Raw genomic sequence first — 57038 nt, forward strand, 5'->3', positions numbered from 1 at the left:
CCACCGAGCCCGCGGCAGAGGCGAAAGCCGACCCAGAGGCCGACGTGACGGCTGAGGCAGAGGCAGAGGCAGAGCCGACGGCTGAGGTCGAGATCGAGGCAGAGGCGAAGCCCGAGGCCGAGCCGGTCGCGAAGTCGGACGCCGAAGCCGACCAGGAGCCGGTCGCCGAGGCGACGCCCGAGGCCGAGACCGAGCCGACGGCGGAGCCGGTGGCCGAGACCGAGACCGAGCCGACGGCTGAACCGGTGGCAGAAGCCGAACCGGCAGCAGAAGTGACCAAGGAGCCGACCCCGGAACCGACGGCCGAAGCCGAGGTCGAGGCCGAGGTCGAGTCCGAGCCGGTTGCTGAAGTGACCGCCGAGCCGGTCGCCGAGGTTGCGGCCGAACCTGTGCCGGAACCGGTCGCAGAGGCCGAGCCGGTCGCCGAGGCCGAGTCCGAGCCGGACGCGAAGTCGGACACCGAAGCCGACCCGGAGCCGGTCGCCGAGCCGGAGCCGGTCGCCGAGCCGGAGCCGGTCGCCGAGGCGACGCCCGAGGCCGAGACCGAGCCGACGGCGGAGCCGGTGGCCGAGACTGAGGCTGAGGCTGAGCCCACGGCCGAACCGGCGGCGGAAGCCGAACCGGCAGCAGAGGTGACCGAGGAGCCGACCCCGGAGCCGACGGCCGAAGTGGCCGAACCGGCCGCGGCGGCCGAGCCCCAGTCCGACCCCGAGCCGGTGGCCGAAACCGTCGCGGAACCCACCCCCGACACCACCCCCGACACCGCCACCGAAGCCACCCCCGACACCGCTCCCGCGACCGCTCCCGAACCGGTCGCGGCGGCAGCCGGCACCGCCGCCCCGGAACCCGTCGCGGCCGCCGACGGCGAATCCGCCCCGCAGGGGCCACCCGCACCCGACGACGAAACCGTCACGGGTGGTGCGGGTGGGCACACCCCGGCCGACGGCGAAGCCGAGGCCGCGCTCGCCAAGGCCGGCCTCACCGGCACCCACGCCGCCACCTACCTCGTCCTCGACCGCTCCGCGAGCATGCGCCCGTACTACAAGGACGGCTCCGCCGCGGCCCTCGCCGACCAGACCCTCGCCCTCGCCACCCGCCTCACCCCGGCCGGCGAGGCCCCCTCCGTGCACGTCGTCTTCTTCTCCACCGAGGTCGACGGCACCACCGACCTCACCCCCGCCTCCCCCGAGAACGCGATCGACGAGGCGCACGCCGGCCTCGGCCGCATGGGCCGTACCAGCTACCACGCCGCCGTCGAGGCCGTACTCGCGCACTACGACAAGCACCACGACAAGGACGCCGCCCCCGCCCTCGTCGTCTTCCAGACCGACGGCGCCCCGGACGCGAAGACCCCCGCCACCCAGGCCCTCACGGACGCCGCGAAGTCCCACCCCGCCGTCTTCTTCTCCTTCGTCGCGTTCGGCGAGCACGAGAACAAGGCCTTCGACTACCTCCGCAAGCTGAAGACCGACAACGCGGCCTTCTTCCACGCGGGCCCGACCCCCCTGGAGCTCACGGACGCCGAGCTCTACGACGGTCTCCTGATCGACTGGCGCCCGTAACCCCACACCGCACGACACCGCACCACACCGCACCGCCCCATGCCGCCCGCTTCTCACCCAATAAAACGGGAAGCGGGCGGCATACACATGTCGGCTACGATTTCAAGGTTCGCAATAGCAGCAGCAGACCGACCTGGGAGCAGCCCCCGATGGCTCGACACCTCATCACCAGCGCCCTTCCGTACATCAACGGGATCAAGCACCTGGGCAACATGGTGGGGTCCATGCTCCCGGCGGACGTGTACTCCCGGTACCTCCGCCAGCGCGGCCACGACGTCCTCTACATCTGCGCGACGGACGAGCACGGCACCCCCGCCGAGCTCGCGGCGAAGGAGCAGGGCCTCCCGGTCGACGTGTTCTGCGCCCAGGCGCACGACGTCCAGAAGGCGGTCTACGACGGCTTCGCACTCGCGTTCGACTACTTCGGCCGTTCCTCCTCCGCCGAGAACCGCGACATCACCCAGCACTTCGCCCGCCGCCTGAACGAGAACGGCTTCATCGAGGAGCGGGCGATCCGCCAGGTGTACTCCCCGGTCGACGGCCGTTTCCTCCCGGACCGCTACGTCGAGGGCACCTGCCCGCACTGCGGCTACGACAAGGCCCGCGGCGACCAGTGCGAGAACTGCACCCGCGTCCTGGACCCGACCGACCTGATCAACCCGCGGTCGGCGATCTCCGGCTCCACGGACCTGGAGATCCGCGAGACCAAGCACCTCTTCCTCCTCCAGTCCAAGCTCCAGCACGAGGTCGAGGAGTGGGTCTCCCGCCACGAGGACGACTGGCCGCAGCTGGCCTCCTCGATCGCCCGCAAGTGGCTGACCGAGGGTCTGCACGACCGTGCGATCACCCGTGACCTGGACTGGGGCGTGCCCGTCCCGGCCGACACCTGGCCGGAGCTGGCCGCCGAGGGCAAGGTCTTCTACGTCTGGTTCGACGCCCCGATCGAGTACATCGGCGCGACGAAGGAGTGGTCGGACCAGGACCCGGAGAACCGGGACTGGAAGTCCTGGTGGTACGACGTGGACACCACCGTCCGCTACACGGAGTTCATGGCGAAGGACAACGTCCCCTTCCACACGGTGATGTTCCCGGCCACCGAACTCGGCGTCCGCGAACCGTGGAAGAAGGTCGACTACGTCAAGGCCTTCAACTGGCTGACGTACTACGGCGGCAAGTTCTCCACCTCGCAGAAGCGCGGCGTCTTCACCGACCAGGCCCTCGACATCCTGCCCGCCGACTACTGGCGCTACTTCCTCATCGCCAACGCCCCCGAGTCGGACGACTCGTCCTTCACCTGGGAGCACTTCACGGCGACGGTGAACAAGGACCTGGCCGACACCCTCGGCAACTTCGTCAACCGCGTCCTGTCCTTCTCGAAGAAGCGCTTCGGCGAGGAGGTCCCGGCCGGCGGCGAGCCCGGCGAGGCGGAGGCGAGGCTCGGCGAGGAGATCGCCGCGCTCCTCGCCGAGTACGAGTCCCACATGGAGTCCCTCCAGTTCCGCAAGGCCGCCGCGGCCCTGCGCGCCCTGTGGTCGGCCGGCAACTCCTACCTGGAGGAGAAGGCCCCCTGGCTGGAGATCAAGACGGACAAGGACGGCGCCGCTCTCACCCTGCGCACGGCGATGAACCTGATCCACCTCTACGCGGTGGTCTCGGAGCCCTTCATCCCGGCGACGGCGAAGACGATGCGCGAGGCGTTCGCCCTCGCCGACACTGTGTCTGATCAAAAGCGTGCGACCTGGGTCACCGCCGACGAGGCGAAGGCACTGGCCTCCGTCCCGGCCGGCACCCCCTTCACCGTGCCCCCGGTGCTGTTCGCGAAGCTCACGGACGAGGACCTGGAGACGTACAAGGAGCGCTTCGGCGGCACGGACGCCTGACGCCGTCCGACGCCCGACGCCCGACGCCCGACGTCGTACGCCCGCGCGCAGACCCCGGGTGGCCGGGGGGGTGGCCCCCACCCCACCGGGCCTCCGCCGTCCACGCGTGGGGCAGATCTCAGGTAAGAGACCAATCAGTCTCTTACTCCTCCTTCACCCCACGTTTACCTGCGGGATAGTGTGCCGTTCGTGAAACGCATCCTGATCCGCTCCGGAAAGAGCCCCTTCCGTGTCGCCACGCCGGCGGAGTTCATCCACCAGGACCTGATCGGGACCAACACCGGGAACCTGCTCTTCAGCGACTCGGCGCACAAGATGCTGACCACCCCGGACACCGAGGTGACGTCCAACGGCATCCGCACCGACCCCTCGGCCCGCCGCGCCGCGGAGATCAACGAGCAGTACGACGTCTTCGTCGTCCCGCTCGCCAACGCCTTCCGCCCGACCTTCCAGGCGTCCCTGGACCGGCTGACGACGCTCATCGAGCAGCTGACCATCCCGGTGGTGGTGTTCGGCGTGGGCGCCCAGGCCCCCGCGGACTACGACACCACGTGGCTGAACCCGATGGCGGACTCGGTCCGCCGCTTCGCCCGCGCGGTCCTGGACCGCTCCGCCTCCATCGGCGTACGCGGCGAGCTGACCTCGGACTACCTCAGGAGCCTCGGCTTCCACGACGTCGACATCATCGGCTGCCCGTCGATGTTCCTGTACGGCGACACCTTCCCGGAGATCCGGGCCACGGAGCTGGGCGGCGACTCACGCATCGCCCTCAACCTCTCCCCGGACGCGATACCCGTCGGCGACATAGCGGGCATCGCCCGGCACGCCTGGGAGCGCTACCCCCACCTCACCTACTACGCGCAGAACACCGTCGACGCGGAACTGCTGCTGTGGGGCGACACCAGCCCGGAGTCCGGGCACACGGACCCCTTCCCGCTCCAGCTCAGCCACGCCCTGTTCCAGGAGGACAAGGTCCGCATGCCGCTGGACCCGGCCACCTGGATCGACGAACTGCGCGGCTACGACTTCGCGTACGGCACCCGTATCCACGGCAATGTGGCCGCCCTGCTGGCCGGCACCCCGAGCGTCGTCCTCACCCACGACTCGCGCACCCTCGAACTGTGCCGCTACTTCGACATCCCGCACCGCCCGCTCACCGAGCTGGACGCCGCCACCGACCCGCGTGACCTCTACCAGGACGCCGACTTCTCCGCCATGGTCAAGGGACACGGCGAGCGCTTCGAGCGCATGATCGCCTTCCTCGACCGCAACGGCCTCCCGAACACGTACACCCACGGCGACGGGGGTGCCGCCTTCGACGCCCGGCTGGCCGCCCTCGACCTGCCCGCGTCGATGCCGGTCTGGGACGGCGGCGACGACGGCCAGATGCGGTACCGGATCAGCCGGCTCCGCGAGCGGATCACCGCGGCCGACGCCAAGGCCGACCGGCAGGCCCGGGAGAACAGGGAGCTGCGCACCCGGCTGGCCACCGCAGAGAAGCGCGCGACCGAGACGACCCGCGAGCTCGCCGCCCTCCGCAAGGAACTGACCGCCGCCACCAAGCGGCTGTCCGCGGTGGAACGCCAGGTCACCGGCATCGACAAGCGCCTCATGGTCCGGCTGGGCCCGGCCCTGCGCCGCCGCGTCCACCGCGCGAAGCCCAAGTCCCCCCAGAACTGAGCTCCCCCGGCCGCCGTCAGCTCAGCAGGCCCAGCACCAGCGCTCCGGCCACCGGCGCGGCGTAGACCAGCGGGAACGGAATGTGCGAGTACCACTTCGCCCGGGCCACGGTGATCGCGGCCCCGGTGAAGTAGACCAGCAGCCCCAAGGCCGCCAGCACCCCGACCACCGGCACGGCCAGCCCGACCAGCAGGCCGACCGCACCGGCGGCCTTGGCCAGCCCGAGCGGGGTCCACCAGGCCGGCGGCACCCGGTAGTCGGTCAGCGCCTTGACGATCCAGTCGGCCCGCATCAGCAGCACGGTTCCGGAGAACCCGGCCAGCAGGGCGGCGAGAACAGTCACGACGTCGTAAGCGATACGCATGAGAGGCTCCGATCAGGACCGTTGGACTGCCGGACACCTCTCTGACGCATACGCCCCCGACTGTGTGACAGCCGACGCGGAAAACTTCTCAGCTCGCGGTCAGCACACCCGCCCCCGCCGTCTTCGCCAGCTCCGCCGGCAGGTTCTTCGCGCTGCTCTCCAGGCCCGCCGTCAGGGTCGGGGTCCAGTTCACCGTCGTCTTGATCTTCTTGGAGTGCGCTGCGTTGTAGGCGGCGACCAGGTTGGTCGTGGTGCCGTTGACGAGGTTGCCGCTGCCCGCGATCGAGCCGGTGCCGTCGCCACTGAGCAGCTTGGAGACCTTGATGGAGCTCGGCACGGTCCAGTAGTTGTTCTGCGCCACGACCTGGGCCTTGGCGCGCGAGTTGATGCTGTACTGCAGCGCGTAGCCGTTCAGGGTGGTCACGTCGTAGACGTTGTTGTAGAGGTGCACCTGGCCGACGCGGGTGAGCGGGGCGCGCTGGACGATGCCCTTCCAGATGTTGTGGTGGAGCGTGACGCGCAGCTTGCCGCTCGGCTCGCTGTCGCTGCTGCCGATCAGCATCGTCTTGTCGTGGCTGGTGAACTGGTTGTGCTCGACGGTCACCAGGTCCGAGCTCTTGGTGATGTCGAGTTCGCCGTCGTGGACCTGGTACTCACGGCCGTAGTACTTCGGGTTGAGGCTGTCGAAGTGCCCGGCGTCGGTGAACGTGTTGTGGTCGGCCCACACGTGCGTCGCCCCGCGCAGCGTCACCGCGTCGTACTCGGAGTTCCAGTTGCCGTCGTCGCCGTCGGTCGGGTCCCACTGGGGGAAGCAGTCCTCGGTGTCGGAGAACGTCAGGTTGCGGACGATGACGTTGTCGACCTTCTGGATCTGGAGCATGCCGCCGGTGATGCCGGCCTTGGTGCCGGGGACGCCGACGATCGTGGTGTTGGCCGGCACCTTGAAGACGATGTTCGCGGCCTGCTTCTTCTGCGCGGCGGCCCGCGCCGTCTCCTGGGTGCCGGAGGGCAGCTTGGAGCGGCCGTACGTCGACGGGTCGAACGCCTTCAGATAGGCGCTCAGCGAGTACCCCGTGCCGGCCGCGTAGTCCGCGCAGGTCACCTTCTTCCCATTGCCGTCGGTGTTGGCGTCGATGGTGCCCTTGACCTTGATGATGCGCGGGGTGGTGTCGCTCGCCGATCCCAGCGCCTTCACCAGCTGGGCGCGGGTGGCCACGGTGAAGGTGTGCGCGGCGTCGGCCTTCGCACCACCGGTCGTACCGGAACCGGACGACGCCCAGCCGTCCTTGGCGGCGAGCGTCTGGTGGTACAGGTCGACGGCCGACGTGGCGTTCGCGCTCAGCACGAGCGCACCGGCACCGATCCCCGCGGCCACGACAGCGGCGGAGACGACGAGAACACGACGCTTACGGAGGGACCGACGGTGAGAGGAAGAGGCCACGGGGGAGTCCTTTACGTACTTCCGAAGTGCTGGAATCGGCCCGCCGGGGCGGGCTTCACTCCCCTGTGGTCACGGAGATCGAAAAGGTTGCCGTCACCTTCTCGGCCGTGCACGACCGATTCTGTGGCCTCGGTAGTGCACACCTCGTCGCGCTCCCGACTGCCCCCTACGACAGGACGGTCACGGGTCGCATCCACCCAACCCCCTTTGATTCAGGGAGAGGGTGGGTGCGGGTGCGGTGACAAACACCCACGCCGAGCGTGCGCGATCACGCACGTTGACCCCGGCGACGACGTCAGCGGGGCCCGCGAGCCCGCACCGACGACAGTGAAAGTGGTCCCGGCCAGGCCTGTTGGCCCGCTCGGTATGCCCACAGCGCGGACAGCGCTGCGAGGTATTCTTCCGCTGGAGTTCGGCGCGCTTACGGACCTGCCGGCGCCGGTAGCGTCCCAGACGACGCCCCTGGTAGTTGCTGCCGTCCGACGTGGTGGCCAGGTTCACCATGCCGCGGTCCACACCGATCCAGTCGGCCGGCGCGTACGGTTCGGGCTCGGGAATGTCGCAGGTGGCGACCAGGAACCACTTGCCGCGCCGCAGCACCAGGTCGCTCTCGCCCTTGCGGTACTGCACCGGTGTCTTGAGCTGGTTCGGGGAGCAGGCGAACCGGATCCCCTTCAGCCGCCCGTCCACAGTCCAGATCGACACCGTGCGCGCGTCGTACCGCCACGACAGACAGCGGTCGTCGAAGGGTTGCGCCGCTTCCGTTCGAAAGACGACCGGGGAGCCGATGGCTTTGCGGTGGGCACGGAGTTCGGTGTCCCCAGCCTCCCCGCCCGCAAGGCGGCCTCCAGGGCGGCGCAGGCGTCAACAACCTTCTTCACCACCCGGACCGCCGGTTGCGCCGACAGCCCGAAGGTCGCCTTCAGATCCGCGTACACCTCCCTTTGGAGCCCGTTGCGGTCCTTGAGGCCTTTGGCGAAAGCCACCGCTGACGCGTGGACGGCAGCCTGATTACAGGCACGCAGAGTTGCCTCAAGGGCCGACGCCTGCCAGGACGTCGGCAGCAGCTTCACACTGACCACCAGTTTCACAATCTCGGACCGTGGTACGAGGCCCGTACGTACGATCGCAATTCATTCGGAAGTGACCCCAAAGGGCGATGAGTCGAACAACTGGCCGCCAGAAGTAAGATCGGCCACCACTTCCCCATGGCGGACGCCGTGGCATTTTCGACAGAATCAGGTGAACATATCGGCGGGGTCGCACCCACGTTCCCGCATGTCCACAACACCTCCGTATGGTTTCGCCATGGCACCTGAGCTCATCCCGATCGCCTACGAGCCCCACGGCCGTACCGAGGCCATCGGTCACTTCACCGGCGGGCAGTTCCTGGCGTCGGTCACCTACGCGTTCCCCGAGGGGTTCCGGCTCGACGAGGGCTGGGAGGAGCAGAAGCGGCTGTACGCGGTGCTGCATCTCTTCGACGCCGAGGGGCACTACCGCGACTCGGAGATCTGGTGCGCGGGCAGCTGGGCCGAGCAGCAGCTCGATCCGGACGGCGCCGGGTCGGTGCTGGCGCGGGCCCGCGCGCATCTGGCGGGCATGCTGCGCAGCCTGCCGCGGCGGACGTACACGGACATCGCGATACGCCCGTTCCAGCTCACCGTCGACGGTGTGTTCTTCGGGCTGGTCGCGAAGGACGACGAGGACGGCGGGTGGGCCGAGCTCTACCCGGACCACCTGGGCTTCGGTGAGCCCTGGGACGGCCGGTACGACACCTGACAGTCGGGGAATCCAGGGGGGTTACTCATGCACAGATGGGGTGCGGCCGCGTTCGTGGCCGCGTCTTTGGTCGGCGGCGTCCTGCTGCCGGCCGTCCCGGCGGCCGCCGTACACGGCGCCGTGCCCGGCGACTTCAACGGTGACGGCTACCGTGACGCGGTCCTGCCCGCGCCGGGCGCGAACGTGGCCGGCAAGGAGGGCGCGGGCGCGGTCGTCGTGCTGTACGGCTCCGCCTCGGGGCTGTCGACGAGCCGCCGTAGGACCATCACCCAGAACACCGCCGGCGTGCCGGGCGTCAGCGAGGCCGGCGACGCCTTCGGGTCCGCCACCGCCACGGCCGACCTGAACCGGGACGGCTACGCCGACCTGGTGGTCGGAACGCCGTACGAGGACACCTCGAAGGGCACCGACTCCGGTGCGGTGACCGTGCTCTGGGGCAGCAGGAGCGGGCTGACGAGCGGCACGGACCTGCCGTCGCCGTCATCCTCCCCGGAGCACTACGGCAAGGACGTCGCCGCGCTCGGCCTGGGCGCCGGGGCGAAGACGCGGGTGGTGGTCGCCGGAACGGACGCGACCGTGGGCTTCGGCGGACCGTTCACCCGGACGGGCTCGTTCGGATCCGCCGTGTACAACGACGACACGGCGTCCCCCATGTCCGTCGCGCTCGGCGACCTCAACGGCGACGGCGTACCCGACGTGGCCTCGGCCACGGACCGGCTGAGCGGCCTGAGCGGCGGCGAGGTCTACACGAACCCCGCCTACGGCTACGCGCTCAAGGGCAACGGCCTGATCCTGGCCTCCGGCGACATCAACGGCGACGGATACGCCGACCTCGTGGCCGGCGACCCGGACGAGCCGGAGAAGGCGGGCGTGGACGGGGCGCTGGGCGGCCGCGTCCTCGTCTGGTACGGCTCCGCCGCGGGTGTCACGACGACCACGACGCCCGTCCAGATCACGCAGAACACCGCCGGTGTTCCCGGCGCGAGTGAGAAGGGCGACGACTTCGGCGGGTCCCTGGCGGTGGCCGACCTCGACCGGGACGGCCTCGCGGACATCGTGATCGGATCGCCGTTCGAGAGCCTGGCCAAGGGCCGGGCGGGTCAGGTGACCGTGGTCCCCGGCCGCCGCAGCGGCGCCCTCGGCACCGGCTCGTACTCCTTCTCCCAGGACACCGCGGGCGTCCCCGGTGCCTCCGAGACCGACGACTTCTTCGGTACGACGGTCTCGGTCGGGGACATCGACAAGGACGGCAGGCCGGAGCTGTTCGTCGGTGCGGCGGGCGAGAACAACTCCACCGGAGCCGTCTGGGTCTTCCCTGGTGGCTCCGCCCGGCCGACGGCCACGGGCAGCCGCGTCATCACACCGCATGCCGTCGGCCTCACCCAGCAGTGGGGCACCATGCTGGGCGGCGACGGACTGCTCTCGGTGATCTGAACGCACCGGAGGCGCCCGGGACCTCCTTCGTGGATCCCGGGCGCCGGCCTCACGGCTGTCGGCGTCAGCCGTTGTTCGTCTCGTCCGGTTCGACGCCCAGCGTCAGATGGCCGCGGACGCCGCGGGCGATGTGGTGGCGGTCGTACTTGAGGTAGAGCAGGCCGCCCTCGTGCCCGTTGTCCGGGTAGATGGTGTCCTCGTCGAGGGTGGTGCGGGTGGTGGTGTTGCTCGCGTACGGCTCCACCTCGGCCGACAGCAGGACCGACTTCTCGTCGAAGAACAGCTGGCCCGTGTGGCAGGTGTGGCCGCCCTCGTAACCGGCGTCCGTCCACTCGCCGTCCACGTGCACCTTGACGTGGATGTGGACGCACCGGCCCTGGTACCAGCCGGGGAAGACGGTCTTGAAGGTGACGTGGCCGTGCCGGTCCGTGTGCCAGGTGCCGCGCAGGTAGCGGGTGTCGTCGGTCGGCTCCTGGTGGCCGCCGCCACCGCCGGGCGGGGGCCCGGTGGGCGTGCCGGTCGGCGCGTCGGTGGGTGCGCCGGTCGGCGGGGTGCCGCCGCCACCGCCGCCGCTGCCCGACGACTCGTACCCCGAGTAGACGCCCGACGCGTTGCAGTGCCAGATGTCCACGGCCGCGTTCCGGAGCGGCTTGCAGGTCTCCGCGTCGATCACCTTGAGGGTGAGGTGCAGGGGGATGCCCGCCTGGTCCTCGGTGACGTCCTGGCGGAGCTTGTCGGCGTCGATGTAGTAAGGGCCCTCGACCAGTTCGGAGGTGAGCGTGTAGCAGGCGCCCTCCGAGGCCGAGGGCGAGGCCTCGGTTCTGGCGCCGGTCTCCGCGTCGGTGGTGCCGTCGGTCGCCGCGAAGGCGCTGCCGACGCCCACCGCGGTCACGGCCACGCTGCCCGCCGCCAGGACGGTACGGCGGGCCAACTTCCTTCTCTCTTCAGGGGATTGAGCATCTGTGGGGGTGGGGGTGTGGGTGTCTGTCATGGTCAGGGACCGTAGACAAGGCCGGGCCTGTGCGAACATCGGAGCGAGCTGTGAATGCGCGGTACGCAAGCGAAAGGCTCGAAACCGACGCCGGTTTCGAGCCTTTCCTTCAGCTGTGCTGTCAGCTGTGCTGTTTCTGCGTGCCTACTGCACTGCCTACTGCATGCCTTACTTCGGCTGCGGCTTCCGGATGGAGATGTTCAGCTCGCGCAGGCGGGTCTCCTCCAGCTCGGTCGGCGCGCCCATCATCAGGTCCTGGGCGTTGCCGTTGAGCGGGAAGGCGATGGTCTCGCGGATGTTCGGCTCGTCGGCGAGGAGCATCACGATGCGGTCCACGCCCGGAGCGATGCCGCCGTGCGGCGGGGCGCCGAAGCGGAACGCGCGGAGCATGCCGGCGAACTCGCGCTCGACGGTCTCCTCGTCGTAGCCCGCGATGCCGAAGGCCTTGAGCATGATGTCGGGCTCGTGGTTCCGGATGGCACCGGAGGAGAGCTCGACGCCGTTGCAGACGATGTCGTACTGCCAGGCGAGGATGTCCAGCGGGTCCTGGGTCTCCAGGGCCTCCATGCCGCCCTGGGGCATGGAGAACGGGTTGTGCGAGAAGTCGATCTTGCCGGTGTCCTCGTCCTTCTCGAACATCGGGAAGTCGACGATCCAGCAGAACCGGAAGACGTTCTCCTCGAAGTGCCCGGCGCGCTTGGCGGCCTCGACCCGCACCGCGCCCATGATCTTGGAGACCTCGTCGAACTCGCCCGCGCCGAAGAAGACGGCGTGCCCGGCGGCCAGCTGGAGCCGCTTGGTGAGCTCGGCGACGTTCTCCTCGGTGAGGAACTTGGCGATCGGGCCGGAGAGGGAGCCGTCCTCGGCCACGCGGACCCAGGCCAGGCCCTTGGCGCCCTGCGAGACCGCGTAGTCGCCGAGCTGGTCGAAGAACTTGCGGGGCTGCGCGGAGACATCCGGCACCGGCAGCGCGCGCACGTGCTTGCCGGCGAAGGCCTTGAACTCCGAGCCCTCGAAGATGTCGGTGATGTCGACGAGCTCCAGCTGGGCGCGGAGGTCCGGCTTGTCGGAGCCGTACTTCAGCATCGCCTCGCGGAACGGGATCCGCGGGAAGGGGGACGTCACGTGACGGCCGTTGCCGAACTCCTCGAAGAGCTCGGTCATCAGCTGCTCGATCGGGCGGAAGACGTCCTCCTGCTCGACGAAGCTCATCTCGACGTCGAGCTGGTAGAACTCGCCGGGCGAGCGGTCGGCGCGGGCGTCCTCGTCGCGGAAGCAGGGCGCGATCTGGAAGTAGCGGTCGAAGCCGGAGATCATCAGCAGCTGCTTGAACTGCTGCGGGGCCTGCGGCAGCGCGTAGAACTTGCCCGGGTTCAGGCGGGAGGGGACGACGAAGTCACGCGCGCCCTCGGGGGAGGTGGCGGTGAGGATCGGCGTCGCCATCTCGTTGAAGCCGAGGGCGACCATCTTGTGGCGGATGGCCGAGATGACCGCCGTGCGCAGCATGATGTTGCGGTGCATGCGCTCGCGGCGCAGGTCCAGGAAGCGGTACTCCAGGCGCCGCTCCTCGTTGACCCCGTCCTCGGTGTTGATCGTGAACGGCAGCGGGGCGGCCGCGCCGAGCAGCTCGACCTCGCTCACCTCGACCTCGACCTCGCCGGTGGGCAGATCCGCGTTGATGTTCTCGGTTCCACGTGAAACAACGCGGCCGTCGACGCGGACCGTGGACTCCTTGGAGAGCTTGTCCAGGGCCTCGTACGCCGGGGTGCCGGGGCGGGCGACGAGCTGCGTGATGCCGTAGTGGTCGCGCAGATCGATGAAGAGGATGCCGCCCAGGTCGCGCCGATTGTGCAGCCAGCCGCTCAGCCGGACGTCGGTGCCGACGTCAGAGGCGCGGAGCTGGCCGCAGGTGTGGGACCTGTACCGATGCATCGTCGGGTGTTCCTCATCTTCGTGGTCTGCCGAGGTGCTCTCCTCGACCCGGACCGGCACGGGGCCCGGACCCATCAAGGGTACCGGGCACCCAAAGATCGGCTCCCCACCATTAATGCGGCCCTGAAACAGTGGCACTCTCCGATCCCATCTTCTTAAAGTGGGGCAATGCGAACTGGCGAGCCCCTGCCCGCCGTGGAGGACGTCCTCGCCGCCCTCGCGACCGGGCTGTGGCACTGGGACACCGCCACCGGGCTGGTCACCGCGGACGCGGAGGCGGCCCGGCTGATCGGGCTGCCGGCCGAGGCGTCCGTCCTGTCGGAGTCCCTGGTCCGGTCCCGTTTCCATCCCGTGGACTGGAACGAGAACACCAGCATCACCCGGCTGGCCGCGGTCGAGGGCACCCTCGCGGAGGTACGACTGCGGGTCATGGACGAGCGGGGCCGGCTGATCCGTACCGTGCGCAGCCGTTTCCGGCCGGTGTACGACTCCGAGGAGCGCGTGTACCGGGTGACCGGCACCCTCCAGGAGGCCACGGAGCCGACCCCCGGCAGCGCCGTCCAGCATCCGGTCACCGGTGACTGGCGGCGCTCCCGGGAGGCGTTCCTGCTGGACGCGGGCCGGGCGCTGGCCGAGGCACGGTCCACGGAGGAGGTGCTGCGGGTCGCCGCGGGCCTGTCGATGCCGGGGTTCTCGCCGGACGGGCTGGTCGTCTTCGGGATCAAGGGCGACCGGCTGATGATGACCGGCCACCACGGCCAGCAGATCGACGAGGACAGCCCCTTCAGCAGCATGCCGCTGGACACCGACTACCCGGCGGCCGAGGTGGCACGGACCGGCCGGGCCGTCTATCTCTCCTCCGCCGAGCATTACAGGTCCCGGTACCCGGTGACCTGGCCGCTCGCCGAGCGCTTCGGCCGGCAGTCCTGGGCCTTCCTGCCGCTGACGGTGGCCGGACGGACCATGGGCGCCTGGATGGCGGGCTTCACCTACCCGGTGTCGTTCACCCCGGACGAGCGGTCCGTGCTCACCACGGTGGCCCGGATGCTGGCGCAGGCCCTGTCCCGGGCCGGGATCGCCGACTCGGAGCGGGAGCTGACGGACGGCCTCCAGCGCTCCATGCTGCCGACGCTGGGCCCCGACATACCCGGCATGGACACGGCCGCCCGCTACATACCGACCGGCGGCGGGCTCCAGGTGGGCGGCGACTGGTACGACATGATCCCGCTGCCGTCCGGCCGGCACGCCCTGGTCATCGGCGACGTCCAGGGGCATGACGTACGGGCCGCCGGCCTGATGGGCCAGCTGCGGATCGCGCTGCGCGCCTACGCCTCCGAGGGCCACCGTCCGGACGCGGTGCTCTCCCGGGCCTCCCGTTTCCTGCACGGGATCACCTACGACGAGGACGACGCCGACCTGCGCTTCGCGACCTGCCTGTACGTCGAGGCGGATCCGGCGACCGGGGTGCTGGAGATCGCCCGGGCGGGACATCTCGACCCGACGATCCGCATGGCCGACGGCACGGTGCTGCGGCGGCCCACGGCGGGCGGGCTGCCGCTCGGCATCGACCCGGACGCCGACTACCCGACGACGCGGTTCGCCCTCGAACCCGGCGAGACCATGATGATCTGCACCGACGGCCTGATCGAGACCGGCGGCCACGACATCGAGAGCGGCTGGCAGCGGATCCGGGCGATCATGGAGGAGCACGACGACGGCGACCTGGAGAAACTGGCCGACGGCCTGGTCCAGGCCGTGCACGGCCCCTCCTCCCACCACACCACCGGGCCGCTGGCCGACCGTCGCGAGGACGACATAGCGGTGCTGCTGCTGTCCCGGCCGGCCGGCGGCCGCGGCGACGAGCCGCCGGCCGTACGGCCGCGGATCCGCCGCACCCTGCTGTCGGTGGCCCAGGACGAGCCCGAGCGGATCTCCGAGGCCCGCCAGCACCTGCGGGAGCTGCTGCACGACTGGGGCCCGCCCGACCAGGTCGACTCGGCCGTGCTCCTGGTCTCCGAGATGCTCACGAACGTCCTCGTGCACACCGATGCGGACGCGCTGCTGCTCGCCGAGGTCTCCGGCCAGGCCCCCGAGCGCCGCCTGCGGGTCGAGGTCACGGACGCCGGCGACGACCTCCCGCACAAGCGCCGCCCCGGCGAGCTGGCTTCCTCCGGCCGCGGCCTGGTCCTGATCGAGGTCCTGGCGGACGCCTGGGGCGTCGATCCGCGCGGGCAGGGCAAGAGCATCTGGTTCGAGCTGTACGAGAACGACAAGCCCTAGCCGGTGGCGTCGGCCGGTGGCGCCTCGCCGGTGCCGTAGCGGGCGCGCAGCTCGTGTACGACCCCGAAGGCGGCCGCGGTGAGCGGTACGGCCAGCAGCATGCCGAGGATCCCGGCGACGGAGGCGCCGCCGGTGATGGCCAGCATCACCACCGCCGGGTGCATCTGCATGGTCCGGCTCTGGATCATGGGCTGCAGTACGTGCCCCTCCAGCACCTGCACGGCGAGCACGACGCCCAGCGCCCAGAGCGCGATGACGAAGCCGCGGTCGGCGAGGGCGACCAGGACGGCGACGGCACCGGAGATGAAGGCGCCGAGGTAGGGGATGTAGGCGCCGACCAGGACGAGCGCGCCGAGTCCGACGGCCCCGGGTACGCGGAGGACGAGCAGGCCGACGGTGATGCAGACGGCGTCGATGAACGCGATGACGGTGGTGCCGCGCATGAACCCCTCGATGCCCTGGAAGGCACGGCGGGCCATGGCCTCGACCATGTCGGCGCTGGAGCCGGGCGCGATGCCCCGGATGGCGCCGACGACCCGGTCCGAGTCGCGCAGGAAGAAGAAGACGAGCAGCAGCGCGAGGACGGCCATGGCGAGAGCCTCTCCCACCACGCTCACCCCGCTGATGACGTTGGAGGCGGCGGTCCCGCCGAACTTGGCGAGCAGCTCCTTCGCGTTGCCGGCCAGGTCGTCGAGGGAGGTCCCGGCGGCCCCGAAGTGCTGGGCCAGCGACTTCGCCGCGGCCTTCAGCGAGGAGATGATCTCGTCGCCGGTGTCGATGAGGGCGGCGACGACGATGTAGACGGCACCGCCGACGACGGCGACGACGGCGACGCAGGTGAGGCCGGCGGCGAGGGAGCGGTGCACGCCGACCTGGACGAGCCGTCGGTACAGCGGGCCGAGCAGGGCGAGGAGCACCGGGGTCACCGCGGTGCGGAACTCCGAGCAGAGCCGGATGCCGACGTACCCCACTCCGGCGGCCAGCAGCAGCACCGCACACCACGCAGCGAAACGGCGCACGGGCTCGGGCAACAGCTGCACGGGTCCAGCGGACCATGCGAGGCCGACGAACGCCCTGCCGCACACCCCCTCCCGAGTGAACGCCCCCACCACCGCCGTACCAGGAGGCTCCGCCCCCTGGCCCCCCAGAACCTTCGCCCACCCACCACCCGTCTCGGTCGATGAAGAGGCGAGGTCGAAGGGGGGAGGCCTGGCGCGGATGGTTGCGCCAGGCCTCTCCGGTGACTCCGTCGGTTACGCCTGCGGGCCGGATTCCGTCATGCCGTGTACCGCCGGGATCGTGCCCAGGCGGCCCTTCTGGAAGTCCTCGAAGGCCTGCATGAGCTCGTCCTTGGTGTTCATGACGAACGGGCCGTAGTGGGCCATCGGCTCACGGATCGGCTGTCCGCCGAGCAGCACGACCTCCAGGTCCGGCGTGTGCGAGTCCTGCTTCTCGTCCGCGCGGACGGTGAGGGAGGAGCCGCTGCCGAAGACGGCGGTCTGGCCGAGGTGGATCGGGCGGCGCTCGGCGCCCACCGAGCCCTTGCCGGCCAGCACGTAGGCGAGGCCGTTGAAGTCCTCCCGCCAGGGCAGCGTGACCTCGGCGCCCGGAGCGACGGTCGCGTGGATCATCGTGATCGGGGTGTGCGTGATGCCGGGGCCGGCGTGGCCGTCCAGCTCGCCCGCGATGACGCGCAGCAGCGCACCGCCGTCGGGGGTCGTCAGCAGCTGCACCTGGCCACCGCGGATGTCCTGGTACCTCGGCGCCATCATCTTGTCCTTGGCCGGGAGGTTCACCCACAGCTGGAGACCGTGGAAGAGACCGCCGGACATGACGAGGGACTCCGGCGGGGCCTCGATGTGGAGCAGACCGGAGCCGGCCGTCATCCACTGGGTGTCGCCGTTGGTGATGGTGCCACCGCCGCCGTTGCTGTCCTGGTGGTCGAAGACGCCGTCGATGATGTAGGTGACGGTCTCGAAGCCGCGGTGCGGGTGCCAGGGGGTGCCCTTGGGCTCGCCCGGCGCGTACTCCACCTCACCCATCTGGTCCATCATGATGAACGGGTCGAGGTGGCGGTAGTTGATCCCCGCGAACGCCCGGCGCACCGGGAAACCCTCACCCTCGAAACCGCTCGGCGCGGTCGTGACGGCGAGCACGGGACGGGACACGGCGTCGGCCGATGCGGTCACCCGGGGCAGGGTCAGCGGGTTCTCGACGGTCACTGCAGGCATGTTGGCTCCTCCTTGTGCGCCCACTTTAGTTGAGCGTTGAACTTTCTGCCACCCCTAACGGAGAAGGCCCGGAGGACATTCCCTCCGGGCCCGTCATCCCCCGATCGGTGGATCAGCCGTGGATCAGTCGTGGGTCAGTTGCTGAAGTAGAGGTACTTCCACGCGCCGTACGTCGTGGAGTTCACGGTGTCGCCGGACGTGCCGTTGACGTACACCGACCGCACCCGCGCCCGGATCCCGGACTCGCCCGGCGCCCCGAGCTGCACGGCCGACTTGCCGTTCGAGGAGACCGGGAAGTACTCGGAGTCCGTGGAGTACCACGAGCCCTGGTAGTAGACCTGCAGGTCGAAGCGCTGCGCGCGGCCCGGGTAGTAGGTCATCGTGGTGGTGATGACCGGGTCGGTGTTCTTGTGGAACCAGTAGTACGACGTCGAACCGATCTTCGCCGTCTTGTAGTGCTTGGAGACCGCGGTGGAGATCTTGACCCGCGCGTACGCCGTGGCCTTCACGGTCTTCGGCGCGTAGCGGGCGTCGCCGTCGAAGACCGCGGAGACGGCCGTGTCGCGGGTCATGTCCACCCAGGCCGCGATGTTCCCGTGGGAGTCCACCTTGCCGGTCTTGATCAGCTTCTTGCCCTTGTCACCGCCGAAGGGGTCCGCGTAGATCCTGACCGAGCGGTTCTTGTACGTCGTCCCCAGGTGCGCGGTGAACTTGACGTCGGCGCCGTAGTTGTACAGCTTGCCGTTGTTGTTCAGGCTCAGGCTCGTCCCCGCGCGGGAGACCGTGACCTTGTCGGAGGCGGTGGCCGTGGTGTGGTCGGCGTCGCCCGCGAAGGTCACCTTGTAGGTGACCGTGCCGCCGGCCGGCGGGGTGTCGGTGAAGGAGTACGTGCCGTCCGTCTTGACCGTGACGGCGGCGAGCTGCTTGCCGTTCGGGCTCTCCAGGTCGGTACGGGTGACGGCCAGCCGGGTGCCCGCCGCGAACGGCACACTGGCCGTGATCTTTCCGGTCACCGTGAGCTTCTTGGCGCGGGGCGCGGACGCCGGCGCGTTGACGGTGAGGGTCGGGACGCTGTGCGTGGGGTCGGTGAGCACCCTGAGCTGGTAGCCGGCGGACGAGGACACCAGGGCGAAGAGCCGGGAGGAGTCCGGGGCCCAGGCGGCGTCGGCCGTATATCCGGCGTAGGTGCGCACCGGAACGGTCGTGTTCGGCCGGTAGACCGCCAGCTGCTCCTCCCCGAACTGGGCGACCAGGCCGTTCGGGGCGATGTCGGCGCCTCGCCCGGAGGGGTAGGCGCCGGCGGGGCTGAACCTGCCGTCGGCGTAGGAGTGCCGTTCGGTGCCGTCCACCAGGACCTGTGCGGCTCCCGGGACCAGGTCGACGTCGTTGACGTAGTTCAGGGAGTAGCTGCCGTCGTGCCATGCGGTCAGCCGCGGTGCGGCACCGGAGACGTCGAGGACGGCCATCAGGTCCTTGGACGAGTCGTTGAAGTCGGTCGTGGCGACGGCCAGCAGCCCGGGCGCGGACGGGTCGGTGTCGAGATAGGCCGCACCGCCGACCACCTGATGGTCCTGGTCCTGCGGGAAGAGGCCGAGCGTCATCGGATCGGCGCCGGTCGCCGGGTCCACCGCCGGGTCGATCGAGCCCAGGTTCCCCTTCGACTGGTCGTCCTCGTAGGTGAACCAGACCTTCCCGGCGGAGACCGCGACATACAGCGGCCCGATGCCCGTGGCCACCGGGTAGCGGGCCTTGACGTCCAGAGTGGCCGCGTCGAGGGCGACGATCTCGTGGCTGACCCGTGCGGTCGCGTACAGGGTGGCGCCGTCGTCGGACAGCGCCAGGTCGAAGATGCCGTCGATACCGCTCACCGAGTCGACGCGGTTGCCGTTGTAGTCGGCGGCCACGATGGTGTCGTTCGTGTCGTTGCCGACGAACACCCGCCCCAGGGCGGCGTCCACGACGATGCCCGCGGGGGAACCGACGCTGACGGGGACCGCCGACGCCGAACCGGCCGCCGCGACACTCAGCGCGACAGAGCTGAAAAGGACCGCGAGCGCCGTCGCGGCCGAAGTGCTGCGCATACGCACAGTGCTGAAACCCCCCACAGGAATCCCGGTGGCACCGGGAGAACGAGAGCGCCGCGCGACGCCCGTACCCGGCCGTCGGGAGACCGACGGCACACGGGGCGCGGCTGCCCGGGGAAGCCTATGGCATGGCTGTGACAATCGGGGCGGAGTTTTCGACGCGGTGACGGCGGGGGCGGTGACGGCGAGAGAGGCGGCTGCGAGAGCGGCGACTCCGGGAGCGGCGACTCGGGAGCAGCGACTCCGGCGGCGGTGTCTAGCCGTACATCCGTCGCATCGCGAATTCCACCATCTGCTCGACCGCCTTGGCGTCGAACACCATCCGGTGCTCGCCCTCCATGTCCAGGACGAAGCCGTAGCCGGTCGGGAGGAGGTCGATGACCTCCGCGCCGGTGATCACGAAGTACTTGGACTCCTTGCCGGCGTACCGGCGCAGCTCCTTCAGCGAGGTGAACATGGGGATCACCGGCTGCTGGGTGTTGTGCAGGGCCAGGAACCCGGGGTTGTCACCGCGCGGGCAGTACACCTTGGACGTGGCGAAGACCTGCTGGAAGTCCTCGGCGGTCACCTGGCCCGTGGTGAAGGCGCGCACCGCGTCCGCGAGCGAGGGCGGGGACGGCTCGGGGTAGAGCGGCGGCTGCTGGCCGTACCCGCCGAGCCCGCCGGCCATCTGCTGCTGCGACGAGGCGTACTGCTGCTGAGCGGCCCCACCGTCCATGGGCTGGCCGTATCCATACATGCGCGCAAGCCTACCGAGACACGCGGTGTCTGCGGGAAGGTAGACCCTTCTCACACTTCACCCGATGGGGGTTGCGTCTTATTACCGACGGGTAGCATCATCGGAGCTACTCGTTGGTATGTGAAAGCTTGCGCGAGGATTCAGTGCCTCGCCGATCCGGATACGGAGCGTCACCATGGGGCACTACAAGTCCAACCTCCGCGACATCGAATTCAACCTGTTCGAAGTGCTCGGGCGCGACAAGCTGTACGGCACCGGCCCGTTCGCCGAGATGGACACCGACACCGCGAAGAGCGTCCTGGAGGAGCTGACCCGGCTCGCCGAGAACGAGCTGGCGGAGTCCTTCACCGACGCCGACCGCAACCCGCCGGTCTTCGACCCGGAGACCAACACCGCCCCGGTCCCGGCGTCCTTCAAGAAGAGCTACAAGGCCTTCATGGACTCCGAGTACTGGCGCCTGGGCCTGCCCGAGGAGATCGGCGGCACCACCGCCCCGCCGTCGCTTATCTGGTCGTACGCGGAGCTGGTCCTCGGCGCCAACCCGGCCGTGTGGATGTACTCCTCCGGCCCGGCGTTCGCGCGCATCCTCTTCGAGGAGGGCACCGAGGAGCAGAAGAAGTGGGCGCAGCTCGCCGTGGACCGGACCTGGGGTTCGACCATGGTGCTCACCGAGCCCGACGCGGGTTCGGACGTCGGCGCCGGCCGTACCAAGGCGGTCCAGCAGGAGGACGGCTCCTGGCACATCGAGGGCGTGAAGCGCTTCATCACCTCCGGTGAGCACGACATGGAGGAGAACATCCTTCACTACGTGCTGGCGCGCCCGGAAGGTGCCGGTCCCGGCACCAAGGGCCTCTCCCTCTTCCTCGTGCCCAAGTACCTCTTCGACTTCGAGACCGGCGAGCTGGGCGAGCGCAACGGCGTCTACGCGACGAACGTCGAGCACAAGATGGGCCTGAAGGCCTCCAACACCTGCGAGATGACCTTCGGCGACCGCCACCCGGCCAAGGGCTGGCTGATCGGCGACAAGCACGAGGGCATCCGCCAGATGTTCCGGATCATCGAGTTCGCCCGGATGATGGTCGGCACGAAGGCCATCTCGACGCTGTCCACCGGCTACCTGAACGCCCTGGAGTACGCCAAGGAGCGCGTCCAGGGTCCGGACCTGGCGAACTTCCTGGACAAGACCGCGCCCAAGGTCACCATCACCCACCACCCCGACGTCCGCCGCTCGCTGATCACGCAGAAGGCGTACGCCGAGGGCATGCGCGCCCTCGTCCTCTACACCGCCTCGGTCCAGGACGCCATCGCCGTCAAGGAGGCGAACGGCGAGGACCCGAAGGCCGAGCACGCGCTGAACGACCTGCTCCTGCCGATCGTCAAGGGCTACGGCTCCGAGAAGGGCTACGAGCAGCTCGCCCAGTCGCTCCAGACCTTCGGCGGCTCCGGCTTCCTGCAGGAGTACCCGATCGAGCAGTACATCCGCGACGCCAAGATCGACACCCTCTACGAGGGCACCACCGCCATCCAGGGCCAGGACTTCTTCTTCCGGAAGATCGTCCGCAACCAGGGCGCGGCGCTGAACTCCCTCGCCGAGGACATCAAGAAGTTCCTGGCGCTCGGCACCGGCGGCGAGGAGCTGGCGGGCGCCCGCGAGCACCTCGCGAAGGCGGCCGTCGAGCTGGAGGCGATCGTCGGCCTGATGCTGACCGACCTCGCGGCCACCGAGCAGGACGTCAAGAACATCTACAAGGTGGGCCTGAACACCACCCGCCTGCTGCTCGCCTCCGGTGACGTGATCGTCGGCTACCTGCTGCTCAAGGGCGCCGCGATCGCCGCCGAGAAGCTGGAGACGGCGTCCAACAAGGACAAGCCCTTCTACACCGGCAAGATCGCGGCGGCGAAGTTCTTCGCGGCCAACGTGCTGCCGGGCGTCACCCTGGCCCGCAAGGTCGCGGCCGACGTCGACCTCGACCTGATGGAGCTGGACGAGGCGGCGTTCTGACCGACCCGGGTTCCGCCACGGTGGCCCGCTCCCTCTCCGGGGAGCGGGCCACCGTACGTCGTTAAGGTGAAGTACATGAGCGCACCCTCCCGCTTCGATCGCGGCCACACCGACGACCTGATGGCCTTCCTCGCGGCCGGCCCCACGCCCTACCACGCCGTGGCGAACGCCGGCGAGCGGCTGGAGAAGGCCGGTTTCCGGCAGGTCAACGAGACGGACGCCTGGGACGGCACATCAGGCGGCAGGTACGTGCTGCGCGGCGGCGCGATCATCGCCTGGTACGTCCCGGAGGGCGCCGCACCCCACACGCCGTTCCGGATCGTCGGCGCCCACACCGACTCCCCGAACCTGCGGGTGAAGCCGCGCCCGGACACCGGGGGGCACGGCTTCCGCCAGGTCGCCGTGGAGATCTACGGCGGACCGCTCATGAACTCCTGGCTCGACCGGGACCTGGGTCTGGCCGGCCGGCTCAGCCTGCGCGACGGCTCCACCCGCCTCGTCGACGTGAACCGGCCGCTGCTGCGGGTGCCGCAGCTCGCCATCCACCTGGACCGTTCGGTCAGCAGCGAGGGCCTCAAGCTCGACAAGCAGCGCCATCTCCAGCCGATCTGGGGCCTCGGCGACGACGTCCGCGACGGCGACCTGATCGCCTTCCTGGAGCAGGAGTCGGGCCTGCCGGCCGGCTCGGTGACCGGCTGGGACCTGATGACCTACGCCGTGGAACCGCCCGCCTACCTGGGCCGCGACCAGGAGCTGATGGCCGGGCCCCGGATGGACAACCTGCTGTCCGTGCACGCCGGTACCGCGGCCCTGGCGGCCGTGGCGGCGGGCGGGGCGGAGCTGCCGTACATCCCCGTCCTCGCCGCCTTCGACCACGAGGAGACCGGCTCCCAGTCGGACACCGGCGCGGACGGGCCGCTGCTCGGCAGTGTGCTGGAGCGCTCGGTGCTGGCACGCGGCGGGTCGTACGAGGACCGGGCGAGAGCCTTCGCGGGCACCGTCTGTCTCTCCTCCGACATGGGCCACGCCGTCCACCCCAACTACGCCGAGCGCCACGACCCGACGCACCACCCCCGCGCCAACGGCGGCCCGATCCTCAAGGTCAACGTCAACAACCGCTACGCGACGGACGGTTCGGGCCGCGCGGTGTTCGCCGCCGCCTGCGAGAAGGCCGGGGTGCCCTTCCAGACCTTCGTCTCCAACAACTCCATGCCCTGCGGCACCACGATCGGCCCGATCACCGCGGCCCGCCACGGCATCCGGACCGTCGACATCGGCGCGGCCATCCTCTCCATGCACAGCGCCCGCGAACTGTGCGGCGCCGACGACCCGTTCCTGCTGGCGAACGCCCTGGTGGCGTTCCTGGAAGGCTAGTCGGGGGGTGCTCGCACCCGGCGGCGGGTACGGCGCGTAACGGACACAGCCGTACCCACAGGGTCATCACAGGCAACCGTGAGCAATCCGTTACAGCGTTCAACTACCGGAGTTGTACGGATTTCGTGAAGACTGTGGATCACTGAAGGGTCCGGAACATCGAATTCCGGATCCACCACGGTCTTCACGACAGGGGGTACGAGCCGTGCGCCGTCACGCCACGCGCCGTGCCCACGCCGCCCGCGAGGAGCCGGGCGACAGACCCAGACTCGCCGTGCTGATCCCGGCCCACAACGAGCAGGAACGTATCTCCGACGCGATCGACGGACTCTGGGAACAGACCCGGCGCCCCGACCTGATCGTCGTCGTCGCCGACAACTGCACCGACGACACGGCCGCCGTCGCCGCCGCCCACGGTGCCCAGGTCTTCCCCACCCAGGACAACACCCACAAGAAGGCCGGCGCGCTCAACCAGGCCATCGCCTGGGTGCTGCCGCACCTGGACGACCGCGACCTGCTCCTCGTGCAGGACGCCGACACCGTCCTCAACCCCTGGTTCGTCGAGACCGCGCTCGCCACCTTCAACCGCAAGGTCGGCGCGGTCGGCGGAGTCTTCTACGGCGAGGACGGCGGCGGCTTCCTCGGCCTGCTGCAGCGCATGGAGTTCCACCGCTACGCCTGGGAACTGGAGCGCACCGGCGGCCGGGCCCAGGTCCTCACCGGCACCGGCACGATGTTCCGCGCCCGGGTGCTGCGCGAGGTCCGCGCCGCCCGCCGCGCCGGCGAACTCGGCGGCGGCGGCAGCTACTACAGCCTCGCCTCGCTCACCGAGGACGACGAGATGACCAAGGCGGTCAAGACCCTCGGCTACCGGGCCATGTCCCCGGCGGGCTGCGCGGTCACCACCGAGGTCATGCCCACCCTGCCCAAGCTGTGGCACCAGCGGCTGCGGTGGCAGCGCGGCGCGCTGGAGAACCTCCGCGACTACGGCTGGACCAAGGTCACCGCCCGCTACTTCATGCAGCAGTTCCTGATGGGCTTCGGCGCACTCTCGTTCCTGATCTACCTGACCTACATGGCCGCGTACACCTCGCTGTACGGCTGGCCCGGTCTGTCGCCGTTCTGGACGGCGATCGGCCTCATCTTCATCGTCGAGAAGACCGTCTCCGTACGGCGCGCGGGACCGAAGGCCGTCCTGGTCGCCGCCGTGATGATCCCGGAAATGCTCTACGACCTCTTCCAGCACGCCGTCTACTTCACCTCACTGTGGGGGCTGGTGCGCCGCAGCGAGGAGAAGTGGGTGGCGACGTGAGCCGGTGCCCGTTGCCCGGCAACCCCACCGACCCCGCCCCCCACATGGCAACCCTCATAGGAGAAGCACGATGTACGGACGAGTGATCGGCGCGGGCACGGCCGGCGCGGGCGGTGCGACCCTGGCCGCCACCGGGCTGTGGATCAACAGCATGGCGATGGTGGTGGCGGCCACGACGCTGGTGGCGGCCGGGGTGGCGCTGTTCAAGCTGGTTCCGCGGCGGCGGTAGCCGGTTGTGTGTTGACTGCGGGTGCGTGGGGGCTGGTCCCGCAGTTCCCCGCGCCCCTTAGGTGGGCTGCTGCTGGTCCATTCCTGCAAGGACCAAGGGCAGGCGGTCCGCCCCGCCCTCCGTGATCCGTACCGGCACCCCCCAGTCCTGCTGGTGCACATGGCAGGCCGGGTATTCGTTGGCCTCGTCGTCGTCGCAGGACGCGGCCATCGCCGAGACGTGCAGGACGCCCTCCTGGATCGCCGGGTTCAGGTCCAGCTCTCTCGACAGGTCGGTGTCGGCGCCCTCGCCCTTGAGCAGCAGCTCCGGCGGGGTCGACGACACCAGCAGGCGGGTGGACGGGCCGTAGCGGGTGTCCAGTTTCTGGCCCTGCGGGGCCTGGAAGATCACGTCCAGCCGGAGACGCCCCGGAGCCACCTCGGTCGCCGCCCGCCGGGTGCGGTGGGCGACCGACTCCACCCGGACCGCCTCCTCGGGGAGCCGCAGCCGGGTCAGCCGGTGGCGGGCCGACTCGACCACCACGATGTCGTCGCCGGCCAGCACCGCGTCGCTCGGCTCCCGCAGGTCCGTCGCCAGCGTGGTGACCTCGCCGGTCGCCGGGTCGTAGCGGCGCAGCGCGTGGTTGTAGGTGTCCGACACCGCGACCGAGCCGTCGGGCAGGGCCGTCACGCCCAGCGGGTGCTGGAGCAGGGCCTGGCCGGCCGCGCCGTCCCGGTGGCCGAAGTCGAAGAGGCCGGTGCCGACGGCCGTGTGGACCTCTCCGTCCAGGTCGACCCAGCGCAGGGCGCTCGTCTCCGAGTCGGCGAGCCAGAGGCGCTCCGCGGTGGCCGCGAGGCCGGACGGCTGCGCGAACCAGGCCTCGGCCGCCGGCCCGTCGACCAGTCCCTCGTTGGTGGTGCCGGCGGCCACGGCGACCGTCCCGGTCTCCGGGTCGTACGCCCACAGCTGGTGCACGCCCGCCATGGCGATCCACACCTTGCCGCCGAAGACGGCCACGTCCCAGGGGGAGGAGAGATCGATCTCGCGGGCCGGGCCGGAGGTCGGGGAACCCTGCCACCACTGGCGGCCCGTGCCGGCGAGGGTGGTGACCTCGCCGGTGGCCAGGTCGAGGCGGCGCAGGGCGTGGTTGACGGTGTCGGCGACGGCCACCGAGCCGTCGTCGAGCAGCGCGAGGCCCTGCGGCTCGCTGAAGGAGGCGGTGTCCGCCGTACCGTCGGTGAAACCGCGGGTGCCGGAGCCGAGCCGCCGCACGACCGTCTCCGCGTCCGCGGCCAGCTCCACCAGCTGGTGCCGGGTGGTGTCGCTGACCAGGAAGTTCCCCGACGGCAGCAGCAGGGCCTTGCCGGGGAAGCGCAGGGCGGTCGGCTCGGGCTCCGGCGCCACGTACGGGCCGTCGCCGCGCCGCAGGGTGCCCTTCGCCCCGTGCTCCGCCTCCAGCTCCTCGACCAGCCGCGCGATCGCGTGCGCGTGGCCCTCGCCGGCGTGCTGGGCGACGACGTACCCCTCGGGGTCGATGACGACCAGCGTCGGCCAGGCCCGGACCGCGTACTGCTTCCAGGTGGCGAGCTCCGGGTCGTCGAGCACCGGGTGCTCCACGCCGTACCGCTCCACGGCGTCGACGACCGCCTGGTGCTCCGCCTCGTGCACGAACTTCGGCGAGTGCACCCCGATGATCACCACGGTGTCCCGGTGCCGCTCCTCCAGCTCACGCAGCTCGTCCAGGACGTGCAGGCAGTTGATGCAGCAGAAGGTCCAGAAGTCCAGGATGACGATGCGCCCGCGCAGGTCCGCGAGGGTGTACTGCTTGTCGCCGGTGTTCAGCCAGCCGCCCTTGCCGATCAGCTCGGGGGCGCGGACGCGGGCACGGCGCGGGGTGGGCGCCGGGGATGCGTGGTTCATGAATCAAGAGTGCCATCCCCGGCTGACAACCCCCGCGGCGCTCCCGCGCTCGTCGCCCCGGCCGTCAGTCCTGGTGGGTCACATCGGTCCCGGGGCCGCCGGAGAGCGTGTCCCGGCCGGGACCGCCGTACAGCTTGTCGTTGCCGCTGTTGCCGTACAGCTTGTCGTTCCCGCTGTTGCCGTAGAGGACGTCGTTGCCCTTGCCGCCGTAGAGCGTGTCGGCGCCGGTGCCGCCGGTGATGGTGTCCTTGCCGTCGTCGCCGGACAGGTACTGGGCTCCGGCTCCGCCGCGCAGCACGTCGTCGCCCTTGCCGCCCTGAACGATGTTGTCGCCGCCGCTCGCGTTGACCGTGTCGTTGCCGTCGCCGCCCCAGGCGAAACCCTCCTTGCCCACGGTGATGGTGTCGTTGCCGGTGTCACCGGAGACGTAGGCGCCGTCGAGGCGGCCGTAGTCGGCCGCCCGGTCGTTGCCGGGGCCCAGGGATATCTCGGCGTAGTAGTAGATCTGATCGGTGGAGTTCTTGTACGCGATCATGTCGTTGCCGTCGCCGAGGTCCACGACGAGGGCGGCGTACGGGTCCTGGCTGTCGACGTTGGTGACCGTGCAGGAGACCTTCGTGTGGTCCGAACTGTCGGGGTAGGCGCAGTCATGGCCCGCGGTGATGGACACGGCGTCGTCGATCACGTAGGTGATGCCCGTGCGGTCCGCGGTGAGCGAGGCGGTGACGACGGCCTTGTTGGCCTGCCCGGCGGCTGCCCGGTAGGTGAGCTGCCAGTCGTACTGGTTGACCGAGGCGGTGGCCGGTGCCGTCGCGGCGTCGGCGGTGCCGACCGTGGTGAGTGACGCGGCCATGGCCGCACCGAGAGCCAGCGTCATCGCCGGGAGGGCGCGTATGACCCGGCGGCGGACGGGACGAGCGTGCATGGAAACCTCCGAGAGGGACGTGCGCAACTACGCGAACTACGCATCGTCGGACTCGGAGCCCACCTCTTTGGTTGGGTTTGGTTGGGCAACTTCTTCACAAACACGGGGAGTTCAACTCCCGGACATCCATTGGGCCGATGCAATCCAGGTCCCGGTCAGGTGAGGACGTGTCCGGCCGTCGCGTCCACGTGTCCGGGAACCTCGTCGTGCCGATCGCCCACCGTGAGGGTTCCGGTGGGCTCGAGGAGCAGGATCTCGGTGGGCACGCGCGCGTGCGGCTTGTGTTCGGTACCGCGGGGCACCGTGAAGACAGAGCCCTTGGGGAGAACGACCGTGCGCTCGCCGGCCGGTTCCCTCAGGGCGATGTGCAGCTCGCCCTCCAGGACCAGGAAGAACTCGTCGGTGTGGTCGTGGACGTGCCAGAGGTGCTCGCCCTCGACCTTGGCGACGCGGACGTCGTAGTCGTTGACGGCGGTGACGATACGCGGGCTCCACCGGTCCTCGAAGGAGGCGAGGGCGAGGGCGTGGGCGAGGGAGACGGGTTCACTGGTCATGGCGGTCATCCTCGGCCGTGGCCCGTCCTCGGTGCGAGTGCTAGAAATCGCATATGGCGCAAGGATCCTCTCAGTCGACCCACCGGGTGGCCGTGATCGTCGACGCGGGCACCAATCCGTTCGAGGTCGGGGTCGCCACCGAGCTGTTCGGGCTGCCGCGGCCCGAGCTGGGGCTGCGCGTGCCGCCGTACGAGGTGACGGTGTGCGCGCCCACGCGCGAGGTGCGCATGAACCACGGCTTCTTCACCCTGAGCGGGGTGGCGGGGCTGGCGGCCGTGGACGAGGCCGATACGGTCGTCGTACCGGGGCGGCCGGACAACGTCGTACCGCGCGGTGCCGACGTCATCGGCGCAATCCGGCGCGCCCACGCGCGCGGGGCGCGGGTGGTGAGTTTCTGCACCGGGACCTTCGCGCTCGCCGAGGCCGGGCTGCTGGACGGTCGGCCCGCCACCACACACTGGCGCTGGGCGGACGCGTTCCGGGAACTGCATCCCCGGGTGCTGCTCCGGCCCGACGTGCTCTTCGTCGACGACGGCGACCTGCTCACCGCCTCCGGCAGCGCGGCCGCGCTGGACCTGGGGCTGCACATCTGGCGGCAGGACCACGGTGCCGAGATCGCGGGCGCGGTCTCCCGGCGGCTGGTGTTCGCCTCGCACCGGGACGGCGGGCAGCGGCAGTTCGTGGAGCGGCCGGTGCCCGAGGTGCCGGACGAGTCCCTGGGACCGCTCCTGGCCTGGGCCCAGGAGCGGCTGGGCCAGCCGCTGACGGTGGCGGACCTGGCCGCGCGGGCGGCCGTCTCCCCCGCGACCCTGCACCGCCGGTTCCGCGCCCAGCTGGGCACCACCCCGCTGGCCTGGCTGACCGGGATGGGGGTCCCCCCACGCCGTTAAGGCAGTGGGGGAGGGTTGCTCTCGCCTGCAGGCTGATCGAGCGCGGGGAGGAGCGGCTCGACGTCGTCGCGGCGCGCAGCGGACTCGGTACCGCGGCCAACCTGCGTGCCCGGCTGCGGCGGGAGACCGGGCTCAGCCCGTCGGACTACCGGCGGCGTTTCGGGCCGGTGGCGCGGGAAGGGGTACAGACATGAGATTCCTGGTACGCGACCGGCTCCTCGGCTTCGGCGAGGACTACTGGATCGAGGACGAGCACGGCGACAAGGTGTTCCTCGTCGACGGCAAGGCCATGCGGGTGCGGGACACGTTCGAGCTGAAGGACCGGCACGGGCGCGTGCTCGTCGACATCCACCAGAAGATGTTCGCCCTGCGCGACACCATGGTGATCGAACGCGAGGGCGAACCCCTCGCGACCATCAGACGCAAGCGGCTCTCGCTCCTGCGCAACCACTACCGGGTCCGCCTGGTCGACGGCACCGAACTCGACGTCAGCGGCAAGATCCTCGACCGGGAGTTCGCCGTCGAGTACGACGGCGAACTGCTGGCGGTGGTCTCCCGGCGGTGGCTGCACGTACGGGAGACCTACGGCGTCGACGTCGTACGCGACGACGCGGACCCGGCGCTGCTGATCGCGGTGGCGGTGTGCGTGATCCACCTCGCCGACAAGGAGCGGGAGGAGGACTAGAGGGGACTAGCGGGGGCTAGGGGGACTAGCGGGGACTAGGGCTGTCCGGCCGCCCCTGGCGCCGGGGAGGTTCGAGGCCCAGCAGGCGGTCCTTGAGGGCCGGGAACTGTTCGCGGGTCGCGGCGACCTTGGCCGGGTCGAGGTCGACGGTGAGGATCTCCTCGCCGGCGCCCGCCTCGGCCAGCACCTCGCCCCACGGATCGACCACGATCGAGTGACCGGCCTGGGGAACCCCGGCGTGCGTCCCGGCCGTTCCACACGCGAGCACGAACGCCTGGTTCTCGACCGCCCGCGCCTGGGCCAGCAGCGTCCAGTGCGCGCGTCGCCGCTCGGGCCAGCCCGCCGAGAGCACCAGCGTCTCGGCCCCGGCGTCGACGAGTCCGCGGAAGAGCTCGGGGAAACGGAGGTCGTAGCAGGTGGCCACGCCCAGTGTGGTCTCGGGCAGCCGGACGGTCACCAGTTCCCGTCCCGCGCCCATCAGCACCGCCTCGCCCTTGTCGAAGCCGAAGCGGTGGATCTTGCGGTAGGCCGCGGCCAGCTCACCGGAGGGGGAGAAGACGAGAGCCGTGTTGTAGAGAGGGCCCTCAGGATCGCGCTCGGGGATCGAGCCGGCGTGCAGCCAGACGCCCGCGTCGCTCGCCGCCTTCGCCATCGCCTCGTACGTCGGCCCTTCGAGCGGCTCGGCCTCCGTCGCGAACTCCTCGTAGGCGAACGCGCCGGTCGTCCACAGCTCGGGCAGCACGACGAGATCGGCATCGGCCTGCTCGCGCACCAGAGCGGTCACACGCCGCCGACGGGAATCGACCGATTCGCCCTCGTTTACGTCGATCTGGATGAGCGAGGCGCGCACACTACCACCGTCCTGGCATTCGAGTCGTCCACACGGGCCTACGATCGTCACACGAAAGCACTGCCGGGGTGCCTCACAGCAGCGTAACTTAGCGTCTCAAGACACCCGCCGACAGCAGCCATCTCCCACTGGCAGCGCCGCCACCACCTGCCCGAGTACCGACCGCCGAGGGGTCCCGTTCCGTGAGTCTGCATCCCACCCTCCAGCCCTACGCCGACGCGTGGACCCACTCCATCGAAGCGATATCCGAGCTGGTGACGCCGCTTGTCGAGGGCGAGTGGAACCGGCGGACCCCGTGCCCGGGCTGGTCGGTGCGGGACGTGGTCTCCCATGTCATCGGCCTGGACAACGAGATGCTCGGCGACCCGCGCCCCATCCACACCCTCCCGCGCGACCTCTACCACGTCACCAACGAGAACCAGCGCTACACGGAGATGCAGGTCGACGTTCGACGCCACCACACGGCGCCGGAGATGACCTCGGAGCTGGAGTACACGGTCATCCGCCGCAACCGCCAGCTGCGCAACGAGTCGCGGGAGCCGGGCCACCTCGTGCGCGGGCCGATGGGCAAGGAGATCCCCCTCGAAGAGGCCATGCGCAACCACGCGTTCAACGTGTGGGTGCACGAGCAGGACCTGCGGGCGGCGCTGGGCCGGCCGGGCAGCCTCGACTCGCCCGGCGCGCACATCGCCCGGGACGTACTGCTCGGCGAGCTGCCCCGGGTGGTCGCCAACGACTCCGACGCGCCGCGCAGCTCGGCCGTCATCTTCGACGTGCACGGGCCGATCGAGTTCCTGCGCACGATCCGTATCGACATCCAGGGCCGCGGCACCCTGGAGACCACCCCCGCCCTCGGCCCCGCCGCCATCTTCACCCTCGACTGGGAGACCTACGTCCGCCTGGCCTGCGGCCGCACCACCCCGGAGGCGGTCGCGGACCGGGTGAAGGCGGAGGGCGACCAGGAACTGACGGCGGCGATCCTGCGCAACTTCGCGGTCACGCAGTAGGCGGCGGCAAGCGGCACGGGCACCGGTAATCCGGTGTCCTGCGCAGGCCGTCGACGCCTACGGTGCCCGGCATGACGACCGACACCGCAGCGCAGGACAGCCTCCCGCCCCGCCTCACCCGGCTCACCTTCCACGGTCCCCTCTCCGAGGCGCGCGCGGCCCGGCTGGTCCGCCGCCTCGCCGCCACGAACCCCGCGAACGTGCTCGACATCGGCTGCGGCTGGGGTGAGTTGATGCTCCGGCTGCTGGATGCCGTGCCGCAGGCGCGTGGGGTCGGAGTGGACCTGAACGCGGAGGATCTGGAGCGGGGGCGGCGCGCCGCCGAGGCGCGGGGGCTGGCCGGCCGGGTGGAGTTCGCCGAGGAGTCCGCGGCCGGGACCGGCCGCGGCCCGGCCGACGTGGTGCTGTGCCTCGGCGCCGGTCAGGCGCTGAGCGACGACCTGGTGACGGCCCTGCGGGAGCTGCGTCGGCTGGTGGCCGACGGCGGCCGGGTCCTGCTGGGCGAGGGCTACTGGCAGCGCACCCCGACGGACACCGAACTCGCCGGCATGTGGCCGGGCGCGTCGGCCGCCGACCACCACGACCTGGCGGGCCTGGTCGACCTGGCGGTGCAGGCGGGCTTCCGCCCCGAGTGGACCGAGACGACGAGCCTCGAAGAGTGGGAGGAGTTCGAGTCGGGCTACCAGGCGGACAAGGAGGTCTGGCTGGCCACCAACCCGCGGCACCCCCTGGCGTCGGCGACCCGCGAGACCCTGGACACCCACAGAACGGCATGGCTGACCTACCGAGGCATCCTCGGCTACGCCTACCTCACCCTCGTACCGACGACACACTGACTGCCGGCCCCGCACAGCCGGCCGACTGCCTCACAGACTCACACCACCGCCCAACCGCCTCGCCCAGGCGACCATCCGCCCGACTCGCCCGCACCACCAGCCGACCGACTCGCCCGCACCACCGGCCGGCCGACTCGCCCGCACCACCAGCCGACTGACCAGCTCGCACGGACGGCCGGAGACCCACTCGCACCACCAGCCGTCCGACCAGCTCGCACGGACGGCCGGAGACTCACTCGCACCACCCGTCAGCTGATCGCATCGCACGCCCGGAAAGCCGCCGACGGCGATCGCCCCCACAGGTCGCCCGGCCTCTCTGCCGACGGTGAACGGGCGGTGCGCGGGTGGGGAAACTCATGCAGGCACGTGCACCGTCTCCACCCGGCTCGCCACCAACCGCTCCCGCTCCCGCCGAACCGCCCGCCCCCGCAACCGCAGAATCTGGCTCACCCCCACCGCCTGCAGCACGAACACGCACGAGAAGGCCACCGCGTAGTTGTCGCCGGTGGCATCCAGCAGCACCCCCACCGCGAACAACGTCGTCATCGAGGCCGTGAAACCACCCATGTTGGTGATCCCGGACGCGGTCCCCTGCCGCTCCGGCGGATTCGCGGGACGCGCGAAGTCGAAGCCGATCATCGACGCCGGCCCGCACGCCCCCAGCACCGCGCACAGCACCATCAGCAGCCACATCGGCGCATGGTCGGCCGGATACACCAGCGTCGCCGCCCACACCACGGCCGTCGCCCCGACCGTACCCAGCACCAACGGCAGCCGCGCCGCGTGATGCCGGGCGACGATCTGGCCGTAGACGAGGCCGACCACCATGTTGCAGAGGACGACCAGGGTCAGCAGCTCACCGGCCGTGGCGCGGGACAGCCCCTGCGCCTGGACCAGGAACGGCAGCCCCCACAGCAGCAGGAACACCATCGCCGGGAACTGGGTGGTGAAGTGCACCCACAGGCCCAGCCGGGTCCCCGGCTCCCGCCAGGACGCGGCGATCTGCTTCCGTACGTACGCCGCCCCCTGGTGCGGGAAGGGCTCGGGCTCGTACCCCTCGGGGTGGTCCTTCAGGAACAGGAACACGAGGACCAGGACGACCGCCCCGGCCAGCGCGCTGCCCGCGAACGCCGGGGTCCAGCCGATGCCGTGCAGCAGCCGGGCCAGGAGCAGCGTGGAGACGAGGTTGCCGGCCATGCCGGCCAGACCGGCGAGCTGGGCGACGAGCGGCCCGCGCCGGGCCGGGAACCAGCGGGTGCCCAGCCGCAGCACGCTGATGAACGTCATCGCGTCACCGCAGCCGAGCAGCGCGCGCGAGGCGAGCGCGGTGCCGTACGACGGGGAGAAGGCGAAGCCCAGCTGTCCGGCGGTGAAGAGCACCGCGCCGATGGTCAGCATCTTCTTCGTGCCGAGGCGGTCGACCAGCAGGCCGACGGGTATCTGCATGCCGGCGTAGACCAGCAGCTGGAGGATCGAGAACGTGGACAGCGCCGAGGCGCCCACGTGGAAGCGGTCGGCGGCGTCGAGGCCGGCGACCCCGAGGGACGTACGGAAGATGACGGCGACGAAGTAGACCGAGACGCCTATGCACCAGACGGCGACGGCCCGGCGGCCGCCCGGCGGGTCACCGGGGAGCGACGCGCTGCCGCGGCTCATCGGACCTCACCCCGCGCGAGGTGCGCGAACCAGTCGACGTGCCGGTGCACAAGCTCGACCGCGCGGTCGGCGTCCCCGGCGCGCAGCGCGTCCAGGATCTCCTCGTGCTCGGTGAGCGACTTGGCGATGCGGTCGGGGTGCGCGTGCATGATCGCGACGCCCATCCGCAGCTGGCGGTCGCGCAGCTGGTCGTAGAGGCGGGAGAGGATCTCGTTGCCGCCGTCGCGGACGATCGCGGCGTGGAAGCAGCGGTCGGTGACGGCCGCGGCGGCCAGGTCACCGGCGGCGGCCTCGGCCTTCTGCCGGTCGAGCAGTTCCTGAAGCCGGGTCACGAGCCCCGCGGACGCCGGTACGGCCTTGCGCACCGCGTGTTCCTCGACCAGCATCCGGGTCTCCACCACGTCCGCGATCTCCTGCGCGGAGACGGGCAGCACCATGGCGCCCTTCTTCGGGTAGAGCTTGATCAGGCCCTCGGCCTCCAGGCGCAGCAGCGCCTCGCGGACGGGGGTGCGGGAGACCCCGACGGCCTCGGCCAGCTCGCCCTCGGTGAGGAGCGTGCCGCCTTCGTAACGGCGGTCCAGGACGCCTTGCTTGACATGGGAGTAGACACGGTCGGCGGCGGGGGGCTGCTTGACGGCCAGGCTCATGCCCACAGCTTAGATACAACACGTACGCAAGTAGCCCGCTCGTCCACCATCCGGACGTGATGTAGATCGCCCTCAGCAACCGCACAACCATCTGTGCTACTTACGTGTCACACACGTGCGGCCCCACCCGCTTTGGCACCCCCAACTCGGCCGCACTCCAGGGGCATTACGACTCGACTCGACTCGGGGTATTTCAGTTGATTACCGGCATTAAGGGCACCAACCTTCGCAGGGCCGTCGCCGTCGCCGTCACGTCCGGCGCGATGCTCGCGACCGGCGCCCTCACCGCGGCTCCCGCGCAGGCCGTCACCGCGCCGACGATCGTGGCCAAGGGTGGCTACGTGATGAACAACGCGAACGCGAAGACGCTGTACACGAAGAAGGCGGACACCGAGCTGTCCACCGGCTCCACCACGAAGATCATGACCGCGAAGGTCGTGCTCGCGCAGTCGAACCTGAACCTCGACAAGAAGGTGACGATCCAGAAGGCGTACAGCGACTACGTCGTCGCCAACAACGCCTCCCAGGCGCACCTGATCGTCGGCGACAAGGTCACCGTCCGCCAGCTGCTGTACGGGCTGATGCTGCCCTCCGGCTGCGACGCCGCCTACGCGCTCGCGGACACCTACGGCTCGGGCACCACCCGCGCCAAGCGCGTCGCCAACTTCATCTCCAAGATGAACACCGCCGCGAAGAACCTGGGCCTGACCCACACCCACTTCGACTCCTTCGACGGCATCGGCAACGGCAACAACTACTCGACGCCGCGCGACCTGACGAAGATCGCCAGCAGCGCGATGAAGAACTCCACGTTCCGCACGGTCGTCAAGACGAAGAAGTACACGGCGAAGACGATCACCAAGACCGGTTCCACCCGCACCATGGGTGCCTGGACCAACACCAACACGCTGCTCAGCAGCTACAGCGGCGCCATCGGCATCAAGACCGGCTCCGGCCCCGAGGCCAAGTACTGCCTGGTCTTCGCCGCGACCCGCAACGGCAAGACGGTCATCGGCACCGTCCTCGCCTCCTCCTCGATCACCCAGCGCGCGACGGACGCGACGAAGCTCCTGAACTACGGCTTCTCGACGATCTGACCCACCTCGCACTGAGCTGGCAAAAGGCCCGCCGCACCCCATGCGGCGGGCCTTTTGCCATACCCGACTGCCCTCACGCAGCAGAACTCGCGTTCTTCCCTCGCATTCGTGAACATCAAGGTATTTGACTGGCATATTCGATTTGCTCCGCCCTAGCTTCCGCAGCGGAGGTGGTTCACATGAACGAACCAAGCAAGAAGGCGAAACCCGCCGGCAGCCACGAGGCCATCGACATCAGCGACTTCGTGTACGCGGCGACCGGGGCTCGGGTACGACGGCTCACCATGCCGGACGGGAAGCACTGGTTCCCGGCTGTGGATGTGTGCAAGGAACTGGGGTACGCCAACTCTCGGAAGGCTCTCGCCGACCACGTTCCAGAGGAGCATCGAGAGTGTATTGAGAGCGTAACTGGAGGTTACACTCTCAGCGTTCCTGCAGGTCGGGACTGGCGTCGAGACATGAATCTCATCGATCTCCAGGGCCTGATCATCCTCGTCAACGGCTGCACGAAGCCCGCCTGTGCCCCCTTCAAGCAGTGGGTCGCAGAAGTCATCGAGACAGTCCAGCGAGAGGGTTCCTACACTCTCGAAGAAGCCGAGGTGCAGCCGACCGAACCTGGTGCGCCCGTCGCGTACGCCATGCCGGAACAAGTGGCCGAGGCCATCGTCCGGTTTGAGGCGCACAACCTTCAGGTGGACGAGCAGCTGGCGAACGGGCAGCGCGAACTGATCGAGTTGCAAAGGAGCACGCTGGCCGTGCAGCAGGCCATGGTCCGGGCCATGGAACGGATCGCCGATCGGCTCGACGAACTCGTCCTCGAACGTCGCAAGCCGTACGGCTCGCCGCTCGCGCTGCCGACCACCGAGTCCGTACTCGCCGACTGGCGACGGCGGTTGTCGGTGACCGAGGACGTGTGGACGGTGGCCGTCGTCATCGCCCCGGTCCTCGTCGAGAAGGGTGAGCTGCGCGAGCCGCTCGAAGCGATCGCCGCCCGTACCGGCCTGACGGTGCACCGCGTGAACGAGTGTCTCCGGCTGCTGCGCAAGCACGCCTGCATTCACTCGCGGGGTGGGACGGAAGAAGGGGCAGCGGTCTACGTGCTGAACCAGCTCTGACAGTGAGTGGGCGGTCGCAAGACGAAGTTGCGACCGCCCGCTCTCAGGCTATCCCCTCAGTTCTCCCCGGGCTCTCATCCCCAGGTGATCAACCGCTTCGGCTGCTCCAGGATCGCCGCGATGTCCGCGAGGACCTTCGAGCCCAGCTCGCCGTCGACCAGACGGTGGTCGAAGCTCAGCGCCAGCGTGGTGACCTGTCGGGGCTTCACCTTGCCCTTGTGGACCCACGGCTGGAGCTTGATCGCGCCGACCGCGAGGATCGCCGCCTCGCCCGGGTTGAGGATCGGTGTGCCCGTGTCGATGCCGAAGACGCCGACGTTGGTGATGGTCACCGTGCCGCCCTGCATCGCTGCGGGTGACGTCTTGCCGTCCCTGGCCGTGCCGACCAGTTCGCCGAGCGCCTCCGCCAGCTGCGGCAGCGTCTTCGCGTGGGCGTCCTTGATGTTCGGCACGATCAGGCCGCGCGGGGTGGCCGCGGCGATGCCCAGGTTGACGTAGTGCTTGAGCACGATCTCCTGGTTCGCCTCGTCCCAGGCCGCGTTGATGTCCGGGTTGCGTCTGATGGCGACCAGCAGCGCCTTGGCGATGAGGAGGAGTGGGTTGACCCGGAGGCCCTGCAGGTCCTTGTCCTGCTTCAGCTCCTCCACCAGCTTCATCGTGCGCGTCACATCCACCGTCACGAACTCCGTGACATGCGGGGCCGTGAACGCCGAGCCGACCATCGCCGCCGCCGTCGCCTTGCGGACGCCCTTGATGGGGACGCGCGTCTCGCGGGCGGTGTCGTGCGAGGCAACGGCAGAGGTCACGGCGATCTCGGGGGCCGTCGGCTGCGGCGCCGTCGTCGGTGCGGCGGTCGCCGCCGTCACCGCCGCGTGCACGTCCTCGCGCGTGATGACGCCGTCCGGGCCGGACGGGGTCACCGTGGCCAGGTCGACGCCCAGGTCCTTCGCCAGCTTGCGCACCGGCGGCTTCGCCAGCGGGCGGGAACGCTCCTCCACGGCCGGGGCGGGGGCGGGAACGGGCGCGGGGGCGGGAACGGGGGCCGGGACCGGAGCGGGGCCGTGGCCGTTCAGCTCCTTCTGGACCGCGGCCTGGGCCGCCGCCTCGGCGACCGTGACCTCGGGGCCCTTGCGCGGGCGGCGCTTGGTGGAGGAGGCCGCCACGCCGTAGCCGACCAGGACCGGCTGGCGACCCTGCGGCTTCTCCTCCGGCTCCGGGGCCGGCGCGGACTCCTGCACGGGAGCCGCGGGAACGGCCGCCCCGCCCGCGACGTCCACCGAGATGATCGCCGTGCCCACGTCCACCGTGGTGCCCTCGGCGAAGCGCAGCTCGCGGACCACGCCGTCGTAGGGGATGGGGAGTTCGACGGCCGCCTTCGCCGTCTCCACCTCGCACACCACCTGGCCGTCGGTGACCGTGTCGCCGGGCTGGACGTACCACTTGAGGATCTCGGCCTCGGTGAGCCCCTCGCCCACGTCCGGCATCTTGAACTCGCGTACGGACGCTTCCGTCATCGTCGTCACGACCCTCTCCTCAGTACGCCAGGGCACGGTCGACGGCGTCGAGCACCCGGTCAAGGCCCGGAAGGTACTCCTCCTCCAGGCGGGCCGGCGGGTAGGGGGCGTGGTAGCCGCCGACCCTGAGGACCGGGGCCTCCAGGTGGTAGAAGCAGCGCTCGGTGATGCGGGCGGCGATCTCCGCGCCCGAACCGAAGAAGACCGGCGCCTCGTGGACCACGACCAGCCGGCGGGTCTTCTCCACCGAGGCCTGGATCGAGTCGAAGTCCATCGGGGAGACGGACCGCAGGTCCAGCACCTCCAGGGACTTGCCCTCCTCGGCCGCCGCGTCGGCGACCTCCTGGCAGAGCTTCACCATCGGGCCGTAGGCGACCAGGGTCAGGTCGGTGCCCTCGCGGACCACGCGCGCCTTGTGCAGCGGGCCGGGGATGGCTTCGGTGTTGACCTCGCCCTTGTCCCAGTAGCGCCGCTTGGGCTCGAAGAAGATCACCGGGTCGTCGCTCTGGATGGCCTGCTGCATCATCCAGTACGCGTCGGAGGAGTTGGAGGGGGAGACGATCTTCAGACCCGCCACGTGCGCGAACAGCGACTCCGGGGACTCGGAGTGGTGCTCGACCGCGCCGATGCCGCCGCCGTAGGGGATGCGGACGACGACCGGCATCTTGACCTTGCCCAGCGAGCGGGCGTGCATCTTCGCGAGCTGGGTGACGATCTGGTCGTACGCCGGGAAGACGAAGCCGTCGAACTGGATCTCCACCACCGGCCGGTAGCCGCGCAGCGCCAGGCCGATCGCGGTGCCGACGATGCCGGACTCGGCGAGGGGGGTGTCGATGACGCGGCTCTCGCCGAAGTCCTTCTGCAGGCCGTCGGTGACCCGGAAGACACCGCCGAGCTTGCCGACGTCCTCGCCCATGACGAGGACCTTGGGGTCCGAATCCAGCGCGCGGCGCAGCGACTCGTTGATCGCCTTGGCCAGAGCCATCTTCTCCGCTGCCATGGTCAGGCCCCCTCTACGTCCGCGAACGACGCCTGGTAGGCGGCGAACTGGGCTCGTTCCTCGTCGACGAGCGCATGCCCGTCCGCGTACACGTTCTCGAAGACGGCGAAGTTGTCCGGGTCCGGCATGGCCCGTACCGCTTCGCGCACTCGCCTGCCCAACGCCTCGGACTCGGTCTCCAGTTCCGCGAAAAATCCCTCGTCCGCGTGGTTTGCGGCCTCCAGGTACCGGCGCAGGCGCAGGATCGGGTCCTTCGCCTCCCAGGCCTCGCGCTCCTCGTCGGCCCGGTACTTGGTCGGGTCGTCGGAGGTGGTGTGGGCGCCCATCCGGTAGGTGTACGCCTCGACGAGCGTCGGGCCCTCGCCGCTGCGGGCGCGCTCCAGCGCCCACTTGGTGACCGCGAGGCAGGCCAGCACGTCGTTGCCGTCGACCCGGACGCCGGGGAAGCCGAAGCCCTGGGCGCGCTGGTAGAGCGGGACGCGGGTCTGCTTCTCGGTGGGCTCGGAGATCGCCCACTGGTTGTTCTGGCAGAAGAAGACGACCGGGGCGTTGTAGACCGCGGAGAAGGTGAACGATTCGGCGACATCGCCCTGGCTGGAGGCGCCGTCGCCGAAGTAGGCGATCACCGCGCTGTCCGCGCCGTCCTTGGCGACGCCCATCGCGTAGCCGGTGGCGTGCAGCGTCTGGGAGCCGATGACGATCGTGTAGAGGTGGAAGTTGTTGCTGTTGGGGTCCCAGCCGCCGTGGTTGACGCCGCGGAACATGCCCAGCAGGTTGGTCGGGTCGACCCCGCGGCACCAGGCGACGCCGTGCTCGCGGTAGGTCGGGAAGACGTAGTCGTCCTCGCGGGTGGCCCGGCCGGAGCCGATCTGGGCGGCCTCCTGGCCGAGCAGGGACGCCCACAGGCCCAGCTCGCCCTGGCGCTGCAGGGCGGTGGCCTCGGCGTCGAAGCGGCGGGTGAGCACCATGTCGCGGTACAGGCCGCGCAGCTCCTCGGGGGTGATCCCGGCGACGTACGCGTCGTACTCGGCGTTCTTGACCCGCTTGCCCTCGGGGGTCAGCAGCTGGACGAGCTCGGGATCGGCGCTCTTCTTCGTGGTGCTGCGCGTGGTGGTACGAGAGGCGGTACCGGTGGCGCTGGTGGTGGTGCGACTGGTGGTGCGAGTGGTGCGCTTGGTGCCGGTCTTGCTGCCGGTGGTACCGGCTTTGCCTGCGGCGCTGCGTCGCGGTTCGCTCGCGGCACTGCTGTCCACGGTCACGTGTGCTCCTCCGTCGGTCCGGCCCCCGGGGTTGCCGGGTGAACCAGTGCGGCTCACCTGCTTCCGACACCCGTGGCACGGGGTGTGTGCCACTCGGCCGGGAACAGGCGTGACAGGTGCCCCGGCGAGCGCCCTGCAACATGCACGTTACCCAGTGCTCCACATTTCTGTGAAACCCCTTCTGACCTGCGTTTTTGCTTGGAAATCCAAGTACTTTTTGCTTGGGTTTCCTAGTAAATCGACGCGGGCCGGAAGGTCGCTGGTCAGAGCCTTGCGGGAGGCCGGAGCAACGGCACGTTATCCCGCCGCCCAGGGCCACGGGAAGACATCGAGGGGCCCGATCCGCTCGCCGGGCACCGAGCGAGGCGCCGCGACCCTACGCCGCACGGCGTGCCCCCGGGGCGCGTCTTTCGCACTTGCATTCGCCGCGGTACACCATGTGACCAAAAGCGACCACCGATGACTGCCTGTGACAACGCCCAGCTCACAGGGCTGGAGCTTGCTCTAACATCTGCCGCGTGCCGCGCTCTTGTTTACCACCCCCCGTGCCTCACGCGCCCCCTCTGGGCGCCCTGCTCCGGCTGTACGCCGCCGGTTCCGCGCTCGCCTGCGAGCCGGTCGAACAGGGCCTGCTCAACCGCGGCTACCGCCTCCGCACCACCCGCGGCCGTTACTTCCTGAAGCACCACTTCGACCCCGACACCGCGGACCCGGCCGCCATCGAACGACGTCATCTGGCCACCCTGCGGCTGGCCGCCCTCGGTGTCCCGGTCGCCCCGCCCCTCGCCCACCGCGACGGCCGTACGGTCGCCGTCGTGGGCGGCCACGCCTACGCGCTGCACCCCTGGATCGACGGCCGGCACCGGCACGGCGGACAGCTCACGCGCGGGGAGTGCGCGCGACTCGGCGCGCTCCTCGGCGCCGTGCACGCCTGTCTGGAGCGGGTGATGCCACCCAAGGGGCGCACCCGCCCGGCCACCAGCCCCCATCCGGTCGAGAGCGCCGACCCCGCCGACACCTTCGCGCTCATCGACGACCTGCTCGCCCAGGTCAGCCGGCACCGCCCCGCCGACGCCTTCGACGAACTCGCCCGCCACCGGCTGCTCGAACGCCGTGCGCTGCTGGAGCAGCACGCCGGCCGGCGTCCCCCGCGCGGTGCCTCGGTGGGCTGGGTGCACGGCGACTTCCACCCGTTCAACCTGCTCTACAAGGACGACGCGCCCGCCGCGATCGTCGACTGGGACCGGCTCGGCGTGCAGCCCCGCGCGGAGGAGGCCGTACGCGCCGCCGTGATCTTCTTCGTCCGCCCGGCGGGGGCGCTCGACCTGCGGAAGGTGCGGGCGTACGCGCGCGCGTACCGGCGCGCGGCCGGGGCCACGCCCTCGGAGCTGGCGGCGGCCGTGCACCGCGTGTGGTGGGAGCGGCTCAACGACTTCTGGATGCTGCGCTGGCACTACGAGCGCGGCGACACCCGCGCGGACCCCCAGTTCCCGGCCGCCTCGGCACTCGCCGTGTGGTGGACCAGGGAGTACGACGCGGTGTGCGACGCCTTCGTGCAGTAGCCGGTGACCGGCAGCCGGTGGCCGGCACCCGGTGGCGGGTGACCGGCAGCCGGTGGCGGGTGGCCGACAGCCAGCGGCCGGTGACCGGCAGCCGGTGGCGGGTGGCCGACAGCCAGCGGCCGGTGACCGGCAGCCGGTGGCGGGTGGCCGACAGCCAGCGGCCGGTGACCGGCAGCCGGTGGCGGGTGGTCGGCAGCCAGCGGCCGGTGACCGGCAGCCGGTGGCGGCCGGTCAGCCGAAGGGCGTCGCTGTCCTTCAACCGCCGCCCAGGCCGGTGCCCTCGATGGTGTTGCCGCCGTCGCCGCTGCCGCCGTCCGTGCCGGTCGTGTCCGAGGGGTCCGTCGCCGGAGAGCTCTCGGTGTCGGTCGGCTGCGAGGCGCTCGCCGTGTCGCTCGGCTCGTCGCTCGGCTCGCTGCTCTGCGTCTCGGACGGGGTGTACGACGGGGTCTGCGACGGCGTGTAGTCCGAGTTGTCGTCGCTGCCGGTGCCGCTGGTGTCGGTCTCCGTGTCCGTGGCCGTGTCGCTGGCCTCGTCGGACGGGCTCGCGCTGGCGGTCTCGTCCTTGGTGGTCTGCGAGGTGGTCGGCGACTGGGTCGTGCCCGTGCCGCCGTCCCCGCCGCCACCGCCGTTGTTCAGCGCCAGGGCGACACCCGTCGCGATGGCGATCACCGCGAGGACGGCCAGGATCCACAGCTTGCCGCGGCCGCTGCCCCGGTTGCCGTGCCCCTCGAAACCGCCGTCGTCGCCGCCTCCGTAACCGCCCGGCAGGATCGGCTGCGGGATCTGCGTGGTCCCGGCGGCGGCCGCCGGGTGCGGCATCACGGTCGTCCCGGCGAAACCGGCCGCCGGGGTGTTGCGGCCGTCGTGCACCGTGACCGGCCCGGTGTTCCAGGTGCCGGTGTGGCTGCCCTGGTCGTACAGCATCTGCAGGCCGTACTGGACCAGGCCGCGCATCTCCTCGGCGGTCTGGAAGCGGTCGTCGGGCTCCTTGGCGAGCGAGCGCATGACCAGGCCGTCCAGCTCCGGCGGGGCGGCGCCCTCGGAGGTCTGGGACGGCGGCATCGGGATGTCCTGGACGTGCTGGTAGACCACGGCCAGCGGGGTCTCACCGATGAACGGGGGCCTGAGGGCGAGGAGTTCGTAGAGCAGGCAGCCGGTGGCGTACAGGTCGGAGCGGTGGTCGACGGCCTTGCCAAGCGCCTGCTCCGGGGAGAGGTACTGGGGCGTGCCCATGACCATGCCGGTCTGCGTCATCGTCGTGGACGCGCCGTGCAGGGCGCGGGCGATGCCGAAGTCCATCACCTTGACGGCGCCGTTGTGGGTGATGATCACGTTGGCCGGCTTGATGTCGCGGTGCACGATGCCGTGCTGATGCGAGTAGGCCAGCGCCTCGAGGACACCGGAGACGATGATCAGGGCCTGCTCGGGGCCCGGCGCCTGGGCGTCGATCAGCAGCTCGCGGATGGTGCGGCCCTCGACCAGCTCCATCACGATGTACGGCACGGACTGGCCGCCGACCACGTCCTCGCCGGAGTCGTAGACCGCCACGATCGCGTGGTGGTTGAGCCCGGCGACCGACTGGGCCTCGCGCGTGAAGCGGGCCTTGGAGACCGGGTCCTCGGCGAGGTCGGCGCGGAGCAGCTTCACGGCCACGGTGCGGCCGAGCCGTACGTCCTCGGCGGCGAACACCTCGGCCATGCCGCCCCGGCCGAGGCGGTGGGTCAGCCGGTACCGGCCGTCGCCGACCAGGCCCTGGTTGCCCCACATCTCCGGCGCGTCTGACATGCCGCCGCCAGTCGCCTCGGGGTCGGACGGGCCCTGGGCGCTGTGCGTCTGTGCCATCGGTCCTCGCCGTCGTTTCTGCCCGCGGTGCGCGCGGTGTTGTCACGGTCTCCGTCGGCCACGCTACAGCCTCCGCGCAACCCGTCGGTCCGGGTTCCGGCCCGTGGACGGACCGGCCATCAAACCCGTACCACGCACTCTCGTGCAAATTCTGTGTACCGGACGTACGGCCGCTGTAACGCTTCCACGACTCTTCCTTCGCGTACGGTCACGGAACGGGCACCACGCTTGACGTGTCAGTGCCCTCCGGCAGACTTGGCCGGGAATGAGACATGCGATCAACAAAGGTGCCTGAGTGCCGGGCGGGGGACGGGAAAAATGAGCCAGGACGGCACACACGGCCGCTATACGGGGTGGGCTCTGGCCGGTGGCCGCTACCAGCTGCGCGACCTGCTCGGCGAGGGCGGCATGGCCTCCGTGCACCTGGCCTACGACGCGGTTCTGGACCGCCAGGTCGCGATCAAGACCCTGCACACCGAACTCGGCCGGGAACAGGCCTTCCGCGAGCGCTTCCGCCGCGAGGCCCAGGCAGTGGCCAAGCTCACGCACACCAACATCGTCTCCGTCTTCGACACCGGCGAGGACGAGGTGGACGGCTCGACGATGCCGTACATCGTCATGGAGTACGTCGAGGGCCGCCCGCTCGGCTCGGTGCTGGAGGAAGACGTACGGCAGTACGGCGCGATGCCCGCCGACAAGGCCCTGAGGATCACCGCCGACGTGCTGGCCGCGCTGGAGATCAGCCACGAGATGGGGCTGGTCCACCGCGACATCAAGCCCGGCAACGTGATGATGACCAAGCGCGGGGTCGTCAAGGTGATGGACTTCGGCATCGCCCGCGCCATGCAGTCCGGGGTCACCTCGATGACCCAGACCGGCATGGTCGTCGGCACCCCGCAGTACCTCTCCCCGGAGCAGGCCCTGGGCCGGGCCGTGGACGCCCGCTCCGACCTCTACTCGGTCGGCATCATGCTGTTCCAGCTGGTCACCGGGCGGCTGCCGTTCGACGCGGACTCGCCGCTGGCCATCGCCTACGCGCACGTCCAGGAGGAGCCGGTCGCGCCCTCCTCGATCAACCGCGCCCTTCCGGCGGCCGTGGACGCGCTGGTCGCCCGCGCGCTGAAGAAGAACCCGAACGAGCGCTTCCCGACCGCCGAGTCCATGCGCGACGAGTGCCTGCGGGTCGCCGCCTCGCTCCAGCCGGCCGCCCCGAGCATCGTCCCGGGCATCCCGCCGACACAGAGCGGCGCCGGGGTCGGCTCCGCCGTGTTCCCGCCGGTCGGGCAGGCCACGCCGGCGCCTCCCGGGCCCGTGCAGACGCCGTACCAGCCGACACCGGCCCAGGCCCCGACCCCGCACCCGTACGGCACTCCGTCCCCGCCCCCTGGTCCCGGCCCCGGCCCCGCTCAGGCGTACGGCTATCCGCAGCAGGCGGGGTACCAGACTCCGGCCGGGTACGCCCAGCCTGCGCCGTCGACGCCGCCCCCTTACAACATCACGCCCCAGGCGCCGTCCGGCGGCGGGAAGAGCAACCGGCCGGTGGTCATCGGGTCGGTCGCGGTGTCGCTGGTCGCGGTGATCGGCCTGCTCGTCGCACTGGCGATGAACACCGGCGACGACAGCACCGGCGGCAGCGGTGGTAGCGGTGGCAGCACCGCCGGCGCCTCGGCCTCGCACGCGTCGGGCTACCGCGGTCCGGACACCGCGAAGACCGTCGAGAAGACCGAGTGCACCGAACCCCAGGAGTCCTACGACGACCCGGACAAGATCCAGGTCCCGGACTTCAAGTTCAAGTACATCAAGTCGGTCAAGGAGTGCTTCCAGGCCGCCGGATGGCAGATGAAGATCGTCTCCGTGGACGAGAACACGTACGGCGACGGCACGGTCATGGAGCAGTTCCCGTCCTCCGGCACCGACGTCGACCCGCAGGACATGCCGACCATCGAGCTCAAGGTGTCGACCGGCAACCCTGCGACCGGCTGACGCGAGGCGCGGCAGGAGCACGCGAGGCGCAGCGGCACGCGAGGCGCGGCAGGAACACGCGAGGCGCAGCAGGAAAAGGGCCCGGCGGTCGTACGCCGGGCCCTTCGCCGTCTCGGAAGTTCCAGAGTCTCTAGAGGTACGGCCCGCCGGAGCGGCCGGCCGGGCCGTGCTCCTCGCCCTCGTGGCCGACGCCCGGCGGCAGCGCGCGCCGCATCTGCTCCAGCTGGGCACGGGCGGCCATCTGCTGGGCGAACAGGGTGGTCTGGATCCCGTGGAACAGCCCCTCCAGCCAGCCCACCAACTGGGCCTGCGCGATACGCAGTTCCGCGTCTGAGGGGGTCGAGTTCTCGGTGAACGGAAGCGAGAGCCGCTCCAGCTCCTCCACCAGCTCCGGCGCCAGACCGTCCTCCAGCTCCTTCACGGAGCTGGCGTGGATCTCCTTGAGCCGGACCCGGCTGGCCTCGTCGAGGGGAGCCGCCCGCACCTCCTCCAGGAGCTGCTTGATCATGCTGCCGATCCGCATGACCTTGGCAGGCTGCTCCACCATCTCCGTCACCGGGATCTCGCGGGAGTCCTCGTCCCCGTTGCCGCCGCCGAGTGCCATCCCGTCCTGGCCCACGACCAGGATCTGGGGATTCTCGGGCGACCGTTCGTTCCTCGGCATCTCCATGCCGCCATTCTCTCGCACCCGTACACCTCACCACCGTGGTGCCCCCCGTGGGGGCTGATCCACCTTTCGGAACCGCCCCGGACCGGTCGTAGACCCATCGGCCCAATCAGAAATGCCGGGTTTGTCGGCGAATGTGAGGCTGGTGTGCGTCTGCCTGACGACGACTGCGCTCCAGGAGGTCACCGCGTGACTCCAAGGCTGCGACTCCCCCGCGCCGCCACCCGGCCGCCCGCGGCACGCCCGCTCGGCCGTCTGCTGCCCGCCCTGGCGGCGGCCCTGCTGCCGTTGCTGCCGTGCGGCACCGCCGTCGCGTACGACCCCGAGCCGCTGCCCTCGGACTCCGCCAGCGCCTCGGCCACCCCCGAGCCGTCGCTGGCCGGCACGCTGGCCGGTGAGGGCCGGATGCGGCCGGGGCGGCTCCAGGGACCGGCGACGAAGGTCGAGAGCCAGGACGCCGACGACCCGGACGAGACTGACGACCCCGACAGGCCCGACGAGCCCGACGACGAGGGGACGGCCACGGAGCCTGCATCGAGCGGGGCCGAAAGCCCGGCGGGCACCACCTCCGCACCGCCGCCCCGGGAGGCCGTCCTGGCCCCGACCTCGCCCCAGCCCCAGCCCGCGGGCCAGGCCATGGGCACCGGTCAGGACGACGGCACCGAGCCCATGCTGCACATCCTTCCGCTCGGCAGCGGCCTGGTCCTGATCGGCCTCGGGCTCGGCCTCGCCTTCGCCGGCCTGCGGCTACGACGCGGATAGCGCAGTACGGGACCGCGGGTACGGGACCGCGGGTACGGGACCGCGGGTACGGGCCGCGCCGGCGCGTCGGTGTCCGCGGCGGCGGTTGCGTTACCGGGTGACCAGCAGGACCTTGCCGATGTGCTCGCTGGCCTCGACCACCCGCTGGGCCTGTGCCGCGTCCGCCATCGGCAGTTCCCGGTCGACGACCGGGCGGACATGGCCCAGGGCGATCAACGGCCACACGTGCTCCCGCACCGCCGCGACGATGGCCGCCTTCTCGCCCAGCGGCCGGGCACGCAGCGAGGTCGCACTGATCGCGGCCCGCTTGCCGAGCAGCGCACCGATGTTCAGCTCGCCCTTGACACCGCCCTGCAGACCGATGATCGCGAGCCGTCCGTTGACCGCGAGCGCCTGTACGTTCCGGTCCAGGTACTTGGCACCCATGTTGTCGAGGATGACGTCGGCCCCCACGCCGTCGGTGGCCTGCTTCACCTCGGCGACGAAGTCCTGCTCGCGGTAGTTGACGAGGATGTCCGCGCCCAGCTCGGCGCAGAAGTCCAGCTTCTCCTTCGTGCCCGCGGTGACCGCGACCCGGGCGCCGACCGCCTTGCCCAGCTGGATCGCCATGGTGCCGATGCCGCTGGAGCCACCGTGCACGAGAAGGCTCTCGCCGGGGCGCAGGTGGGCGATCATGAAGACGTTCGACCAGACCGTGCAGGCCACCTCGGGCAGCGCGGCGGCCTGCTTCAGGTCCACGCCCTCGGGCACCGGCAACAGCTGTCCGGCCGGCACGGCAACCTTCTCGGCGTAGCCACCGCCCGCGAGCAGTGCGCACACCTCGTCGCCGACCGACCAGCCGGAGACGCCGGGGCCGAGCTCGACGATCCGCCCGGAGCACTCCAGACCGGGGTACGGGGAGGCACCCGGCGGCGGGTCGTAGTAGCCCTGCCGCTGCATGATGTCGGCGCGGTTGACGGCGCTGGCCACCACCTCGACCAGCACTTCGCCCTCACCGGGCACCGGATCGGGCACCTCGTCCCACACCAGCGCCTCGGGCCCACCGGGTTCGGGAATCGTGATCGCATGCATGGTCATGACGCTACTGCTTCCTCTATAAAGAGGACGATTCAGCGACCGCCCGGTCCGTAGCAACCTGGGCGGTCACCCGTTCGTGTAACTCTGGCGGATTCCTGGGCGAGAGACGAACGCATGACCCCACAGTGGCGTTATGACGACATCCACGGAGGACGACGCGGCCGGGCATGCCCGGTACACGTACCGGCTTCGCGTGTCGTCGACCGCCTGTACAGCTCTGCTGGCGGAATGGGACCGCTGTCGGTGGATCTGGAACGAGTGCGTCGCCAAGTCCAAGGCCACCCACCTGCACAACAAGGCCGCGGGTGAGAAGCGGACCTGTGGCCCGGCGCAGCTCGACAAGATGCTGACCGAGGCGCGAAAGCACACGCCGTGGCTCCGCCAGGGCAGTTCGGTGCCACAGCAGCAGCTCATCCGGGATTTCGGCAAGTCCCGCGCCAAGGCGCAGAAAGACATCAAGGAACGCCTGCCGCAGCGGCAGCGGGCCGGGATGCCGAAGTGGAAGAAGAAGCGCGACACCTTGCCGACGCTGAACTACACCAAGCGCGGTTTCCGGCTCAAGGACGGCTTCCTGCACCTGGCGGGCGGGATCGTACTGACGGTGGTGTGGTCGCGGGACCTGCCCGCCCAGCCCTCCTCGGTGCGCGTGTACCAGGACAGCGTCGGTCACTGGTACTGCTCGTTCGTGGTCCCCGCCGAGGTGCAGCCGTTGCCCCGGACCGGACGGGTGCTCGGCGTGGACTGGGGGGTGAAGGAGACCACGACCACCACCTCCGACGCCCACGACCTCCCGCACCCCCAGCACGGCCGTAAAGCCCAGGCCAAGCTCACCCGGTACGACCGGATGATGGCCCGCCGCAGACCGAAGAAGGGACAGGCCGCCTCGAAGGGCTACCACGAGGCGAAGAACTGGCGGGCGAAGACCTACGCGAAGATCGCCCGGCAGCGGCAGGACACCGGCCGCAAATGGGCCAAGAAGGCCGTGATCGACCATGACGCCATCGCCGTCGAGGACTTCAGGCCGAAGTTCCTCGCCAGATCCTCGATGGCACGTAAAGCAGCGGACGCCGCGATCGGCGCGACGAAGAAGGCCCTGATCGAGATGGGCCGCAAGCACGGGCGGGACATCCGACTCGTCCATCCCGCACACACCACTATGGACTGCGGCCGGTGCGGAGCGAGAACCAAGCACGCACTGCCACTGTCCGAACGCACCTACACCTGCACCACGTGCGGAGCCGTCTCCCCCAGAGACAAGAACTCCGCCCGCGTGATGCTCGTCCGGGCAGGTCTGAACCCGGCTGGCGCCGAGGGCGTAAGACCTCCGGGAGCGCAGCTCCCTGAGGCAGCCTGAGCCAGGAATCCCCTCCGCCCGAGGAGGGGAGCAGTCAAGTGAAACACACTCCGATGCCCGCGGCCGCCCACGGCAGGTCGAGGAGTTCCGTCTCCTCGCCCTGCTGTGCTCCGCCCGGCGGTACGACCGCAAGGGCGTCGGCGGCGGCGATGCCCCGGAGCATGGCCGGGCCGTTGTAGTGCAGCGGGATCGCGGTGTCGCCCCGCAGGACGACCGGGACGAGCCGGGTGTCGTAGGGGTGTCCGTGGGCCGCTTCTGCCAGCGGCAGCGCATACGGCTCGGGGGCCGGGTGGGCGGCGAGGGTACGCAGCAGAGGTTCGGCGAGGGTGAGCAGACCGGAGACGGCTGCAAGGGGGTTGCCGGGGAGGCCCACGAGGTGCTGGTCCTGCTTGGTGCGGGCCAGCAGCATGGGGTGGCCGGGGCGCACCTTGACGCCGTCGACGAGAAGCTCGGCGCCGATGCGCTGCAGGGTGGGGTGGATGTGGTCGACCGGGCCGGAGGCGGTGCCGCCCGTGGTGATGACGAGATCGGCCGTCGAGGAGGTGATCGCCTTGTACAGGGCCTTGGCGTCGTCGCCGAGCCGGCGCACGGCGGTGACCTCGGCGCCGAGCGCACGCAGCCAGGGCGGCAGCATCGGGCCGAGCGCGTCCCGGATGAGCCCGTCGTGCGGGAGTCCCTCGGTCAGCAGTTCGTCGCCCAGGATCAGGACTTCGACGCGGGGGCGGGGGACCGCGGTGACGGTGTCGTATCCGGCGGCCGCGGCGAGACCGAGGACGGCCGGGGTGGCGAGGGTGCCGACGGGCAGCAGCTGGTCGCCGCTGCGGCACTCCTGACCGCGCGGCCGGATGTCCTGGCCGTGGATCACCTCACGGGTGGGGTGCAGCCGGCCCTGGGCGTCGAGACGGCCGTGCTCGCTGCGGAGCACCGCGGTGGTGTCCGCCGGGATCCGGGCCCCGGTGGCGATACGGACCGCCTCGCCGTCCGTGAGCGGTTCGGGCTGCGCGTGCCCCGCCAGCACGCCCTCCGCACGTACGTCCCAGGGGCCGGGGCCGGCGACCGCCCAGCCGTCCATCGCGGAGGTGTCGAAGGAGGGCAGGTCGGTGAGTGCGTCCAGCGGGGCGGCGAGGGTCAGGCCGAGGGCATCGGCCAGGGGTACGGAGACGGGGGCGCGACGGGCGCCGGTCCGGGCGGCGCGGGCGGCGGTCTCGCGGGCCTGGGGCCAGGGGGTGGCGCGGTGGCGGTGCGCCGACGGTCCGCCGTGGGCGTGCCCGCCCTGGGCGTGTGCGCCGTGGTGGGTGGGCGCGGCGGTCGCGTCCTGCCGGGGCTCCCTGGGCTCTCTCACGAGGGCGAGCGCCTCCTCGACGTCGAGATCGTCGTCGGTGTCCGCGGCGGCGGATGTGCCGGCCCGGGCGCCGGGGGCGGTCATCGGCCGGGCCCGGGGGCTGGGTTGTCAGGGACCACCTTGTCGGATCCCGGCCCGTCGGTGGCGATCTTCTCGGTGGCGATCTTCTCGGTGGGCCTGGCGGTGGGCTCGTCGGTGGCGGTGTTCGCCTCTTCCGCCCAGTGCAGGGCCAGCGCGGCGGCCTTCTGCGCCGCCTCGGCGACCGCTTCGGGGCCGCCCTTGCCCTGTGCGGCCGCGTAGCCGACGAGGAAGGTGGTGAGCGGGGCGGCGGGACGGGCCACGCCGTGCGCGGCGTCCCGGGCCAGGTCGAGCAGGACGCGCGTGTCGACGTCCAGGTCGATGCCCAGCTCGTCCTTGACTGCGGAGATCCATTCATCCAACACGTGTCCATGCTCCCTGATGCGTGCCCTGGCGTCGGCGATGTCGTCCCAGGTGTCGCAGTCGAAGGACGCGAGGGGGTCCGGGACGCGGGTGAGGTTCAGTGCGGCGGTCAGGCGCCGCAGGGGGAGGCCGGTGAGGCCGTTGTCGCCGCCGGTGCCGTTGCCTTCGGCGAGGGCCGAGAGGGCGTGGCGCAGCGCCGCTGTCCGGTAGGCCGCCACGAGGGGTTGGTCCCTGCCGTCGGCGTCGGTGAGCAGCGCGGCGTCCGCGCCGGAGGCGCACAGGGCCGACAACAGGCGCCCCACCGTTGCCTCTTCGAGGAACGGGAGGTCCGCGGAGAGTACGACCGCGTAGTCGGCGGTGGTGTGACGGAGGCCGGCGTCGAGGGCGGCGACCGGGCCGCCGCCCGGGGGGTTCTCGCGGGTCCAGCGGACCGGGCGGGAGGTGGGGCGGGGGGCCGCCACGACGACGGTCCGCCGGGCGCCGACGCAGGCCGCGAGGACGCGGTCCAGGAGGGGGCGGCCGCCTACCCGGACGGAGGGCTTGTCGGTCCCGCCGAGGCGCCGGGCGGCGCCACCGGCCAGCACGATCGCGTCGTAGGGCGGGGGGTCGGTGGCGGTCACCTTTCGAGTATGGGGGGCGTTCTGATCACGGGGAACAGGCGGTCGTGCAGCGCCTCACGGGGCGGGGCCGTGGGTACGTGCGCGAGTGCAGCTGGTTCGTGGCTGGTCGCGCCCACGCGGCGGAGCCGCATGTTGATACAGCCCCGCGCCCCTTGCGGGGCGCTGCGGCTAGAGCGTCCTGAGAAGGACCGTCGGCTGTTCCACGCAGTCGGCGACGTACCTCAGGAACCCTCCCGCCGTGCCGCCGTCGCAGACGCGGTGGTCGAAGGTGAGCGACAGCTGCACGACCTGGCGGACCGCCAACTCTCCCTCGTGGACCCACGGCTTGGCGACGATGCGGCCCACGCCGAGCATCGCCGCCTCGGGGTGGTTGATGATCGGGGTGGAGCCGTCGACGCCGAAGACGCCGTAGTTGTTCAGGGTGAAGGTGCCGCCCGTGAGGTCCGTGGGGGTGAGCGTGCCGGCGTGGGCCGACTCGGTCAGGCGGGCGAACTCCGCCGTCAGGGACTCGGCGTCGCGGGCCTGGGCGTCGCGGACGACGGGGACGACCAGTCCCCGGTCGGTCTGGGCGGCGAAGCCCAGGTGGACGTGGTCGAGCTGGACGATCTCGCGGGCCTCGACATCGACGTAGGAGTTCAGCTCGGGGTGGCGGGCCAAGGCGGCCGTGCAGATCCGGGCGAGGAGCGCGAGGAGGGAGATCCTCGGGCCCGCCGCCGCGTTCATCGCGGTGCGCGCACGCATCAGCTCGGTCGCGTCGGCGTCCACCCAGCAGGTCGCGTCGGGGATCTCCCGGCGGCTCCGGGAGAGCTTGTCGGCGACCGCGCCGCGGATGCCCTTGAGGGGGATGCGGGTACCGGACGGGGCGGTCACAGGCGGGGCCGGGGTCTTCGGGGCGGCGGCGCGGGCCGCGCTGACCCGCAGGGCGTCCTCGACGTCGGCGCGCAGGATCAGGCCGTCGGGGCCCGAACCGGACAGTCGGCGCAGGTCCAGGTCGTTGTCCCGGGCGAGGCGGCGGACCAGGGGGGAGATCACCGGAACGGGGCCCTCGGTGAGCGGAGAGGGCGGTGCGGGCACGTGCGCGTGGGGGGCCCGGGCCGCTTCCGCGACGGCGGTGTGCGGCGCCGGTCGCGGTTCGCTGCCCCGGTCGGCCGTGCCGTTGGCCCGCTCCGGGGCGGTGTTGCGGATCCGTCGGCGGCGCGCCGGGGGCGTCCCCGTGCCGTATCCCACCAGGACGTTGCCGGAGCCCTCCGGCTCGGGGACCGCGGTGGCCTCTCCGACGGCGACCGTCAGGAGCGGGGCGCCGACGGGCAGTTCGGTGCCCTCCTCGCCGAAGCGGGCGGTGACCACACCGCCGTAGGGGCAGGGGACCTCGACCATCGCCTTGGCCGTCTCGACCTCGACGACCGGCTGGTCGATCGCGACGACCTCGCCCACCTGGACCAGCCAGGTGACGATCACCGCCTCGGTGAGCCCCTCCCCGAGGTCGGGCAGTTTGAACTCCAGCACCTGTGCCATCAGCCCTCGGCCTCCCACTGCAGACGCGCCACCGCGTCCAGGATGCGGTCGACGCCGGGCAGGTGGTGGCGCTCCAGCATCGGCGGCGGGTAGGGGATGTCGAACCCGGCCACGCGCAGCACCGGTGCCTCCAGGTGGTGGAAGCAGCGCTCGGTCACGCGTGCCGCGATCTCCCCTCCCGGTCCGCCGAACCCGCCCGACTCGTGTACGACGACCGCGCGCCCGGTGCGCCGAACCGAGGCGCAGACCGTCTCGTCGTCGAACGGCACCAGGGAGCGCAGGTCGACGACTTCGAGGTCCCAGCCCTCCGCCTCGGCGGCCTCGGCGGCTTCGAGGCAGACCGGCACGGACGGGCCGTAGGTGATGAGCGTGGCGCTGCGTCCTGTGCGGCGCACCACCGCGCGGCCGATGGGTTCAACGTCCGTCGGGTGCTCGGGGTTCCAGGTGTCCTTGGACCAGTACAGGCGCTTGGGTTCGAGGAAGACGACCGGGTCGTCGGAGGCGATGGCCCGGCGCAGCAGGCCGTAGGCGTCGGCGACCGTGGCGGGGGTGACGACGTACAGGCCGGGGGTGGCCATGTAGTAGGCCTCGGAGGAGTCGCTGTGGTGCTCGACGCCGCCGATGCCGCCGCCGTAGGGGACCCGGACGGTGATCGGGAGGGGCATCCGGCCGCGGGTGCGGTTGCGCATCCGCGACACATGGCTGATGAGTTGCTCGAAGGCGGGGTAGGCGAAGGCGTCGAACTGCATCTCCACGACCGGGCGCAGCCCGTACATGGCCATGCCGACGGCGGTGCCGAGGATGCCGGCCTCGGCGAGGGGGGTGTCGGTGCAACGGGTGTCGCCGAACTCCTTGGCAAGGCCGTCGGTGACCCGGAAGACCCCGCCGAGGGTGCCGACGTCCTCGCCCATGACGTGCACGGCGGGGTCGGCGGCCATGGCGTCCCGCAGCGCGCGCGTGAGCGCCTGCGCCATGGTGGCCGGCTTGACGGCGACGGTCGTCATCGGTGGCCGCCTTCCTGGTCCTGCTGCTCGGCGTCCTGCTGCTCGGCCTCCAGCTCGGCGCGGAGCAGGGCGCGCTGTTCGCGCAGTTGCGTGGTGGTCTCGGCGTACACCTGGTCGAAGAGGTGCATGGGGTCGAGTTCGGGGTCGCGGTTCATGCGTTCACGCAGGTCGGCGGCCATGGTCTCGGCGTCCTCGCGGGCGCGCCGGACGGTGTCCTCGTCGAGCAGGCCGCGGTCGGTCAACTCGCGCTCCAGCAGCAGGATCGGGTCGTGGTCGCGCCAGGCGTCGACCTCGGTGTCGCCGCGGTAGCGGGTGGCGTCGTCGGCGTTGGTGTGCGCCTCGATCCGGTAGGTGACCGCCTCGACCAGGGTCGGGCCGCCGCCCTCGCGCGCGTGGCGTACGGCGTCGGCGAGTACCTCGTGCACGGCGGCCGCGTCGTTGCCGTCGACCAGGCGGCCCGGCATGCCGTATCCGACGGCCTTGTGGGCCAGGGAGGGGGCGGCGGTCTGCTTGGCGAGCGGGACGGAGATGGCGAAGCCGTTGTTCTGGACCAGGAAGACGACCGGGGCCTGCCAGACGGCGGCGAAGTTCAGGGCCTCGTGGAAGTCGCCCTCGCTGGTGCCGCCGTCGCCGACCATGGCGAGCGCGACCACGTCGTCCCCCTTGAGGCGGGCCGCGTGGGCGAGGCCGACGGCGTGCGGGAGCTGGGTGGCGAGGGGGGTGGAGAGGGGGGCCACGCGGTGGGCGTAGGGGTCGTAGCCGGTGTGCCAGTCGCCGCGCAGCAGGGTGAGCGCCTCGACGGGGTCCACGCCCCGGGCGATCACCGCGAGGGTGTCCCGGTAGCTGGGGAAGAGCCAGTCGCGCTCTTCGAGGGCGAGCGCGGCGGCGACCTCGCAGGCCTCCTGGCCGGTGCTGGAGGGGTAGACGGCGAGACGGCCCTGTTTGGTGAGGGCGGTCGCCTGGGCGTTGTACCTGCGGCCGCGCACGAGCTGGGTGTACAGCCGTCGCAGCAGCTCCGGGTCGGCCTTGGCGGCCGACTCCGTTCCGAGGACGCGGTACGGGCGCTCGTCGGGCAGCAGCGGCGCGGGGTCCGTCCGGGGCTGCCAGGCGGGCGGCGGCGACGGGCGGTATGCGCCGCGCTGCTCCATGACCGTCATGACGGCACCTCCTCATGGGGGTGGCTACGGGAGACGGATCGCCTGTGACCCGTCCCACCTACCGATTGTTCGGTCGTCGGCACATTTTGGCTACAGGCGGCTGCAGGCTGTGGACAAACGGTTCTCCACAGCCTGGAATGAACGCAGTACGTCCATGGTAGGGAGGCGGGGGGACATGGCACCTGAACAAATGGCCGAGGGGCCGCAGGACCGCGCCGCGCTGCCGCCCGCGCGCCCGCTGGACGCCATCGATCAGGACATCCTGCAGATCCTCCAGGCGGACGGCCGGGCGTCGATACGGTCGGTCGCCGAACACGTCCACGTCTCGCGCGCCAACGCCTACGCGCGCATCAACCGGCTCATCGAGGACGGCGTGATCCGCGGTTTCGGCGCCCGCGTGGACCATGAGCGGGCCGGCCAGGGCACCTCGGCCTACATCACGCTGAAGATCGTCCAGAACA

The 57038-nt window shown here is 70.7% G+C and carries 46 protein-coding genes and 1 pseudogene (1 of these 47 running past the window's edge); 21 read left to right on the forward strand and 26 right to left on the reverse strand.

Features of this window, described 5'->3' with window-relative positions; genetic code table 11:
- From ACFWPQ_RS38320 to ACFWPQ_RS38330, 3 genes are all read left to right on the forward strand, one after another.
- On the forward strand, window positions 1–1562 hold a 1562-nt coding region (locus ACFWPQ_RS38320; RefSeq protein ID WP_384045561.1), incomplete at its 5' end, for a VWA domain-containing protein.
- Window positions 1563–1711: 149 nt separating this feature from the next.
- Entirely contained in the window at window positions 1712–3442 is a 1731-nt protein-coding gene (gene metG, locus ACFWPQ_RS38325; protein ID WP_384045563.1) for a methionine--tRNA ligase, read from the forward strand.
- Between the two features lie 189 nt (window positions 3443–3631).
- Window positions 3632–5122, forward strand: coding sequence for a polysaccharide pyruvyl transferase family protein (locus tag ACFWPQ_RS38330; RefSeq protein WP_384045566.1), 1491 nt, complete (start codon window positions 3632–3634; stop codon window positions 5120–5122).
- A gap of 16 nt (window positions 5123–5138) precedes the next feature.
- On the opposite strand, the gene ACFWPQ_RS38335 is transcribed toward ACFWPQ_RS38330, so the two are convergent.
- From ACFWPQ_RS38335 to ACFWPQ_RS38345, 3 genes are all read right to left on the reverse strand, one after another.
- Window positions 5139–5486 (reverse strand): DoxX family protein, encoded by a 348-nt coding sequence (locus tag ACFWPQ_RS38335; RefSeq protein ID WP_384045569.1) that lies wholly within the window; start codon window positions 5484–5486, stop codon window positions 5139–5141.
- Window positions 5487–5574: 88 nt separating this feature from the next.
- A complete protein-coding gene (locus tag ACFWPQ_RS38340; protein WP_384045571.1) occupies window positions 5575–6927 on the reverse strand; it encodes a polysaccharide lyase family 1 protein in 1353 nt (450 codons plus the stop codon).
- Window positions 6928–7107: 180 nt separating this feature from the next.
- Window positions 7108–7617 carry a zinc ribbon domain-containing protein gene (locus ACFWPQ_RS38345; protein ID WP_384045574.1) on the reverse strand — a complete coding sequence of 170 codons (510 nt, stop codon included), beginning with the start codon at window positions 7615–7617 and terminating at the stop codon, window positions 7108–7110.
- A 618-nt stretch (window positions 7618–8235) separates the two neighbouring features.
- Here ACFWPQ_RS38345 and ACFWPQ_RS38350 point away from each other — a divergent pair.
- Window positions 8236–8709 (forward strand): hypothetical protein, encoded by a 474-nt coding sequence (locus tag ACFWPQ_RS38350; RefSeq protein WP_384045577.1) that lies wholly within the window; start codon window positions 8236–8238, stop codon window positions 8707–8709.
- Window positions 8710–8736: 27 nt separating this feature from the next.
- Window positions 8737–10143, forward strand: a complete 1407-nt coding sequence (locus ACFWPQ_RS38355; RefSeq protein ID WP_384045580.1) for a VCBS repeat-containing protein — start codon at window positions 8737–8739, stop codon at window positions 10141–10143.
- Window positions 10144–10207: 64 nt separating this feature from the next.
- On the opposite strand, the gene ACFWPQ_RS38360 is transcribed toward ACFWPQ_RS38355, so the two are convergent.
- Together ACFWPQ_RS38360 and aspS are read right to left on the reverse strand one after the other, a co-directional pair.
- Complete coding sequence (locus ACFWPQ_RS38360) at window positions 10208–11134, reverse strand: intradiol ring-cleavage dioxygenase (protein ID WP_384045582.1); 927 nt, start codon at window positions 11132–11134, stop codon at window positions 10208–10210.
- A gap of 168 nt (window positions 11135–11302) precedes the next feature.
- Window positions 11303–13066: an aspartate--tRNA ligase gene (aspS, locus tag ACFWPQ_RS38365; protein ID WP_361285591.1), complete on the reverse strand. Its 1764-nt coding sequence runs from the start codon at window positions 13064–13066 to the stop codon at window positions 11303–11305.
- 168 nt (window positions 13067–13234) lie between these two features.
- Here aspS and ACFWPQ_RS38370 point away from each other — a divergent pair, with 168 nt between their 5' ends.
- Window positions 13235–15346: a SpoIIE family protein phosphatase gene (locus ACFWPQ_RS38370; RefSeq protein ID WP_384045585.1), complete on the forward strand. Its 2112-nt coding sequence runs from the start codon at window positions 13235–13237 to the stop codon at window positions 15344–15346.
- Here ACFWPQ_RS38370 and ACFWPQ_RS38375 read toward each other — a convergent pair.
- The 4 genes from ACFWPQ_RS38375 to ACFWPQ_RS38390 all read right to left on the reverse strand — a co-directional run bounded on the left by ACFWPQ_RS38375 (window position 15343) and on the right by ACFWPQ_RS38390 (window position 20400).
- Window positions 15343–16386 carry an AI-2E family transporter gene (locus ACFWPQ_RS38375; protein WP_384045588.1) on the reverse strand — a complete coding sequence of 348 codons (1044 nt, stop codon included), beginning with the start codon at window positions 16384–16386 and terminating at the stop codon, window positions 15343–15345. The genes ACFWPQ_RS38370 and ACFWPQ_RS38375 overlap by 4 nt on opposite strands.
- 213 nt (window positions 16387–16599) lie before the next feature.
- Window positions 16600–17577 carry a pirin family protein gene (locus ACFWPQ_RS38380; protein ID WP_384045591.1) on the reverse strand — a complete coding sequence of 326 codons (978 nt, stop codon included), beginning with the start codon at window positions 17575–17577 and terminating at the stop codon, window positions 16600–16602.
- 134 nt (window positions 17578–17711) lie between these two features.
- Window positions 17712–19658, reverse strand: coding sequence for an Ig-like domain repeat protein (locus tag ACFWPQ_RS38385; RefSeq protein ID WP_384045594.1), 1947 nt, complete (start codon window positions 19656–19658; stop codon window positions 17712–17714).
- Between the two features lie 259 nt (window positions 19659–19917).
- Window positions 19918–20400: an SseB family protein gene (locus ACFWPQ_RS38390; RefSeq protein WP_217545867.1), complete on the reverse strand. Its 483-nt coding sequence runs from the start codon at window positions 20398–20400 to the stop codon at window positions 19918–19920.
- Between the two features lie 175 nt (window positions 20401–20575).
- Here ACFWPQ_RS38390 and ACFWPQ_RS38395 point away from each other — a divergent pair, with 175 nt between their 5' ends.
- The 4 genes from ACFWPQ_RS38395 (at window position 20576) to ACFWPQ_RS38410 (ending at window position 25317) form a co-directional block, all read left to right on the forward strand.
- Window positions 20576–22402 (forward strand): acyl-CoA dehydrogenase, encoded by a 1827-nt coding sequence (locus ACFWPQ_RS38395; RefSeq protein WP_384045597.1) that lies wholly within the window; start codon window positions 20576–20578, stop codon window positions 22400–22402.
- A gap of 75 nt (window positions 22403–22477) precedes the next feature.
- Window positions 22478–23776, forward strand: coding sequence for a M18 family aminopeptidase (locus ACFWPQ_RS38400; RefSeq protein ID WP_384045600.1), 1299 nt, complete (start codon window positions 22478–22480; stop codon window positions 23774–23776).
- Window positions 23777–23981: 205 nt separating this feature from the next.
- Window positions 23982–25088, forward strand: coding sequence for a glycosyltransferase (locus ACFWPQ_RS38405; RefSeq protein WP_384045603.1), 1107 nt, complete (start codon window positions 23982–23984; stop codon window positions 25086–25088).
- A 70-nt stretch (window positions 25089–25158) separates the two neighbouring features.
- Entirely contained in the window at window positions 25159–25317 is a 159-nt protein-coding gene (locus tag ACFWPQ_RS38410; RefSeq protein WP_384045606.1) for a hypothetical protein, read from the forward strand.
- A 57-nt stretch (window positions 25318–25374) separates the two neighbouring features.
- Here ACFWPQ_RS38410 and ACFWPQ_RS38415 read toward each other — a convergent pair whose 3' ends face one another.
- The 3 genes from ACFWPQ_RS38415 to ACFWPQ_RS38425 all read right to left on the reverse strand — a co-directional run bounded on the left by ACFWPQ_RS38415 (window position 25375) and on the right by ACFWPQ_RS38425 (window position 28695).
- A complete protein-coding gene (locus ACFWPQ_RS38415) occupies window positions 25375–27216 on the reverse strand; it encodes a thioredoxin-like domain-containing protein (RefSeq protein ID WP_384045609.1) in 1842 nt (613 codons plus the stop codon).
- 64 nt (window positions 27217–27280) lie between these two features.
- The gene (locus ACFWPQ_RS38420) at window positions 27281–28141 is read right to left on the reverse strand and encodes a calcium-binding protein (protein WP_384045612.1); all 861 of its coding nucleotides are present in this window, start codon (window positions 28139–28141) and stop codon (window positions 27281–27283) included.
- Window positions 28142–28296: 155 nt separating this feature from the next.
- The gene (locus ACFWPQ_RS38425) at window positions 28297–28695 is read right to left on the reverse strand and encodes a cupin domain-containing protein (RefSeq protein ID WP_384045615.1); all 399 of its coding nucleotides are present in this window, start codon (window positions 28693–28695) and stop codon (window positions 28297–28299) included.
- Between the two features lie 53 nt (window positions 28696–28748).
- On the opposite strand from ACFWPQ_RS38425, the pseudogene ACFWPQ_RS38430 reads away from it, so the two are divergent.
- Both ACFWPQ_RS38430 and ACFWPQ_RS38435 read left to right on the forward strand, forming a co-directional pair.
- Window positions 28749–29779: pseudogene (locus ACFWPQ_RS38430) on the forward strand (GlxA family transcriptional regulator).
- Window positions 29776–30270, forward strand: a complete 495-nt coding sequence (locus tag ACFWPQ_RS38435) for an LURP-one-related/scramblase family protein (RefSeq protein WP_384045618.1) — start codon at window positions 29776–29778, stop codon at window positions 30268–30270. Before ACFWPQ_RS38430 ends, ACFWPQ_RS38435 begins: the two are co-directional and overlap by 4 nt.
- Before the next feature lie 25 nt (window positions 30271–30295).
- On the opposite strand, the gene ACFWPQ_RS38440 is transcribed toward ACFWPQ_RS38435, so the two are convergent.
- A complete protein-coding gene (locus ACFWPQ_RS38440) occupies window positions 30296–31120 on the reverse strand; it encodes a carbon-nitrogen family hydrolase (RefSeq protein WP_384045620.1) in 825 nt (274 codons plus the stop codon).
- A gap of 182 nt (window positions 31121–31302) precedes the next feature.
- Between ACFWPQ_RS38440 and ACFWPQ_RS38445 the strand changes: the two genes are divergently transcribed.
- Complete coding sequence (locus ACFWPQ_RS38445; RefSeq protein WP_384045623.1) at window positions 31303–32127, forward strand: maleylpyruvate isomerase family mycothiol-dependent enzyme; 825 nt, start codon at window positions 31303–31305, stop codon at window positions 32125–32127.
- A gap of 71 nt (window positions 32128–32198) precedes the next feature.
- On the forward strand, window positions 32199–32963 hold the full coding sequence (locus tag ACFWPQ_RS38450; RefSeq protein WP_384045626.1) for an SAM-dependent methyltransferase: 765 nt from the start codon (window positions 32199–32201) through the stop codon (window positions 32961–32963).
- A 354-nt stretch (window positions 32964–33317) separates the two neighbouring features.
- Here ACFWPQ_RS38450 and ACFWPQ_RS38455 read toward each other — a convergent pair whose 3' ends face one another.
- Both ACFWPQ_RS38455 and ACFWPQ_RS38460 read right to left on the reverse strand, forming a co-directional pair.
- On the reverse strand, window positions 33318–34619 hold the full coding sequence (locus ACFWPQ_RS38455; protein ID WP_384045629.1) for a nitrate/nitrite transporter: 1302 nt from the start codon (window positions 34617–34619) through the stop codon (window positions 33318–33320).
- A complete protein-coding gene (locus ACFWPQ_RS38460) occupies window positions 34616–35266 on the reverse strand; it encodes a GntR family transcriptional regulator (RefSeq protein ID WP_361285543.1) in 651 nt (216 codons plus the stop codon). Before ACFWPQ_RS38460 ends, ACFWPQ_RS38455 begins: the two co-directional genes overlap by 4 nt.
- Window positions 35267–35463: 197 nt before the next feature.
- Between ACFWPQ_RS38460 and ACFWPQ_RS38465 the strand changes: the two genes are divergently transcribed.
- Both ACFWPQ_RS38465 and ACFWPQ_RS38470 read left to right on the forward strand, forming a co-directional pair.
- Window positions 35464–36363, forward strand: a complete 900-nt coding sequence (locus ACFWPQ_RS38465; protein WP_384045632.1) for a D-alanyl-D-alanine carboxypeptidase family protein — start codon at window positions 35464–35466, stop codon at window positions 36361–36363.
- 179 nt (window positions 36364–36542) lie between these two features.
- Window positions 36543–37478: a BRO family protein gene (locus ACFWPQ_RS38470; protein ID WP_384045635.1), complete on the forward strand. Its 936-nt coding sequence runs from the start codon at window positions 36543–36545 to the stop codon at window positions 37476–37478.
- A 74-nt stretch (window positions 37479–37552) separates the two neighbouring features.
- Here ACFWPQ_RS38470 and ACFWPQ_RS38475 read toward each other — a convergent pair whose 3' ends face one another.
- From ACFWPQ_RS38475 to pdhA (ACFWPQ_RS38485), 3 genes are read right to left on the reverse strand one after another with little or no spacing between them, the layout of a single operon-like run.
- Window positions 37553–39001 (reverse strand): dihydrolipoamide acetyltransferase family protein, encoded by a 1449-nt coding sequence (locus ACFWPQ_RS38475; RefSeq protein ID WP_384045637.1) that lies wholly within the window; start codon window positions 38999–39001, stop codon window positions 37553–37555.
- A 10-nt stretch (window positions 39002–39011) separates the two neighbouring features.
- Window positions 39012–39992: an alpha-ketoacid dehydrogenase subunit beta gene (locus tag ACFWPQ_RS38480; protein ID WP_384045641.1), complete on the reverse strand. Its 981-nt coding sequence runs from the start codon at window positions 39990–39992 to the stop codon at window positions 39012–39014.
- Window positions 39993–39994: 2 nt separating this feature from the next.
- Window positions 39995–41251 (reverse strand): pyruvate dehydrogenase (acetyl-transferring) E1 component subunit alpha, encoded by a 1257-nt coding sequence (gene pdhA, locus ACFWPQ_RS38485; RefSeq protein WP_384045643.1) that lies wholly within the window; start codon window positions 41249–41251, stop codon window positions 39995–39997.
- A gap of 545 nt (window positions 41252–41796) precedes the next feature.
- Here pdhA (ACFWPQ_RS38485) and ACFWPQ_RS38490 point away from each other — a divergent pair.
- Window positions 41797–42813, forward strand: a complete 1017-nt coding sequence (locus tag ACFWPQ_RS38490; RefSeq protein WP_384045646.1) for a phosphotransferase — start codon at window positions 41797–41799, stop codon at window positions 42811–42813.
- 255 nt (window positions 42814–43068) lie between these two features.
- Here the strand turns inward: ACFWPQ_RS38490 and ACFWPQ_RS38495 are convergent, their stop codons facing one another.
- Window positions 43069–44655: a protein kinase gene (locus tag ACFWPQ_RS38495; protein ID WP_384045649.1), complete on the reverse strand. Its 1587-nt coding sequence runs from the start codon at window positions 44653–44655 to the stop codon at window positions 43069–43071.
- Between the two features lie 318 nt (window positions 44656–44973).
- Between ACFWPQ_RS38495 and ACFWPQ_RS38500 the strand changes: the two genes are divergently transcribed.
- Window positions 44974–46638, forward strand: a complete 1665-nt coding sequence (locus tag ACFWPQ_RS38500) for a protein kinase (protein WP_384045652.1) — start codon at window positions 44974–44976, stop codon at window positions 46636–46638.
- Between the two features lie 130 nt (window positions 46639–46768).
- On the opposite strand, the gene ACFWPQ_RS38505 is transcribed toward ACFWPQ_RS38500, so the two are convergent.
- Window positions 46769–47308 carry a bacterial proteasome activator family protein gene (locus tag ACFWPQ_RS38505; RefSeq protein ID WP_181808180.1) on the reverse strand — a complete coding sequence of 180 codons (540 nt, stop codon included), beginning with the start codon at window positions 47306–47308 and terminating at the stop codon, window positions 46769–46771.
- A gap of 186 nt (window positions 47309–47494) precedes the next feature.
- On the opposite strand from ACFWPQ_RS38505, the gene ACFWPQ_RS38510 reads away from it, so the two are divergent.
- Window positions 47495–48067, forward strand: coding sequence for a hypothetical protein (locus tag ACFWPQ_RS38510; RefSeq protein WP_384045655.1), 573 nt, complete (start codon window positions 47495–47497; stop codon window positions 48065–48067).
- A 90-nt stretch (window positions 48068–48157) separates the two neighbouring features.
- On the opposite strand, the gene ACFWPQ_RS38515 is transcribed toward ACFWPQ_RS38510, so the two are convergent.
- The gene (locus ACFWPQ_RS38515; protein WP_384045784.1) at window positions 48158–49138 is read right to left on the reverse strand and encodes an NAD(P)H-quinone oxidoreductase; all 981 of its coding nucleotides are present in this window, start codon (window positions 49136–49138) and stop codon (window positions 48158–48160) included.
- A gap of 139 nt (window positions 49139–49277) precedes the next feature.
- Between ACFWPQ_RS38515 and ACFWPQ_RS38520 the strand changes: the two genes are divergently transcribed.
- Window positions 49278–50498, forward strand: coding sequence for an RNA-guided endonuclease InsQ/TnpB family protein (locus tag ACFWPQ_RS38520; RefSeq protein WP_384045658.1), 1221 nt, complete (start codon window positions 49278–49280; stop codon window positions 50496–50498).
- A gap of 34 nt (window positions 50499–50532) precedes the next feature.
- Here ACFWPQ_RS38520 and ACFWPQ_RS38525 read toward each other — a convergent pair whose 3' ends face one another.
- The 5 genes from ACFWPQ_RS38525 to pdhA (ACFWPQ_RS38545) form a co-directional block, all read right to left on the reverse strand.
- Window positions 50533–51924 (reverse strand): molybdopterin molybdotransferase MoeA, encoded by a 1392-nt coding sequence (locus tag ACFWPQ_RS38525; RefSeq protein ID WP_384045660.1) that lies wholly within the window; start codon window positions 51922–51924, stop codon window positions 50533–50535.
- Window positions 51921–52901 (reverse strand): NTP transferase domain-containing protein, encoded by a 981-nt coding sequence (locus ACFWPQ_RS38530; protein ID WP_384045663.1) that lies wholly within the window; start codon window positions 52899–52901, stop codon window positions 51921–51923. The genes ACFWPQ_RS38525 and ACFWPQ_RS38530 overlap by 4 nt, the downstream gene beginning before the upstream one ends.
- A gap of 168 nt (window positions 52902–53069) precedes the next feature.
- Window positions 53070–54416 (reverse strand): dihydrolipoamide acetyltransferase family protein, encoded by a 1347-nt coding sequence (locus ACFWPQ_RS38535; protein ID WP_384045666.1) that lies wholly within the window; start codon window positions 54414–54416, stop codon window positions 53070–53072.
- Window positions 54416–55420 carry an alpha-ketoacid dehydrogenase subunit beta gene (locus ACFWPQ_RS38540; RefSeq protein ID WP_384045669.1) on the reverse strand — a complete coding sequence of 335 codons (1005 nt, stop codon included), beginning with the start codon at window positions 55418–55420 and terminating at the stop codon, window positions 54416–54418. Before ACFWPQ_RS38540 ends, ACFWPQ_RS38535 begins: the two co-directional genes overlap by 1 nt.
- Window positions 55417–56577: a pyruvate dehydrogenase (acetyl-transferring) E1 component subunit alpha gene (gene pdhA, locus ACFWPQ_RS38545; protein WP_361285500.1), complete on the reverse strand. Its 1161-nt coding sequence runs from the start codon at window positions 56575–56577 to the stop codon at window positions 55417–55419. The genes ACFWPQ_RS38540 and pdhA (ACFWPQ_RS38545) overlap by 4 nt, the downstream gene beginning before the upstream one ends.
- Before the next feature lie 175 nt (window positions 56578–56752).
- On the opposite strand from pdhA (ACFWPQ_RS38545), the gene ACFWPQ_RS38550 reads away from it, so the two are divergent.
- On the forward strand, window positions 56753–57038 hold the 5' portion of the coding sequence (locus tag ACFWPQ_RS38550; protein ID WP_384045672.1) for an Lrp/AsnC family transcriptional regulator. It continues 215 nt past the right edge of the window; 286 of the gene's 501 nt are visible here — the first part of the coding sequence; its start codon is at window positions 56753–56755; its stop codon lies beyond the right edge, outside the window.

The sequence above is a fragment of the Streptomyces sp. NPDC058464 genome (assembly GCF_042721035.1).
Lineage (GTDB): Bacteria > Actinomycetota > Actinomycetes > Streptomycetales > Streptomycetaceae > Streptomyces.

Excerpts from the sequence above, each read along its gene's own strand:
- metG (WP_384045563.1), top strand. The coding sequence starts at position 1,712 with ATGGCTCGACACCTCATCACCAGCGCCCTTCCGTACATCAACGGGATC.
- ACFWPQ_RS38335 (WP_384045569.1), bottom strand. The coding sequence starts at position 5,486 with ATGCGTATCGCTTACGACGTCGTGACTGTTCTCGCCGCCCTGCTGGCC.
- ACFWPQ_RS38350 (WP_384045577.1), top strand. The coding sequence starts at position 8,236 with ATGGCACCTGAGCTCATCCCGATCGCCTACGAGCCCCACGGCCGTACC.
- ACFWPQ_RS38355 (WP_384045580.1), top strand. The coding sequence starts at position 8,737 with ATGCACAGATGGGGTGCGGCCGCGTTCGTGGCCGCGTCTTTGGTCGGC.
- ACFWPQ_RS38360 (WP_384045582.1), bottom strand. The coding sequence starts at position 11,134 with ATGACAGACACCCACACCCCCACCCCCACAGATGCTCAATCCCCTGAA.
- aspS (WP_361285591.1), bottom strand. The coding sequence starts at position 13,066 with ATGCATCGGTACAGGTCCCACACCTGCGGCCAGCTCCGCGCCTCTGAC.
- ACFWPQ_RS38370 (WP_384045585.1), top strand. The coding sequence starts at position 13,235 with ATGCGAACTGGCGAGCCCCTGCCCGCCGTGGAGGACGTCCTCGCCGCC.
- ACFWPQ_RS38380 (WP_384045591.1), bottom strand. The coding sequence starts at position 17,577 with ATGCCTGCAGTGACCGTCGAGAACCCGCTGACCCTGCCCCGGGTGACC.
- ACFWPQ_RS38385 (WP_384045594.1), bottom strand. The coding sequence starts at position 19,658 with ATGCGCAGCACTTCGGCCGCGACGGCGCTCGCGGTCCTTTTCAGCTCT.
- ACFWPQ_RS38390 (WP_217545867.1), bottom strand. The coding sequence starts at position 20,400 with ATGTATGGATACGGCCAGCCCATGGACGGTGGGGCCGCTCAGCAGCAG.
- ACFWPQ_RS38395 (WP_384045597.1), top strand. The coding sequence starts at position 20,576 with ATGGGGCACTACAAGTCCAACCTCCGCGACATCGAATTCAACCTGTTC.
- ACFWPQ_RS38400 (WP_384045600.1), top strand. The coding sequence starts at position 22,478 with ATGAGCGCACCCTCCCGCTTCGATCGCGGCCACACCGACGACCTGATG.
- ACFWPQ_RS38410 (WP_384045606.1), top strand. The coding sequence starts at position 25,159 with ATGTACGGACGAGTGATCGGCGCGGGCACGGCCGGCGCGGGCGGTGCG.
- ACFWPQ_RS38415 (WP_384045609.1), bottom strand. The coding sequence starts at position 27,216 with ATGAACCACGCATCCCCGGCGCCCACCCCGCGCCGTGCCCGCGTCCGC.
- ACFWPQ_RS38420 (WP_384045612.1), bottom strand. The coding sequence starts at position 28,141 with ATGCACGCTCGTCCCGTCCGCCGCCGGGTCATACGCGCCCTCCCGGCG.
- ACFWPQ_RS38425 (WP_384045615.1), bottom strand. The coding sequence starts at position 28,695 with ATGACCAGTGAACCCGTCTCCCTCGCCCACGCCCTCGCCCTCGCCTCC.
- ACFWPQ_RS38435 (WP_384045618.1), top strand. The coding sequence starts at position 29,776 with ATGAGATTCCTGGTACGCGACCGGCTCCTCGGCTTCGGCGAGGACTAC.
- ACFWPQ_RS38450 (WP_384045626.1), top strand. The coding sequence starts at position 32,199 with ATGACGACCGACACCGCAGCGCAGGACAGCCTCCCGCCCCGCCTCACC.
- ACFWPQ_RS38455 (WP_384045629.1), bottom strand. The coding sequence starts at position 34,619 with ATGAGCCGCGGCAGCGCGTCGCTCCCCGGTGACCCGCCGGGCGGCCGC.
- ACFWPQ_RS38460 (WP_361285543.1), bottom strand. The coding sequence starts at position 35,266 with ATGAGCCTGGCCGTCAAGCAGCCCCCCGCCGCCGACCGTGTCTACTCC.
- ACFWPQ_RS38470 (WP_384045635.1), top strand. The coding sequence starts at position 36,543 with ATGAACGAACCAAGCAAGAAGGCGAAACCCGCCGGCAGCCACGAGGCC.
- ACFWPQ_RS38480 (WP_384045641.1), bottom strand. The coding sequence starts at position 39,992 with ATGGCAGCGGAGAAGATGGCTCTGGCCAAGGCGATCAACGAGTCGCTG.
- ACFWPQ_RS38495 (WP_384045649.1), bottom strand. The coding sequence starts at position 44,655 with ATGGCACAGACGCACAGCGCCCAGGGCCCGTCCGACCCCGAGGCGACT.
- ACFWPQ_RS38500 (WP_384045652.1), top strand. The coding sequence starts at position 44,974 with ATGAGCCAGGACGGCACACACGGCCGCTATACGGGGTGGGCTCTGGCC.
- ACFWPQ_RS38505 (WP_181808180.1), bottom strand. The coding sequence starts at position 47,308 with ATGGAGATGCCGAGGAACGAACGGTCGCCCGAGAATCCCCAGATCCTG.
- ACFWPQ_RS38515 (WP_384045784.1), bottom strand. The coding sequence starts at position 49,138 with ATGCATGCGATCACGATTCCCGAACCCGGTGGGCCCGAGGCGCTGGTG.
- ACFWPQ_RS38520 (WP_384045658.1), top strand. The coding sequence starts at position 49,278 with ATGACGACATCCACGGAGGACGACGCGGCCGGGCATGCCCGGTACACG.
- ACFWPQ_RS38525 (WP_384045660.1), bottom strand. The coding sequence starts at position 51,924 with ATGACCGCCCCCGGCGCCCGGGCCGGCACATCCGCCGCCGCGGACACC.
- ACFWPQ_RS38535 (WP_384045666.1), bottom strand. The coding sequence starts at position 54,416 with ATGGCACAGGTGCTGGAGTTCAAACTGCCCGACCTCGGGGAGGGGCTC.
- ACFWPQ_RS38540 (WP_384045669.1), bottom strand. The coding sequence starts at position 55,420 with ATGACGACCGTCGCCGTCAAGCCGGCCACCATGGCGCAGGCGCTCACG.
- pdhA (WP_361285500.1), bottom strand. The coding sequence starts at position 56,577 with ATGACGGTCATGGAGCAGCGCGGCGCATACCGCCCGTCGCCGCCGCCC.